We start from the raw sequence: 57671 nt of genomic DNA on the forward strand, positions 1-57671 counted from the left end.
GCAGACCGGGGAGGAACTAACCACTTACCATCCATCGTCTGCAAAGCGTTTTCTTGATATGAATCAGCCTGTAAAACCGCCTTTGATTGAGCAAGAATCAACAGCCTTGATCATTGATCTTTCAATAAAACAAAGCATTGTGGTTGAAAAGGGAGCAGAAAAATCAACCGAATCACTTGATGGAGACATTCTTCAAATCGCCGGTGTTCTTTGGGAAATGGGGGTCGGCTTATCCTTTCCTTTAACAGAGGAGAAGAACAGGCAGCGCATTCCGCTACCTGGGTATCCATTTCATAAAACCGATTTTTCTGCACAAACAAATACGATGGCAGCCATTGAGCCACAAAAGCCGCAGGATGTAAAGCGTGTTTTTACTTCGCTCGCTTCTTTACAAAAAGATATTCACGACATTGTTCAAACTCATTTTGGGTTTGATCAAATGGATGATGAATCGCCATTTTTTGAATTTGGTGCGACATCACTTGATATATCTCAGCTTGCAGCGAAAATATCTGAGCGAATGGATCAACAAATTGACACTGTTCAATTGTATCGGTTTGCTACAGTGGCAAGCCTTGCTGAATATTTGTTTGAAGAACAGATGGAACGAGATCAAACACCTGCTTCTCTCCCAGTAAAGAACACGTCCCAGGAGCATACGGATATTGCGATTGTCGGAATGGCAGGAAGATTCCCAGGGGCTTCGTCGCTAGAAGACTTTTGGCAGCGTCTTGTGAATGGCGAGGAAATGATTCACTTTTTCACAGAAGAAGAACTCAAGAAAGCAGGGCTGGATGCGTCTGTTTATCAGCATCCGAATTTCATTGGAGCAAAAGGCCGTTTACAAGAGATCGAAGGCTTTGATGCAGACTTCTTCAACTATTCTGCTAGAGAGGCAGAGCTCATGGATCCGCAGTTCAGGCTCTTGCATGAATGTGCTTGGGAAGCGCTGGAGGATGCTGGCTGTGACCCTGATCGAATGGCAGGGAAAATTGGCGTTTATACAGGAACGAGTCCAAATCATGAGTGGCTGACGCGCTTTGCACATCAAATGGAAGCAACCGAGCAATTCAGCGCAATGCTGTTAAATGATCGTGAATTCTTTAGTACGCAGCTTTCTTATAAATTGAATTTACACGGGCCTAGCGTGACCATGCAGACAGCTTGTTCGACCTCACTTGTCAACATTGGCATGGCTTGTCAAGCATTATTGAATCAAGAATGTGATGCAGCACTGGCTGGCGGTGTGACGGTCAGTTCTCCAGAAAATATCGGCTACATCTATCAAGATGGGATGATTCAATCAAAAGATGGACATTGCCGTCCGTTTGACCAAGAGGCGAGCGGAACCATTTTCGGAGATGGAGCGGGGATTGTTCTGCTAAAACGTTATGAAGATGCGATGAGAGACGGCAACCCGATTCATGCGGTCATCAAAGGGGTTGGTGTGAACAATGATGGCAGCCGAAAAGCTGGTTTTACCGCTCCGAGTGTGGAAGGACAGGCAGAGGTTTTAAAAGAAACGTATGAAAAATCAGGTATCGATCCCGCATCCATTGGTTATGTAGAAGCACATGGTACGGGGACAAAAATGGGAGATCCAATTGAGGTATCTGCCCTTAGTCAAGTGTTCAAAGGGACAGATCCGCTGACGATTCCGATCGGTTCTGTGAAAAGTAATGTCGGCCACTTAAATAGTGCGGCAGGGATTGCAGGTCTGTTTAAAGCCATTTTGGCCCTCCAGCATAAAACGATCCCGCCAACCATTCATTATGAATCACCCAATCAGGAGATCCCTTTCAAAGATACACCGTTTTATGTGAATCAAAAGGCGTTGTATTGGAAGGAAGCAGATGGCCCGAGAAGAGCGGGGGTTAGCTCTTTCGGTATCGGTGGAACGAACGCCCATATGATCATAGAAGAGGGCATACAGGCGAAGCAAAAACCAGCTTCTAACCAAAAGCAGCTGCTCGTCTTATCAGCAAAAACGGATACTGCTTTAGCGAAAATGACAGAGCAATTAAAGCAGTATGTGATCCAGCACCCTCAAGTTCCGCTTGAAGATATTGCTTATACATTGCGGTATGGCAGAAAGCAATTTCCATACCGAAAAGCCATCGTGCTCGCGTCTGCTGATGAATGGATGCAGCAGAACCAGCTTGAAACGAGTGTGTTCCGAAGCAAAAAATGGCGTAAAGCGACCTTTATGTTTTCAGGTCAAGGCGCTCAGTATGCTGGTATGATGCGCGGATTATACGATGCAGAGCCAGTGTTCAAATGGGAAGTAGATAGATGCTTTAAATATGTAATGGAAACGGAGCAAGTTGATTTAAAGGGCTTTGTTTTTTCCAAGAATGAAACGAACGAAGACATCACAAAAACGTCAAATGCTCAGCCGCTTCTCTTTATATTTGAGTATGCATTAGCCAAATTGCTTCAGCATAGCGGTGTTGAGCCAGAATCAATGATTGGACACAGTATCGGCGAATACGTTGCTGCTTGCTTGTCAGGGGTCTTTTCTCTGGAGTCTGCATTAACACTCGTGATGGCAAGAGGAAGATTGATGCAAGACATGGAAAAAGGCGCCATGCTTAGTGTGCAATTACCCGAGGCAGAGCTGACTTCGATGATTGATGAATCGCTTTCTGTTGCTGCTGTCAATGCAAAAGACCTTTGTGTCGTTTCTGGAAGAGAAGAGCATATCACTGCATTTGAAAAGAAACTGCAAGACAAAGGAATTGTCACAAGACAGCTCCATACTTCTCATGCCTTTCATTCCTATATGATGGAGCCGATGCTTGAGGCGTTTCAACAATTCGTAGAGAAAGTAGAATTGCATGAGCCGACGATTCCGTTTATATCGAATGTGACAGGCACCTGGGCAACAAGTGAAGAGGTGATGACAGCATCTTATTGGACGAGCCACCTGCGTGGAACCGTTCGTTTTCATGAAGGTCTATCTCAGCTGTTAACCGATGAAGTACGAGCGCTCATTGAAGTTGGACCTGGAAACAGCTTGACGGCATTAGCGAAACGTCATGATAACAAAGAGTCTCATCATGATGTTCTGAATATGGTGAGGCATGCAAGAGAACAAGCGGATGACCATGCATATTTCTTAAAAAGAATAGGAGAGCTATGGGCAGGCGGCTACGAGGTCAAAGCGCAGCAACAACCAAATCAAGAGGAACGTCAGCTCGTATCGCTGCCGACCTATCCATTCGAACGGAAACGATATTGGATTGAAGCAGGAAAGCCGGCTTCTCCGCAGCTATCCGTTCCTAAGGAAACGAAGAAGAAAGAGATGGAAGAATGGTTCTACCTGCCTTCATGGGAGCAGCAGCCGCTAAAACCTGTTTTCGAAAAAGAAACAGAAGAACAAACGTGGCTCATTTTCAGGGAACAGGATGCTTTTCATGAACTGTTTACCCATTCATTTAAGCAACAAGGTATCAAGGTCATTTCTGTCACAAAGGGTGAAGCTTATCAAGAGCAAGATCAGTCGTTTACGATCAATCCGGCAGAAGGCCAGCACTACCGTAACATGCTAGATTCATTGTCTAATAGAGGTGTCAATATCCATCGGATTCTGCATTTATGGGAAGCTGCGAAAGAAGATGACAACTCGAATCGTCAATCCGCTTTTCAGGCGCACATTGAAAAAGGCTATTACAGCTTAATTTTCTTATCTCAAGCGATTGCTGCCCAAAAAAATATTCGAGAATGCCGTCTGTTTACGATCACTAGCGGAATTCAGCCAGTCACAGGCAATGAGACGATATGTGCAGAGAAAAGTGCAATGCTTGGACCGTGTAAAGTGATTTCACAGGAATACCATCATATCAAATGCTGGAATATCGATGTGGAAGATGTGCCAGAAGTCATGTCTTGGAAGGAACAAGTACTTGTCGATCTTATTGTGCAGGAAATCATGCAGCCTGGAAAGGACCAGCTTGTGGCGTATCGCAATCGTCAACGCTGGGTGCAGAGCTACAAACGTTTGCCGCTGCAAAAAGAAGATGGACTTCCGAAGATGATCAGGCCAAATGGTGTGTATCTGATCACAGGAGGTTTAGGCGGCATCGGATTTGTTCTATCAAAGATGCTGGCGAAGGAAGGAAATGTACATCTTTATTTAACTGGAAGAACGGCATTGCCGCCGAGAGATGAATGGGCGTCATACGTTCACCAAGTAAATGCCGATGAAGCGCAGCGTACGAGAATTGAGAAGGTGCTTGAGCTCGAACGATTAGGTGCAACAGTAGAAGCGGTGCAGGCGAATGCAGGAGATCTGGATCAGATGAAACGTGTATTTGATGCCATTCGCAAAAAGCATGGCGGCGTTCATGGTGTATTCCATGCGGCAGGATTACCAGGAAGTACATCCTTCCGTGCAATCAAAGATATTCCTTCTACACTGGCGCAGGGAGAGGATCAATTCCAATCAAAGGTGAAAGGGCTCGATGTGCTAGAGCAGCTGCTGGAACAAGAACAAGCAGATTTTTGTCTTCTCTTTTCTTCCATTAGTGCATTGCTTGGGGGCTTAGGATTCTCCGCTTACTCAGCGGCTAACTTATATATGGATGCATTTGCAGCTAGACTTAATCAACATAGTCAAACCCCGTGGATGTGTGTGAACTGGGATGCGTGGAATTTCTGGGGTGAGCTAGAATCCACAATTGGTGAATCGATAAATGAGCTTGCGATATTACCAGAAGAGGGTGCTGAGCTGTTCCAGTATGTTCTGTCTAACCGGCAGAATCGACACATGCTCGTGTCCACGGGAAATCTTGAAGAACGAATGGATCAATGGCTGTCACTAGAGCCGAAGGCAGCAGAGAATGAGGATTCATATGAGGTGTCTAAGCACGAAAGACCAGAGCTCGGCAATCCATATGTGGCTCCTCGAAATGAAACTGAAAAAGCGATCTGTCAAGTTTGGCAGGATTTTATGGGCATGGAACAAGTGGGCATTCACGACAATTTCTTTGATCTCGGCGCAAGCTCGCTGGATATTGTTCAAGTCACCAATCGGTTAAATCAAGCACTTCAAACAAATGAAGCGGTTGTGACCTTGTTTACGTACCCATCTGTTGCTGAGCTTGCGAAATATATCCAGCCTTCTGAGGACTCGCAGGAAGAAGCGATGGAAGAAGAACTAGCCGTCGTCACTTCAGGTGATCGAAGAGCTCGTTTTAAACAGCAACGGAATAAAAGATTGAGAGGCGGAATCGAGAATGAATGATACAACGAATCACTATCATGGCGCAGAAATTGCTGTTATCGGTCTTGCAGGTCGTTTTCCAGGGGCCAAAAATGTAGAAGAGTACTGGGAGAATCTGAAAAAGGGAAAAGAAACCATCTCTTTTTTTACAGAGGAAGAATTACGGCGTGAAGGTACAGATGAAGCCTTATTGAAAAACCCCCGTTTTGTTAAAGCAAAAGGGATGCTAGATGATGTTGATTTATTTGATGCGGATTTCTTTGACTATACACCAAAGGAAGCGGCTATGATGGATCCGCAGTTCAGACTGTTTCATGAATGTGTGTGGACGGCGCTTGAAGACGCTGGGTACGATCCGTTTGAATATAAAGGGCAAATTGGTCTTTATACAGGTGCAGGAATCAATACAGAATGGGTCATGAGAGCACTTCAAGGGGCGGCTCAAGGTGAGGATTCGAAAACACTGGAAGCTGCCGTTCTGAATATGCGTGATTATTTGGCGACGATGATTTCATATAAATTAAATTTGAAGGGGCCGAGTATGGTGGTGCAAACCGCCTGCTCGACCTCAATGGTGTCGATTCATTTAGCCGTTCAGGCTTTATTAAGCGGCGACTGTCATATGGCTGTTGCAGGCGGCGTGTCCATTCGCCTGCCGCAAAAATCGGGCTATCTTTATCAAGAAGGCATGATCCATTCATCTGACGGACATTGCCGCGTCTTTGATAACAAGGCCGATGGAACCGTTTTTGGTGATGGTGCAGGAGCCGTTATTTTAAAAAATTTAGAGGATGCCATTGAAGACGGCGATCACATTTATGCTGTCATTAAAGGATCATCTATTAATAATGACGGAAATAGAAAAGTAGGATATACAGCGCCGAGTACGAAAGGTCAAGTATCAGCGATTAAAACAGCACTTCGAATGGCTGAGGTGGAACCTGAAACCATTTCGTACATTGAAGCACATGGAACCGGAACAACCCTCGGAGATCCGATCGAAATTGAAGCGCTCAAGCAAGCGTTTGATACAGATAAAAAAGGCTTTTGCCGCATTGGTTCTGTCAAATCAAATGTTGGTCATTTGAATGATGCGTCAGGTGTCGCCGGCTTTATTAAAACCGTTTTAAGCTTAAAGCATCAAGTGATTCCGCCGACGATTCATTTTGAAACGCCGAATGAAAAAATTGAATTTGCCAATTCGCCTTTCGTTGTAAACACAGACTTGACGCCATGGAGCAAGCATGAATCTCCTCGCCGTGCAGGTGTAAGCTCATTTGGGATTGGTGGAACAAATGCTCATGTCATTTTAGAAGAAGCACCTGCTACACGTGTCGCCGCAGATAGCCCTGAGGATAGTGAACTCCTTTTATTATCTGCCAAAACACCAGCAGCTCTTGAGAAAATGACCGATCGCCTTGCGGACTATTTACTTCAGCATCAGCAGCATGTTCGTCTAAGTGACGTTGCCTATACGCTGCAAACAGGGCGCCATCATTTCCCGCATAAACGTGTCATTCTTGGAAGTAACACGGCTGACATGTTACAGGCGCTGAATCAAAGGTCAAAAGAGGTGGTCAAGACGGCAAGCTCCCAAACATCGAGCCGGCCAGTCGTCTTTCTTTTCCCAGGTCAAGGATCTCAGTATGTAGACATGGGGCGTCAGCTTTATGACAAATATCCAGTCTTTAAGGAAGCGCTGGATCAATGCTTGAATCAATTCAAACAGCATATCTCAGTTGACCCATTCAGCATTTTATTCTCAACAGAAGCAAGTGATGATCCTCAGCTGATCAACCAAACAGAATATACGCAGCCGCTTCTGTTTAGTGTGGAATACGCTTTGGCTAAATTGCTGATTCATTTTGGCGTCAAACCGCAGGCACTGATCGGCCACAGTATTGGAGAATACACAGCTGCTGCCGTATCTGGTTTACTATCTGTTGAAGATGCCGTAGATCTTGTGTCTTATCGCGGACAGCTCATTAGCAAGCTTTCAAAAGGCTCTATGCTGAGCGTTCCTTTGAGTGAACAGAACGTGCTGCCATATTTAACAGATGATCTTTCACTTGCAGCAGTAAATGGTCCTGAGTTATGTGTAGTGTCAGGGGAGACCGCAGCCATTGATGCACTTGCTGAGAAGCTGGAGGCTGCTGGACATGGGTGTAGAAAGCTTCACACCTCACATGCCTTCCATTCTAAAATGATGGATGACATCCTGCCTTCATTCAAAGAAAAGGTAGTTGAGTATCAATTGAATGCACCGTCTATCCCGTATATTTCTAACGTCACAGGTACGTGGATTGGCCATGAAGCAGTGCAAGACCCGGCATATTGGGTTGATCACTTGCGGCAAGCGGTCCGTTTCCGTGATGGAGCGGAGACATTATTAACGGAGCTTGATCCTATTTTCGTTGAAGTCGGGCCGGGGAATACGTTAAGTGCCTTTATTCGCCAAGCCTCAAAGGAACACCATCAGCAGCCGATTCCATTGATGCGTCACCCGAAAGAAGAGGCAGCAGACGACCGCTACCTGCTGGGCAGGCTTGGTGACATCTGGCTTCAAGGGGTGCCGGTTGACTGGACAAAATGGCGAAATCAGACATCAAATCAAAAAGTATCCTTGCCGACCTATCCATTTGAACGACAAAGATATTGGATTGAAAAGGTAGATACATCCGCATTATCTTCATCCTCAGGTGTGCAAATGGTGGTGCCGAAGGAAAACAAGGCACAGGGAATAGAAAAAAACAATCAAGTCCATTCCGCCGCAGCGAATGATATTGAGGCAACGTTACAGCGGATGTGGAAAGACATTTTAGGAATTGAAAAGGTGGAAAGAGACGACCACTTCTTTGAGCTTGGCGGACATTCGTTAAATGCGACCGGTCTGATTTCTCAAATTCACAAAGAGTTTGGTGTAGAACTTACGCTCACAGACATGTTCAACAATCCGACGATTGAAAAGCTCCAAGCATTCATCGAAAAGGCAGAGAAGCATCAATATTTCAAGATTGAACCAGTGGAAAAGAAAGACACGTATCCATTATCTGCTGCTCAAAGACGGACATTCCTCATTCATCAGCGTATTGGTCAAGTGACCTCATACAACATGCCGATGGCACTAAGATGTAAAGGTGAAATTGACGTCGAGCGCTTTGAGCAGACCTTCAAGCAATTAATTGATCGTCATGAAACATTGCGAACGACCTTTGAATTAAAAGATGGAGAACCGGTTCAGCGGGTCCATGATGATTTCCACTTTGCTGTTGAAATGACAGAGGCTGATGAAGAAGGATTAGAAGCACAAATCGATGAATTCATTCGTCCATTTGACTTAAAGGCTGCACCATTGATCCGTGTGCGTTTTGTGAAAATCGCAGCACATGATCATCTCTTATTAGTCGATATGCATAATATTGTGGCGGATGGAGCGAGCATGAACATCTTTATTAAAGAATTTACTGAGCTCTATCGAGGGGAAACCTTGCCGGAACTGACCGTTCAATATAAAGATTATGCAGAATGGCAAGACAAATATTTCCGCAGCGAGATGTTTCAAAAGCAGCAGGATTATTGGAAGCAGCAAATTGGCTCAAATGTGCCAACTTTGACAATGCCATATGATTTTGAACGGAAGGAACAATCCTTCTTAGGAAGAGCGATTAAATTTAATATTGAACCGCACATCGTTGAGAAAATTGAACAGCTCGCTGAACGGTATCAACTGACAAATAACGTCATCTTGTTCCAGCTATATGGGCTGCTGCTCTCACGTTATGCGGATCAGGAGGAATTGATTGTCGGTTCACTTGTGGCTGGACGACGTCATGCAGATATCGAGCATACAATTGGCATGTTTACGAACTTCCTGCCAATTAAACTAGACATGGTACAAGAAGCAACCTTTACAGAGCAATTGGCGCAGACAAAGCAAGTACTGCTTGATGCGTATGACCATCAAGAGTACCCATTTGACCAAATGGTTGAGCATCTGAATCCAAAAACAAGACCGCATCGCAATCCATTCTTTGATACGATGCTCATTTATCATAATGAGTACGATCCGAATATTAAAATTGAAGCCGATGGACTGACATTTGAAACTCATGAGTTTGCAAAGGGAATTTCCAAACTCGATATGAAAATGGATGTTGTCAGAGAGGTAACGGGCGAGTTAAAGTGCGTGCTTCAATACAATCTAGCTCTGTTTAAACATGAGACGATGCAAGCTTTCGTCAACCACTTCCAGCACTTGGTCGAACAGGCTGTTCAAACACCTGATCAACTGCTCAAGGATTTCGCTGTTCTTTCACAGGAGGAAGAACAAGCAGCAAAAGAGAAAAGGGAGCGCGCAGAGGAAAAAGCACCGCTCGTACTGACAGTCAGCTCGACATTTACAGCAGATCCAGTCGCACCTTATATTCAGTACTGGACCAAGCAGTTTGATGTGCAGCTTGATGTTCAATTTGCACCATATGGGCAGGTTTATCAGGAATTACTAAATGAGCGCAGCCTTATCTCACAGAAGAAAAACGGTGCGAATCTTCTGCTCATTCGTTTAGAGGATATCACTGGTCCCGCTCATCTCTCACTGGAAGAAAAGAAAAAACTGGCTTCAGAGCATGCTGAAGAACTTGCAAACGTTCTGAAATCAAAAACGAAACATAACCTATATTTTGTTGGGATTTTGCCGATAAGTGCTGCTCTTAAAGACATCCTGCAAGACGTGGAACAAGAGTGGATTGCTCAGTTATCTGAGATAGGCGGTGTTCAGTTGATCGACTGTCGTCAGCTTGCACAGCAATATCAGATGGATGACATCTTTGATGAAAAAGGAGAGCAAGCCGCACACCTCCCATTCACTGAAGTCTTTTGTGGAGCTATCGGTACAAAAGTCGCACGCGAGATCATTGCATGGCAAGGTGCACCATTTAAGGTAGCGGCCATTGACTGTGATCATACGCTTTGGAGAGGTGTCGTTTCAGAAGACGGTGTGGAAGGCATCGACATTACGCCAGAACATCAAATGCTTCAGCGCTTTTTAAAACAAAAGCAGCAAGAAGGGCTCCTGCTTGTCTTAAGCAGCAGGAACAATGAAGAAGATGTGTGGCGCGTGTTTGAAAACCACCCAGATATGATCTTGCAAAAAGACGATATCGTCGACTGGCGCATCAATTGGGAAAGTAAACCGGCACATCTAAAAGAGATGGCAGATTCTCTGAACCTTTCATTATCTCAGTTTATTTTCTTAGACGATGATCCAGCTCAGTGCTTGCGTATGAATGAAGAGCTGCCTGAAGTAATGACGCTGCTGTTGCCTGCCAATGAAAAAGCGATTCCATTATTCGCCCAGCATGCTTGGGCATTCGACCGCTATGATGTCACAGATGAAGATAGAGGACGAACAACGAGCTACAAGGCTGAAAAGGCTCGTCAAAAAGAGAAAGCAGAGTCGCCGTCAATGGAGCAATTTTTACAAGATTTGAATTTGAACATGAGTGTAACAGAGTGGGGAGAAGAGCACCTTGCCCGCGTGGCGCAAATGAGCAGCCGTATTAACCAATTCCGCTTAAATGAGCAGCGCTTTGATGAACAGCAGCTGAGAGAGCGGATGGAAAATGAGCATGTCCAGGGCTGGGTCATTGAGGCAGCGGATCGCTTCAGTCATGAAGGGATTGTAGGGGCTATCTTGGCTCATCATGCAGGCGGCACCTTGAAAATTGATGCATGGATGCTAAGCTGCCGTGCTCTAGGGAAAGGGATTGAGCAAAAATGTCTGACATGGCTTGCTGAATACAGCCGTCTGCACCAGCTTTCTTCCATTGAATTTACGTTTGCATCGACTGGACGTAATGAGCTGTTCAAGTCATTTATGAAAGAGCACCAGATGCAGGAGGTTGAGGAGCAGCAAACATATCGTATACAAGTGGAAGAAATTGATTCACTGAGCAATCACATTCAGATCGTCGACCACCTGTCACCTCGTCAGCTCTCGACTGAAGAAATAGAGGATCAAAGGGTGGAGGCAGCAAGTCATTCAGCTTCTAAAGGTTATACATGGGAAACGGTTCAACCAGATCAAACGCTGCACAGCGGTTATGTAAAAGCCCTTAAGGTACATGATCAAGAAGGTCTTCGTGCATTATTAAAGACGGAACTGACACAAGATCATGGACTTTACGCACAGCCAACCAATGAACGCGAGGCCTTGCTTTTTGATATTTGGTGTGACATTCTTCATGTGGAAAAAGTAGGAATTGACAACGACTTTTTCGATTTAGGAGGAAATTCTTTACTTGCTGTCAAAATGGAAGTAGAGATTGAAAAGAAGGGTTGGTATGTTGATGATTTGAATTTTGCTGAAAAACACACCATTCGAGAATTAGCAAAATATATGAAGAGGGAGAATCAGCATGCATAAAGATGTAAAAGCCATATATGAAGAATCAAAAATTTTAGATGAGGCCACTCATTTATACGGAGTCCAGCGAAGTGACATCCACTTTATCGCAGATGCAGAAAACTATGTGTATGAACTTAAAAAAGACGGAGAGTCTTTCATTTTAAAAATTACCCATACCATCCGCAGATCACCTGATTATATTTTAGGTGAAATGGAATGGCTCCATCACTTAGCGAAGGGCGGACTTTCGGTTGCGAAACCAATTGCTTCATTAAATGGCCGTGATATCGAGCAAGTAGACGATGGGCAAGGCGGTTCATTTTTGCTTCGAGTCTATGAAAAAGCATCAGGCCATAAAGTGGAAGAGGCAGACTGGAACGATGAATTATTTTATGCCCTTGGACAGTACACAGGGCGCATGCATAAACTGACAAAAAGCTATCAGCTGTCAGACCCACGTTATAAAAGACAAGAGTGGGATGAAGAGGAGCAGCTTAAACTGCGTAAGTATGTCCCAGCCGATCAGACTCTTGTGTTTGAACAAGCGGATCGGTTGATGGAAAAGCTGGCAAAGCTTCCGAAAAATCAGGATACGTACGGATTGGTTCATGCGGATCTTCATCACGGAAACTTCCACTGGGATCAAGGGAAAATTACGACCTTTGATTTCGATGATATCGGGTACAACTGGTTTATAAATGACATCAGCATTTTGCTATACAATGTCTTGTGGTACCCTGTCATTCCATACGAAGACAAAGCTGCTTTTGCAGGAAACTTTATGAAGCAATTCCTTAAAGGCTATCGTGAAGAGAATGAACTTGGGGATGAATGGCTTGCCTACATTCCTGACTTCCTTCGCTTACGACACATGCTGATCTATGGCTTGCTGCATCAAGCATTTGATTTGGCCACCATTGGAGAAGAAGAGAAGGCCATGCTCGCTGGCTTCCGCTCCGACATTGAGCAAGCAGCACCGATTACGACGTTTGACTTTACAAAACTAAGTCAATCTTAAAATGAAAATCCCCGCCTATATGATGAGGCGGGGGTTATTTTTTATGGGCGATAGGTGGACGGTGATTCAATAATGTGAAACAGGTTCTTTCCTTGCTTTGTATTATCGATCCAGCCTTGAAATGCTGCTTTACCAGGTCCATATGCATAGACAGGGACATCCTCACCTGTATGGGCAAAGGTTGTCCAGCCTGAGAAAGAACGCTGATCAAAGATATGTTGAATGCTGAGTTGGATCGTACTGGCCTTCCCTGATTGTGCCGCTTTCTCTACCTGTGAGATTTCCTCTTTAGTGAGCGCGAAATCAATATTGGTGTGAAGGACATCACGTACAGATTGACCCCCTGCGATTTTCTTTGCCATATACACAGGCGTTTTCTTAGCAGCTAGAATGGGTGCTGGGTCCCATTTATAGCCGGTCTCACTTGTCATACCATCTGCGCCAAAGGAAAATCCTCCAGTCGCATGATCTGCTGTGATGACGACGAGGGTTTCTTGATCCTTTTTAGCGAATTGAAGAGCCGCATGAACTGCTTTCTCAAAATCCTCCATCTCACTCATTGCGCCGACCACATCATTTTCATGTCCAGCAGAATCAATGGTACTGCCTTCAAGCAGCATGAAAAATCCATGCAGGTTGTCTTGATTTAATTGGGTTAATGCTGCCTGCGTCATGTCTTTTAAAGTAGGCACATGCTTTGGGCGATCAATGGCTCGATCCAGCTCGTCCTCCTGGAATAACCCAAGCATTTTCGAAGATGATTGAGAGGTTAAATCATCTTTTGATCGCAGAATGGAATACCCGCTCTTCTTAAATTCTTGCACAAGATTACGGTCTTTTCGGTCAAAATATTGCATTCCGCCACCTAGAAGGATATCAACTTTGTGCTCTCCGCCTATTTTCTCATCAAAAAAGTGGTCTGCAATTTGTTCTTTGTTTTTTCGGGAGACGTTATGTGTGCCAAAAGCGGCAGGTGTTGCATCGGTGATGTCAGATGAGACAACAAAGGCTGTTTTCATTTGTGCTTCCTTTGCTGCTTCAACGACACTTCTAAGAGGTTCTTTTTCTTGGTTGACGGCGATGGCATCATTGTATGTCTTTTTCCCAGTCGCCATGGCCGTGGCTGCGGCTGCTGAGTCGGTAATATTATCTCGAGGATCATCTGGATGTGTGGTCTGCATCCCGACTAAATACGGGTCCCAGACGGTTTGTGCTTTTGTAGAACCAAGCTTTTCCTGCTTGAATGTGCGGTAGGCTTTGATCACGGGCATCCCCATTCCATCGCCAACGATAAAAATAATATTTTTTGGTGTTTTCGTTTGTTTCTTGTCTGCCGCATTTGTTGATACGGGAGTGACATCATGTGAGGTTAATAGAACAGCTAATACGAGTACCGCTAGAATCCCACTCATAAGAAAAATACGATTTTTACGATCCATAGAACCCATGAAAAATCTCCTTTTATCATTTATTTCATAATTTGTATTTTATTTGAATGAAGGCGATGGTTCAACCCTTTTCCCATAAAAAAAGGCGATGAGACTTTTATCTCACCACCTTTTATACCGTATCACACTTCACGCCAACGACGCCTTCTAGATCTTTAATATCAAAGTACACATCGGTTGTATAGCGATCTTTATGCACGCGTACGCGTACTTCCATAATCGGGTAGTTCTTTTCTGTTAAATCATCAATTCGAACAGAATGAATGCGAATATTGAGGGCTTTCATTTCTTTTAAAATATCCGTCATGCGGTTTCGATCAGAAAGAGACATTCTGATGCGGATTTCTTTTTCCTGTAAGCGAATCGGCCCGATCCGCTGGAAGAGCCATGGTAGAAATTCGACACTGATCAGAATAAAGAAAAGACTGAGGAAGGCTTCTTTATAAAATCCTGCACCTGTTGCAACCCCAAGTCCTGCTGCTCCCCAGATCATCGCAGAAGTCGTGAGACCTGAGATGACATCATTGCTTTTTCGCAGAATCACACCTGCTCCAATAAAACCAACACCAGATATAATTTGCGCCGGTAACCTGAGTGGGTCCATTTGAAGCTTAGAGACTCGAGGGAAATTGTAGGCTGCATCAATGCTGATGATGGTTAATACGCAGGAGCTGACAGCAATGACAATACACGTTTTTAAGCCGAGGGGCTTTTTCTTCAGCTCTCGTTCAAGCCCGATAATCAAACCGATTAAGGTGGCCACGGCTAATTTTAAGACCGTATCCCATTCAATTGTCCAAAACATGCGTATCGCTCCTTCACTTCATGTACGTTTCACTCATGTATATGATCTTCTCACAGCCCATATGGCTGCACAACTCTTATTTTATTCAGAATCAGAAGAAAGAAAAGCTTTTTATTTTATTTAAAAAAGAGAGTCATCCGCATAAGGCAGATGACCCTTCATGTTCTTTATTTTGTTTCTTCTTCAAGATGATTTTCCATTTTGGTAAAAAGCTTCTTAGAAGCTTTAGATGGTTTATTGGTCAAGAGGCTGACAATGATGGCAGTCAAACCACTCAAAATAAATCCGGGAACCATTTCGTACAAGCCAGTTGTATTATTCAAGCCAGTTGAAATCCATGTTAAGACAACAACTGCTCCTACAACCATTCCTGCTAGTGCACCGTGATGGTTCATACGCTTCCAATATAGGCATAGAAGGATAACTGGACCAAATGAAGATCCAAAGCCTGCCCAAGCATAACCAACAAGGTCAAGAATGGTATCACTTGGATTAAGTGAAAGACAAAGCGCGATAATGGCAACGACTAGTACAGACATACGTCCAATCATCACCAGTTCTTTGTCTGACGCTTTCCTTCTAAAGAAGGTCCGGTATAAATCCTCTGTCATTGCACTTGCAGTCACGAGCAGCTGTGAAGAAATCGAACTCATAATCGCAGCTAAAATGGCAGAGAGTAAAAATCCAGTAATATACGGATGGAATAACACCTTAGAAAACACAATAAAGATGGTTTCTGGGTCTGCTAAAGTGGTACTAGTCTCATGTACATAAGCTACACCGACTAATCCAACAGACAGTGAACCAATGACAGACACAATCATCCAGCTCATACCGATACGACGTGCTGGCTTTAAATCTTTTACGGTCGTAATGGCCATAAATCGAACAATGATGTGCGGCTGTCCAAAGTAACCAAGCCCCCATGCTAAGAAGGAAATAATGCCAATGACGCTCGTTCCTCTGAATATATCAAGCAATTTTGGATCAATTTGTTGTATATCTTGATACGTGGCAATTGGACCACCTAATTGAGTAAAGGCAACGATCGGCACGAGCACTAATGCTAAAAACATAATGGCCCCTTGAACAAAATCAGTTAAACTAACTGCCAAAAAGCCGCCGAATAAAGTGTATAGGATCACGATACTAGAGGTTAAAATTAAACCAAACATATAATTCGCACCAAACGCAGATTCGAATAAACGTCCGCCAGATACCATACCTGATGAGGTGTACAGTGTAAAGAAAATCATAATAATGACAGCTGAGACAGCTTTTAATAAAGTAGAAGAATCTTTAAATCGTTTGTCAAAAAAGTCTGGAATGGTGATCGCGTCATCAGCAACCTCTGTATACGATCGTAAGCGAGGAGCTAAGAATAGATAATTCAAGTAAGCTCCACTAATCAAACCAACAGCAAGCCATCCTGACGAAAGTCCTGTTGTATACATCGCGCCTGGAAGTCCCATAAGCATCCAGCCGCTCATATCTGAAGCACCAGCAGATAGAGCTGTCACGTAAGGACCTAGCCCGCGTCCGCCTAACATATAATCATTCAAGTCATTTGTTTTTCTAAATGCATACCAGCCAATGGCCAGCATTCCAATAAAATAAATAGATAGAGAAATTCCAATCTCAATACTCATGTTTCCATATCACCTTTTTCGTATTAATTTGACATCACCTCATTCAAAATATAAAACACAGAACATCTGATATAGCTGTCTGCTCACTGCTATGGTTACTTAACCTATCAGAGTATTCCCGACTGATCAACCTTCTTAAACCTCCTTCTTACATAAAAAAATGCGTGAATTATTGATGAGAATCCATATGTAAGCGTTACCAATAATATTTAAAAGAAAAAATTTTCTGAGAAATAATCAATTCCTGATACAAATCATTTTCATACTTTCTGGTTTTAAAGGGGGATTGGGTGAATGGCTACCTTCTCAAGCCTCCGCAAAGTTGCTTTAGAACAGTAAAATTTGATATGATAAAGTGTATATGACTTATGATCATGACCATGAACACGTATCATTTTTGGAGGTGAACCTGCATGTCTAGAATTTCAATAGAAGAAGTAAAGCACGTGGCGCATTTGGCACGGCTTGCAATCACAGAAGAAGAAGCTGAAATGTTTACTGAACAGCTTGATAGCATCATTTCATTTGCAGAGCAGTTAAACGAGGTAGATACGGAAAACGTTGAACCAACAACACACGTATTAAAAATGAAAAACGTCATGAGAGAAGATGTTCCGAATAAAGGTCTTTCCATTGAGGCAGTCATCAAAAACGCGCCTGATCATAAAGACGGCTATATTCGTGTGCCATCAATTTTGGACTAAAGGAGGCCTGAGACATGTCACTGTTTGATCACAAAATTTCTGAATTAAAAGAGCTTTTACATAAAAAGGAACTGTCTGTTTCTGATTTAGTGGATGAGTCTTATAAACGAATCAATGAAGTAGACGGGAAAGTACAAGCATTCCTTGCACTGGACGAAGAGAAAGCTCGTGCGTATGCAAAGGAATTGGACGAGGCAGTTGGTGAAAAGGACGAGCTTGGTCTATTGTTCGGTATGCCAATCGGTGTGAAAGATAACATCGTCACAAAGGATTTACGTACAACAGCATCTAGTAAAATCCTGCAAAACTTTGATCCTATTTATGATGCAACGGTTGTCAATCGTCTGAGAGATGCGGAAGCAGTCACAATCGGTAAATTAAATATGGACGAATTTGCGATGGGATCTTCTACAGAGAACTCAGGCTACAAAGCAACGAAAAACCCGTGGAATTTAAACACTGTTCCAGGTGGATCAAGTGGTGGCTCAGCAGCTTCTGTTGCAGCAGGTGAAGTACCATTCTCACTTGGATCAGATACAGGCGGTTCGATTCGCCAGCCGGCATCATTCTGCGGAGTTGTGGGACTGAAGCCGACATATGGCCGTGTATCTAGATACGGTTTAATCGCATTTGCTTCATCATTAGATCAAATTGGGCCGATTACGCGTAACGTAGAGGACAACGCATACGTACTTCAAGCGATTGCTGGTGTCGATCAAATGGACGCAACGAGTGCAAATGTCGACGTGCCAGATTTTCTTTCTTCATTAACTGGAGACATCAAAGGCATGAAAATTGCAGTGCCAAAAGAATACCTTGGAGAAGGTGTTGGCGAGGAAGCAAAAGAGTCTGTTCTCAAAGCGTTAAAAGTATTAGAAGGACTTGGTGCAACATGGGAAGAAGTGTCTCTGCCGCATTCTAAATATGCGCTTGCGACTTACTACTTACTGTCTTCTTCAGAAGCATCTGCGAACCTTGCGCGCTTTGACGGCATCCGCTATGGCTACCGTACAGATCATGCCGACAACCTGATTGATTTATATAAAAATACACGTTCAGAAGGCTTTGGAAACGAAGTGAAACGCCGCATCATGCTTGGGACATTCGCTCTTAGCTCAGGATATTATGATGCATACTATAAGAAAGCACAAAAAGTCCGTACATTGATCAAAAAAGACTTCGAAGATGTTTTTGAAAAGTATGATGTCATTGTAGGGCCAACAACGCCAACTCCTGCATTTAACATTGGAGAAAAGACAAGCGATCCACTGACTATGTACGCGAACGATATTTTAACGATCCCTGTGAATCTTGCAGGCGTTCCAGGAATCAGTGTGCCTTGTGGATTTGCAAATGGTCTTCCGTTAGGACTGCAAATCATCGGCAAGCACTTTGATGAAGGAACGGTTTACCGCGTGGCTCACGCTTTCGAGCAAGCAACAGATCATCATAAAGCAAAACCTGAACTGTAAGGGGTGAATCAGAATGAACTTTGAAACGGTAATTGGACTTGAAGTCCACGTTGAGCTAAAAACACAATCGAAAATTTTCTCCAGCTCGCCGACACCTTTTGGTGCAGCTGCCAACACGCAAACAAGTGTCATTGACCTTGGATATCCTGGCGTACTGCCTGTATTGAACAAAGAAGCGGTAAACTTTGCGATGAAAGCGGCCATGGCGCTGAACTGTGAGATCGCAACAGATACAAAATTTGACCGTAAAAACTACTTCTATCCTGATAACCCAAAGGCGTATCAAATCTCTCAATTTGATAAACCGATCGGTGAAAACGGCTGGATTGAAATTGAAGTAGAAGGCAAAACAAAACGAATCGGTATTACGCGTCTCCATTTGGAAGAGGATGCAGGTAAACTGACGCACACAGGCGACGGATATTCACTAGTCGATTTCAACCGTCAAGGCACACCGCTTGTTGAAATCGTATCTGAGCCAGACATTCGCACTCCAGAAGAAGCGTATGCGTACTTAGAAAAACTAAAATCCATTATTCAATATACAGGCGTTTCTGACTGTAAGATGGAAGAAGGCTCACTTCGCTGTGATGCCAATATTTCACTTCGTCCGATCGGCCGTGAAGAGTTTGGAACGAAAACAGAGCTCAAGAACTTGAACTCGTTTGCTTTCGTACAAAAAGGTCTTGAATTCGAAGAGAAACGCCAAGAGCAAGTATTGCTATCTGGTGGCTTGATCGAACAGGAAACGCGCCGCTATGACGAAGCGTCTAAAAAGACGATCCTTATGCGTGTCAAAGAGGGCTCAGATGATTACCGCTACTTCCCAGAACCAGATTTGGTGGAGCTGTACATTGATGACGAGTGGAAAGAACGCGTAAGAGCATCCATTCCAGAGCTTCCAGACGAGCGCCGCAAACGCTACATCGATGAGCTTGGACTTCCTGCATATGATGCCATGGTGCTGACGCTGACAAAAGAAATGTCTGATTTCTTTGAAGCAACCATTTCAGAAGGTGCAGAAGCGAAGCAAGCTTCAAACTGGCTGATGGGTGAAGTATCTGCCTACTTAAACTCAGCTCAAAAAGAGCTGGAAGATACTAAGCTAACGCCGCAAGGCCTGGCTGGTATGATCAATCTCATCGAAAAAGGAACGATTTCTTCTAAGATTGCCAAAAAGGTATTCAAAGAGCTCATTGAAAATGGAGGAGACGCAGAAACAATCGTCAAAGAAAAAGGACTTGTCCAAATTTCTGACGAAGGTGCACTGCTCAAACTTGTCACAGAAGCACTTGATAACAACCCGCAATCCATCGAAGACTTTAAAAATGGAAAAGACCGCGCGATTGGTTTCTTAGTCGGACAAATCATGAAAGCATCGAAGGGACAAGCAAACCCGCCGATGGTCAACAAGATTCTCCTAGAAGAAATCAAAAAACGCTAAATAGCAAAAACCGCCTCATGAGAAGAGGCGGTTTTTTTGCTTGAAAGGACAGGGTCTTATCATAGATTCAGACCACCGCCGTATATCAATTCGGAGATTCTTTTCTTATAATGAAGTATAAGCGAAAGTGCACATTCGAAGGGGGATAAAGGTGAACTAACCGGAAAAACAGCACGTAATATTATTGAAGAAACAGCTTCAATTGTTCCACTACTTTTAAGACAGCAGGGTCCTCACACTTTTCTAAATTCGTCAGCATCCCTTGAATGACTGGCTTACGAGGCTCAGTTTTCACCAGTTCTTCTTCAATGACTTCAATGGATACAAGGGTATCATCAGAAAGCAGATGCTCAAGCTTTAACAAACGAAGCTCCTCTTGAAGGGAAGCAGCACTCGGCGCTTCATCGTCCCAAATGGTCTGCTTCAGGATCGGTTTCGTCTGAGAACGAAGCAAGCCTTGGACCAAATCATCGAATCGTTCGAGTATAAAGGAAGAGAGCTCATCAAATGATAATTGCATCTGATCTTGTAAAAGCAGGACCTGCACATACGATTGGATGATTCCTTGAATCATGACTGACAGGTCAGTTATATATGGCTCGATCTCCTGTCCATAAGTGGTCAAGATGGAAATTTGAATTTCATCATTCATTTGCTTTTTCACTGTTTTTGAATACTTTTTAATTTGCTGGTTTTCTGGAATAATGTTCTCGCTGAGGATCAAAATGATAAAATCCTTGTTCTCAGCAAAATGCTGAAACTGTTCAGCGATTTGTTTCTGGAAGATCTTTCTCGGCGCGAGATGCTGATTCTCTTTTCGAATCGTTTCAATACTTTGCATAGAAGTGTCGATATAATATTCAAAGGCTCGATTGAAAAGCTGTTCTTTTGATTTGAAATGTAAATAAAATGCGCCTTTTGATATTCCGCACTCATCTGCAATTTCCTGAATGGTCGTAGAAGAAAAACCCTTTTTCGCAAACAACTGGATGCTTGCTTTAATGATTTTTTCTTTTTTTTCGTTCATGAAATAAGGCCCCTTCAGCTTTAGAATGTTACGTCAAACGCAAGTGAAATGGTTGACGGCATTGTATATCACCGTTTATTATGATATAGAATGACCAGTCAGTCAATACATAAAGGAAAATGGAGGACATAATGAATTCGATCATCAATTTTGTATTAAAGAATAAGTTCGCTGTATGGCTCATGACGATTATCGTAACAGTTGCTGGTCTATATGCCGGATTGAATATGAAACAAGAATCAATCCCGAATATCAACACTCCAGTCATTACGGTTTCTACAACGTATCCTGGCGCAACGCCGGACGAAGTATCAGATAAGGTGACCGACCCAATTGAGAAGTCTATTCAAAACCTCAACGGAGTCAATGTGGTCACATCCAATTCATTTGAAAATGCCTCATCTATTCAAGTCGAGTACGACTATAACAAAGACATGGATGAAGCAAAGAAGGAAATTGAAGATGCGATTAGCAATATCAATTTTCCGGAAAATGCAGAAAAACCAAAAATTGCACGCTTTAGCATCAACGCGATTCCAATCTTAGCACTCAGCGTCTCTGGTGATAAAGAATCACTAGAAGACCTTACACAGAAAGTAGAAAACGACCTTGTTCCTTCTCTTGAAGGATTAAACGGTGTCTCTTCTGTCGAAGCTTCAGGACAGCAAATCAAAGAAGTAGAATTTTCTTTTAAACAAAAGAAATTGAAAGAATACGGTTTAGATGAAGAAACCGTCCAAAACATGATCAAAGGCTCTGATGTCAACGTACCATTAGGTCTATACACATTTGGCAACAAACAAAAATCAGTTGTCGTGGACGGCAATATTTTAAGCGTCAAAGATTTGAAAAACATGCGAATCCCTGTCACACCAAGTGCAAGCGGCGGTGCTGGAAGCGCTGGAGCTGGGGCACCATCCAGCGGCGCTGAAAACCCAGGTGCGCAAGGTGCAGAGCAGCAGGCTGGAAATGCTAGTCAACAGCAAGCAGCAGCTCAGCAGGAAACTGGTGGAGGAGCAGCAAGCGGTCAAACTGTAGAGCTGCCGACGATCAAGCTTTCTGAAATTGCGGATATTAAAGTAGTAAAAGATGCAGAATCGATCTCTAGAACGAATGGAAAAGACAGCATCGGTCTGCAAATTGTCAAAGGCTCTGATGCCAATACCGTGAGTGTGGCAGAAGAAGTGACAAAAGAGCTTGAGAAATTCAAAAAAGACAACAAAGGAATCAAAGTAAGCACGACATATGATCAAGCAGAGCCGATTAAAGAGTCTGTCAGCACAATGCTAAACAAGGCAATCATCGGAGCAATCTTTGCGATCATTATCATCCTATTGTTCCTTCGAGATATCAAATCAACATTAATCTCGGTCATCTCCATTCCGTTATCTCTGTTGATTGCTGTTTTATTATTAAATCAGCTTGATATTACATTAAATATCATGACACTTGGTGCCATGACCGTCGCCATTGGACGTGTGGTCGATGACTCGATTGTGGTCATAGAAAATATCTATCGACGAATGGCGTTAAAGGATGAACCGTTAAAAGGCAAAGCACTCGTCAGAGAAGCCACAAAAGAAATGTTTATCCCGATCATGTCTTCGACAATTGTGACCATTGCGGTATTCTTACCGTTAGCATTAGTAGGTGGAATGATTGGTGAACTATTCATCCCATTTGCCCTAACGATTGTGTTTGCTTTACTTGCTTCACTGCTTGTCGCCATTACGATTGTTCCAATGATGGCACACAGTCTATTTAAAAAGAACCTGTACGGCACAGCGAAAAAGGTAAAAGAGCATAAACCAAGCAAGCTTGCTGGCGGTTATAGACGTGTACTCAATTGGACACTGAACCATAAATGGATCACATCAGGAATTGCCATTCTTATGCTTGTTGGAAGCTTATTCTTAGCACCACTTGTCGGTGTCAGCTTCTTACCACAGCAAGCAGATAAGACGGCGATGGTGACATATACACCTGAACCTGGACAAACGAGAGAACAAGCAATCGATGAAACGAAAAAAGCAGAAGAATACTTGTTCAAACGTGACCATGTCAATACTGTTCAATATTCACTAGGTTCTTCAAATGCGCTTACAGCAAGTGTAGGCGGCAACTCGAACGGTGCGTTATTCTTCGTACAATATGATGAAGACACGCCAAACTTTGATAAAGAAAAAGATAAAGTGGTCAAAGCCCTGCAAGACAAAACGTCTAAAGGGGAATGGAAATCACAAGACTTCTCATCTGCTGGCGCAAGCAATACAGTAACGTACTATGTCTACGGTGACAAAGTAAGCGATATTGAAGGCACAGTAAAAGATGTCGAGAACATCTTAAAAGATGAGAAAAACTTAAAAAATGTCAGCACAAGCTTATCTGAGAAATACGATGAATATACGTTTAATGCAGATCAAGAAAAACTGGCGAAGCTGGGTCTAACTGCTTCACAAATCGCTCAAGCGATTGCTCCTCAAAATAGTGAAACAACACTGACGAAAGTCACAGAGGACGGCAAAGAACTTGATGTGAAGCTTCAAACCGAAAAAGACGAATATAAGAGCAAAAAAGATTTAGAAAATAAAAAGATCACAACACCAACAGGACAAGAAGTCCGGATTGGTGATGTCGTAAAAGTAAAAGATGGTACGACAGCAAATACGGTGACAAAACGTGATGGAAAAATCTACGCAGAAGTGTCTGGTGACATGACAACAGACAACGTCTCAAGTGTGACACAGGATGTTCAGAAGAAAGTCGACAAGCTTGATGTGAAGTCTGGCGTAACGATTGACACAGGCGGCGTAAGTGCGGATATTGAGGAATCCTTTACACAGCTTGGACTTGCAATGCTTGCAGCGATTGCCATTGTGTACCTCGTTCTCGTCATCACATTTGGCGGAGGTCTTGCACCATTTGCAATTCTCTTCTCACTTCCATTTACGATTATTGGCGCACTCGTTGGATTGTTTTTAGCAAAAGAAACCATCAGCTTAAACGCTATGATTGGATTGCTCATGCTGATCGGGATCGTTGTGACAAATGCCATTGTGCTGATTGACCGCGTCATTCATAAAGAAAAAGAAGGTCTTTCAACAAGAGAAGCTTTACTTGAAGCAGGTACAATAAGATTACGTCCAATCTTAATGACTGCACTTGCGACGATCGGTGCACTGCTGCCACTCGCATTAGGATTTGAAGGCGGAAGCCAGATCGTATCAAAAGGACTTGGCGTGACCGTGATCGGCGGTTTAACAAGTTCTACACTTCTCACATTGGTCATCGTCCCAATCGTGTATGAAATTTTAAGCAAGTTCAGACGTAAGAAAAAGTACGCTGAAGAAGAATAAGAGGGAGCCCCGCTCATTGGCGGGGCTTTCAGCGTCTAGACAAACCCTCATTCCTTGTCAGTCCTGTGCTCCGGTGCTCACGAATGTTCAATTCGCTCCGCTCCGGTGCTCGTCCTTCCTAGACTTCAAAGGTTTTCTATCACGCTGAAAAAAGACAAAGGACTAAAATAAAGATCATTTTAGCCCTTTGTCAATAATCTGGAATCCCCGCTCATTAGCGGGGATTTTTTATGTTGAAATCTGACAAACAGCTTTTCTCATGAGCTCTTCAAATGCTTGGAAAAAGGCATCACGATCGACATGGTCAATCACTTGTATTGACTTTCCATCTGGATGTTCTTCTGTACGTCCTTGCTTTGGCGTCTCGGTATAAACGATCGCGCCCACTTCCTTTGAACGGGTAAATGATGAAGAAGCAAGTGTCATCGTTGTCAGCACGTCCCATAGGTAATAGGTCGAATTCGTTTCAAGATGAATGAGCGGTGGACAAAAGGCGTAGCACTGACCAATAAAATCAATTCCAATGTGAGAACGAAGGGAAGCCCAGCGCTGACGCACATCAAGTGTAAGCGGAACTTGATTCGTGCTTTCAAGTGCGACCATTTCAATAGGAAAGCGTTCCTTGAAGACAGTGCTGACAGCATAAGGATCCCAAAATGCATTCCATTCTGCTGTCCCATCATGCTCGGGTTCCTCAACATTGCCTTTTTCAAGAAACGTACCGCCCATCCACACCAATTTTTCAATTTTATTAGAGATTGAAGGATCTTCTTCTAAGGCGCGAGCAAGGTCTGTGAGCGGACCTGTAAAGAGCAGCGTGACAGGTTCTGCTGCCTTTTTAACGGTTTCGATTAAATGAAGGTGTGCTGGAAGCTTGGACACTTTTGTATCTACAATGCCTTTCTCGTTTAGAATAGGTAAGGCATCTACATAAAAAGCATGCATGCGCCACTCTTTCGGAAAAGGATTGACGCCTCTAGAATTTGAAGCAGCGATTTCAATTTCATAGGGGCTAAATCGATCAATGATTTTTTGAGACGCACTGAGAGCAGGCTCTAAATAACAATCAGCAGGAATCACAGACGTCCCGATCACTTTCAGATGTTCCATTTGAAGGAGAAGAAATAACGAGACGAGGTCATCAACACCGCCATCATGATTAAAATAGACAGGCTTTTTCATCGCATACCATCCTTTAGAGCGTTTTCTTTTATCTTATCAGAATGCTTTCTTGTTGAGTGAAATGTGACAGGAGATTTCTCATATTAGCTGGTTGTTCTGTTGCCATTTTCAAATCTCATAGTATAATTAAAGGTTGTTAGTGGTGAAAATAGATTGCATAATGAATATAGGATGATGATGAATGAAACGTGCTCGAATTATATACAATCCGACATCTGGGCGTGAACTCTTCAAGAAGAATTTGCCGCAGGTTTTGCAAAAATTTGAACAAGCTGGCTATGAAACATCTTGTCATGCAACCACATGTGCAGGAGATGCGACACAAGCAGCTGAAAAAGCTGCACAGAGAGACTTTGATTTAATTGTAGCAGCAGGTGGAGACGGCACGATCAATGAAGTCGTCAACGGACTAGCACCGCTTGAAAAAAGACCAAAACTAGGAATCATTCCTGTTGGAACAACAAATGACTTCGCAAGAGCACTTGGCATTCCACGAGAAGGTGTTTTAAAAGCGACAGATGCCATTATTGATGGTGTAGCGAAGCCGCTTGATATCGGTAAAGTCAACGGCCATTATTTTATTAATATTGCAGGCGGCGGCCGGTTAACAGAGCTCACTTATGAAGTGCCTAGTAAGCTGAAGACAATGCTTGGACAGCTTGCTTATTATTTAAAAGGCATGGAGATGCTTCCTTCTATCCGCCCGACAGAAGTCGAAATTGAATATGACGGCAAATTGTTTCATGGAGAAATCATGCTGTTTCTTGTTTCACTCACAAATTCAGTAGGCGGCTTTGAAAAGCTAGCGCCAGATTCCATTTTAGATGATGGAATGTTTGACCTGATTATTTTAAAGAAGGTCAATTTAGCAGAAGCCATTCGAGTAGTCAGCCTTGCACTACGAGGCGAGCATATTCATGATAACAATGTCATCTACGCAAAAGCGAATCGCGTGAAGGTAGATGTAAAAGATAAAATGCAATTAAATTTAGATGGCGAATTCGGCGGCATGCTGCCAGGTGAATTTGAAAACCTGTATCGTCATATAGAATTTATAGTGCCAAAAGCAACAGCTGAAAAAATAGGGTAGAGATTGAACTTGGTTCCTTATGGCGCCAAGTTTTTCTTTGCAAATGAGGTGATAAAATTGGTGAAAATGAAACCGCCTGTTGAAAAGAATGAATACTACAATGTAACCTTCGAAGACTTAACGCACGAAGGTGCAGGTGTAGCGAAAATTGAAGGGTTCCCTGTCTTTGTACCGAATGCCCTTCCTGACGAACAAGGGAAAATCAAAGTCACACGTGTCAAAAAAGGATTTGCTTTTGGACGACTCATGGAGCTGACAAAGGAAAGTCAGCACAGGCAAGATGCGCCATGTCCTATCTACAAGCAGTGCGGAGGCTGTCAAATTCAGCATATGAGCTATGAAGGCCAGCTGCTATTTAAACAGAAACAAGTAAAGGACGTTTTAGAGCGGATCGGCAAGCTTGATATGAGCCGTGTAAAAGTTCATTCTGTACTAGGCATGGAAGACCCTTGGAATTACCGAAACAAAGCACAAGTTCCAGTTGGCGAACGGGAAGGCGGACTTGTTGCAGGATTTTATCAGCAGCGTACCCATGAAATCATCGATATGAAAAAATGTTTGATCCAGCAATCAGAAAATGACGAAGTGGTACAGGCGGTAAAAGACATATGCAATGCGTTTGGCATTAAAGCATATAACGAAGAGCGGCACAAAGGCTGGCTGCGTCATGTCATGGTTCGCTACGGTATTGCAACAGGTGAAATGATGGTTGTGTTTGTCACTAGAACGGCTGACTTTCCGCAAAAGCAGGAGGTGATTGAGCAGATTATAGCACGCTTCCCACATGTTCGGTCAATTGTGCAAAACGTGAATTCAAAGAAAACAAATGTCATTTTCGGAGATGAAACGACCGTTTTATGGGGAGAAGAATACATTTATGACACGATTGGCGACATCAAATTTGCCATTTCAGCCCGCTCGTTTTATCAAGTGAACCCAGCTCAAACAAAAGTGCTTTACGACAAAGCGCTTGAATATGCAGAGCTGCAAGGTGAAGAAACCGTGATTGATGCGTATTGCGGAATCGGTACGATTTCCTTATTTCTCGCCCAAAAAGCAGGCAGAGTATATGGCGTAGAAATTGTGCCAGAAGCAATTGAAGACGCAAAACGCAACGCTGCCTTAAACGGAATCAACAACGTCGAATTCGCAGTCGGTGAAGCAGAAACCGTCATCCCAAATTGGTATAAAGAAGGCATCAAAGCAGATACCCTCGTCGTCGACCCGCCAAGAAAAGGCTGTGACGAAGCACTGCTTGACACCATTTTAAAGATGAAACCAAACCGAGTTGTGTATGTTTCCTGTAACCCCGGGACGCTTGCTCGTGATTTGCGTATTCTTGAAGAAGGCGGGTATGTGACAGAGGAAGTGCAGCCTGTGGATATGTTTCCGCATACGAGTCATGTGGAGTGTGTGGCAAGTCTTGTGATTAATCATTAATGTATTGAAAGACATCCCGATTTCGAGAAAAACATCGATATCAGGATGATGCATAGGCTTTCTGCTGATAGCATCTATGGTCCAAAGATTAAAGCAGCAGTGTTAGAAAAGCGGTATAAAATAATATCTAAGAGTAAATAGCCCCCTGTCCTTTATTGGATGGGGGGCTATTCTTCTATGTTTTTCTGATTTTTTTGATCAAGCGCAGAGGATATAATATCAAGTCCGATGTATAAAAAGCTAACAAAGAAAGATAAAATCAATACACCATTTCCCCATATAGAAACTTCAATTTTCTCCAAATTTAGTACATATTTAATCGTGAAGTAAATAAGAGCCCACGAAGCAAAAAATTCTAAAATATAAGTTATCCATATTGGGACCTTCAACAAAAAAATGATTCCTTTCCCTATAAATAAAACTATAAATGACCAAAAAATCACGATGATGCTGACTAACAATGAAAAGGTAATCAAAGAGAAAAATGAATCATAAGTGATGTATTCACCGAAAAGAAAATTCACTCCCAATGAGACTAGATAAAGCATAACAGTTGGAAGGGCAATAATGAAACTTAGGGAAAAAAATATTAGTAAAATAAGAAGAACGGCAGCAATAGCGCCAGGGGCTTCATCTACAACGTTTTTCTTTCTTAAAAAAGTATAGAGTATGATAGACACTAAAAGGAGTATTAAAAAAGTCAATGAAATCACGTAAGAAAAAGACATGAATACCTCCATAAAAAAGCGCTATTAGAAACTAATAGCACTTATTGTTTATTTAAACAAGATTAATAATGAATTTTGCCAAAGTTTTAGTAACATCTCTAGGAGAGCCTATTTAAGCATTAGTGAACTGTTTTTCTGTCCACTTTTCCCCTTTATCCATTACTTTTGCGATTTGGCAGAATTCTTTCTGATCTAAGCAGCAACTTTTAAGAAAAACCAGTGAAATATTTCTAAAATTCGTATAGGTCTTTTAAGAAAATCACTCTTATTATGCAATACACAAAAATTGTAACAAAAACCATATTAAGAATGAATTGTATCTTAGTACTGTATTTTATATAACGTGATATATTTTGAATAGAGAATATCTAAAGTTGAAAAAGTTAAGTATCAGTTTAACAATTTTTTCTGTGTTATTCGCTGCCGGTTGGTCGCTTGATAAAATCATTACTTCTAATACTTATCATGTAACAGAAAAGGCAATTACAATTTAAAAAGCCCCTGCATAGGGCTTTTTTATTTGAATATCTTTTTTATTAGTTTGCCAGATGCATTACCTGCTGCCCGTCGCATGACACGTTTTCCAGTAGTACCTTTTTGAACGGCGTTTACGTCTTCTCAAATTTTTGATATTTTATAAAGTGCTGATAGCATTTTGTTAATGTTCATTTTATGCTCCTTTTGCATTGAATCCTTACTAAAGTATATAATGATAAAAATTGCTGAAAGATTTTATAGAAGAAACATGCCCTTTAAGGCGCTATGTCATGAGAGGAATTGGATGAAAGATGAGTAAAAATTTCTGGCGTGATTTACCACGGCCATTTTTTATATTAGCACCAATGGAAGAAGTGACAGATGTTGTGTTTCGTCATGTTGTGAGTGAGGCGGCGAGACCTGATGTGTTTTTTACAGAGTTCACGAACAGCGAGAGCTATTGCCATCCGGATGGGATTCAAAGTGTGAAGGGGCGTTTAACCTTTACAGAGGATGAACAGCCGATTGTTGCTCATATTTGGGGAGACAAGCCTGAGAACTTTAGACAAATGAGCATTGGAATGGCGGAGTTAGGATTTCAGGGGCTTGATATTAATATGGGCTGTCCTGTCCCGAATGTCACACAAAATGGGAAGGGCAGTGGATTGATTCTACGCCCAGATGTTGCGGCAGAGCTGATTCAAGCGGCAAAAGCTGGGGGACTGCCTGTCAGTGTGAAAACAAGACTTGGTTTTACAGAAATCGATGAATGGCGCGATTGGCTTAGACACATTTTGGAGCAAGACATTGTGAACTTATCGATCCATCTTCGTACTAGAAAGGAAATGAGCCAGGTGGATGCGCATTGGGAGCTTATTCCTGAGATTATAAAACTGCGTGATGAAGTAGCACCTGATACTCTTTTGACCATCAATGGTGATATTCCTGATCGTCAAACGGGCTTAAAGCTCGCTGAGCAGTATGGAGTGGACGGAGTGATGATTGGGCGCGGGATTTTCCATAATCCATTTGCCTTTGAAAAAGAACAGAAGGAGCATACGAGTGATGAGCTGCTAGGTCTTTTAAGGTTGCATCTTGATCTACATGATCAATATTCATCACTAGGCTTGCGTCCATTCAAGGCACTGCACCGTTTCTTTAAGATTTATGTGAAAGGATTCAGAGGAGCGAGTTTCTTAAGAAATCAATTAATGAACACATCATCAACAGATGAAGTGCGTGCAATGCTGGATGAATTTGAAGCGAGAAATAAAGAACAATAACGATTGAAAAGAGGAGGGGAAGCCCTTCTCTTTTTTCTATGAATAGGACTATTAAACTAGTCGTCTCAAATGGTAAGATAAGATAGAAATAACAATTGGAGGTATTTTATTTGAAATCATTTTGGGATAAAGACAGAGAAAGTGAAGAGACATTTAAGAAAATCAATGAGAAAGGAATTGCAAAAGCGGAAAAGAAGCTAGGCGTCATCCTGCCTGATACATATAAGAAACTTATTCTTGAACAAAATGGCGGTTATACCTTGCATAATGCTTTTCCAACGGACCAGCCGAATGGATGGGCAGAGGATCATGTGTCATTTGATCATTTAAGAGGAATTGCTAAAAATGAAGGCATTATGGATAGTGATTATTTAATAGAAGAATGGGAATTGCCTGAGGGACTTGTGCTGCTTTGTGGGGATGGTCATACGTGGATTGCATTGGATTACAGAGTAACAAAGGAGCATCCGCCAATTCATTACTTTGATCTAGAATATGAGACGGATTTCAAATTAGCGGATTCGTTTGATGAATTGCTTGCTGGGCATTATACTGCTGAATAACATTGAGCAGTCATCACTTATTTCAGAAAAATATTTTGGTGTTTTTTGAGAGAGACAAAAGTGTCTCTCTTTTTTATGAAGCAAAATGAATTATTTCACCACTTCACTCCAAAACTGTACCTGTTATTTTTAAGTCCTATTATTCAATTGGTTCCATTTCCACTCACTAAATTTTCTGACGATCATATCTACCACAATGTAAAATGGCAGAAAGCTTGAGTTGTCCACTTTGTTATACAAAGGAAACGGGGTGCTGCTTACATAGATGTTAAACATGGCATTTTGCGCGAGGAGGTTATTCCTCAATGTGGTCATGCTGATAAATTTGATATGTCTCGTTTTCACCAATTGAATGATTTCATCTAAATTCTTCGATTCGCCTGATAAAGAAATGATAAATAAAAGGTCATCCTCACCAAATTCAACGATTCCATCTGTTAAGTCTCGCTTACTTCGCAAAACTTGAGATTTCTTATGCAGTGACCATAACTGTCGTTGTACATCATTGGCCAAATCGAGCTGAGCTGTTCCTGTACCATAAATATAAATATACGATGCGCGATCAATCAGTTGATTTAATTGATGAAAGTCCAGCTGCTCCATATATTTCCTTGTCTGCTGGATATCTTGATCGAGCAGCTTCATTAAATCTTGTGTTGTTTCTTCAGTATGATTATTCAATTTCACATAAGACTTTAAGTCACTGTAGCCGTCGAAGCCTATTTTCTTGGCAAGCCGATGGATGGATGAGATGGAAGTATGAGCATAATGAGCAAGATCCTGAATTTTCATTGTCTTCATTTCTTCAAGGTGATCGTGAATCGTTTTAATAATGTGCAGATCATTCTTATTTAAATCTTCGAAGTATTCATTTACCAACTTGTCCAATATCATGCGATGTGCCCTCCAACATGAAAATATTTTCTTCCTGTGAAAATATAATCTAATGTTACAACTTGATTTCTAAATACGTCAAATCTATTGGTTTTTGAAAGCGCTACCTTTACAGTGGTCTTATGGATCAAACAAAGGGGTTATGCTTATGAATGCAATCAAGCGATTTGGTAGTGCTATGGTAGTTCCTGTACTTTTATTCGCATTTTTTGGTATTGTTGTAGGCCTTGCGACTTTATGTAAGAATCCAGCGATTATGGGGGAAATGGCTGCAGAAGATACGATGTGGTATAAGGTTTGGGCACTGATTGAAAGCGGGGGATGGACGATTTTCAATCATATGGAGCTGGCATTTGTGATTGGCTTGCCCATCTCTCTTGCAAAAAAAGCGCAAGCACGTGCTACGCTCGCAGCTTTGATGATTTATCTTGTGTTTAACAATTATATTCATGCTATTTTGACACTTTGGCCGTCCACTTTTGGTGTAGATTTATCGCAAGGTGTCGAGAACGTAGCGGGTGTAAAAGAAATTGCGGGTATACCTACGCTAGATACAAGTATCATTGGTGCGGTTATGATATCTGGAATCGTGATTTGGATCCATAATCGTTTTTATGATCAAAAGCTGCCTGAAATGCTTGGCATTTTCCAAGGGCTTGTATTTGTTGTCATCATCGGATTCTTTGTAATGATTCCTATTGCTTTTATCGTTGCTTTTGTATGGCCCTATGTTCAGCAAGGGATTCAATCTCTCCAAGGGTTCATGTCACAGTCTGGATATATCGGTGTCTGGCTGTTTCATTTCTTGGAAAGGGTGTTAATTCCAACAGGACTTCACCATTTTATTTATACACCTTTTGAGTTTGGTCCAGCGGCTGTAAATGGGGGGTTAAAACCATATTGGATTGCTCACTTAAATGAATTTGCGACCTCAACTTCCGATTTGAAAAATCTTTATCCATACGGATTTTTACTGCATGGAAATATTAAGATGTTCGGCTGTTTAGGGATAGCTCTAGCGATGTATTTTTCTACCCCGAATGAAAATAGAAAAAAGGTTTTGGCATTGGTGTTACCCGCCACATTAACAGCAATATTTGCCGGAATTACAGAACCACTTGAATTTACATTTCTATTTCTCGCACCTTATTTATTTGTCATACATGCACTTCTTGGAGCGACCATGGTGACAATCATGAATATGTTTGGTGTTGTCGGAATGATGGGTTCCGGGCTGATTGAAATAGCTGCATTGAACTGGATTCCGCTCTCTTCAAATCATGGAGGGGTTTATCTGATCCAAGCAATGATTGGATGTCTATTTACAGCATTGTATTTTGTCATATTTAGATGGATGATTGTGAAATTTGATATTCCATTACCAGGTCGAAAACATGAGGAGGAGACTAGGCTATATACAAAACAAGATTATGAGAATGCTAATAAAAAGGGTCATGACAAAAAGGAAGCGCCCGTTTATGCGTCTGAGTATGAAGAGAAAGCCGTTTATTTCTTAGAAGGCCTTGGCGGTAAAGAAAACATTAAAGATGTGACAAACTGTGCCACGCGTCTGCGTATTACAGTGTTTGACCCTAGCTTGGTGAAAGATAGGGAATACTTTACAAAAAATAAACGGGCACACGTAATGGCTAAGAGTGGTCAAAGCATTCAAATCATTGTTGGCTTAAGTGTACCGCAAGTGAGAGAGTCGTTTGAGACAAAACTTTCATTAGATTGAAAAAGGAGCTGGATATCATGAAAAAAACATTTAATATTACCATTGCTGGAGGCGGAAGTACATTTACACCAGGGATCATTTTGATGCTGTTAGACTATCTAGAGGAGTTCCCAATTCATACAATTAAACTCTATGATAATGATGAAGCTAGACAAAAAACGATTGCAGATGCATGTGAGATTATGTTAAAAGAACGAGCACCAGAAGTGCGATTACTGGCAAGCACGGACCCAGAAGAAGCTTTTACTCAAGTCGATTTTGTGATGGCACATATCCGTGTCGGCAAATATGCAATGCGTGAATTAGATGAGAAAATTCCATTGAAGCATGGAGTCGTCGGACAGGAAACATGCGGTCCAGGCGGAATAGCTTATGGAATGCGGTCCATTCCAGGTGTATTAGAACTTGTCGATTATATGGAAAAATACTCACCTGAAGCTTGGATGTTAAACTATTCTAACCCTGCAGCGATAGTAGCAGAGGCAACACGTAAGCTAAGACCGAATGCCAAGATTTTAAATATATGCGATATGCCAATTGGAATCGAAGAATTGATTGCAAAGAATTTAGGCTTAACTTCACGTAAAGAACTAGAAGTAGATTACTATGGTTTGAATCATTTTGGCTGGTGGACAGATATTAGAGATAAAGCAGGAAATAGCTTAATGCCTGAGGTGATTCAGCATGTAAGCCAGCATGGTTATGCAACAGATGGAACATCTGAACTAGAACAGCAGAAGAGCTGGAACAGCACATTAAAAAAGGCTAAAGATATTCAAGCACTTGATCCAAAAACGGTACCGAATACGTATTTGAAATACTATCTATTTCCAGATGAAGAAGTGGCACATTCAAATATAGCGTTCACGCGTGCCAATGAAGTGATGGAGGGGCGGGAAGCTTTTGTTTTTAGTGAATGTCAGGCCATCATTGATAAAGGGAGTGCGAAGGAAACAAAGCTAACCATCGATGAACACGCTTCCTATATCGTTGATTTAGCAAGAGCCATTGCTTTTAATAAAAAAGAACGGATGCTGATGATTGTAGAGAACAATGGCGCCATCATGAACTTTGACCCAACAGCCATGGTCGAAATTCCTTGTATCGTTGGCAGCAGCGGTCCAGAAAAATTAGTGGTTGGAGAAATTCCTAGATTTCAAAAAAGTCTCATGGAGCAGCAAGTTGGCGTAGAAAAATTAGTAGTAGAAGCATTTGAAGAAGGTTCCTATCAAAAACTATGGCAGGCCATCACATTATCGAAAACGGTGCCGAGTGCTAAAGTAGCAAAAGATATATTAGACGACTTAATTGTGGCAAATAAAGCATTTTGGCCAGAGTTAACATAACATGAGAATAAGCAATATGGGCGTTACATCGCTCATATGCTTAATTGTTTTTTCAACCATGTATTCCGCTTTTTTGGTGATGGCGACAAAGCGGTTTTCACTGGGTACTAAAAGACCCCCTCGTCAAAAAGGGGGTCATCATTTCCTTACTCTGCACTCTCCTCAACCTCACGGCTATCCTCTGTTTCACCAATATAAATTGGACCGTTTGCGTGGTCGAGTCGGATTGGCCATTCGTATGGAATTTGAAGTCGTTTAGCAATACCTCTCCAGAATTTTGTAGAATCATATTCGAATTCTTGGAAGTCTTTTAATAAGTCTTTGTAAGACGAGCCATCAAATTGAATGAACATATCTTGAAGGCGCATGAACGCGACATGTCTCACTTCTAATGCTGCCGCAGCTTCCATTTCTTCTTCTGTTGCTTCACCAATGATTGTTCCTGCGGGCGGAAGCATGTCGTATACATTGAATTCCTCTTCTTCTTCTTCGTGTGCTGCATTGTGCTGTTGATCTGACATTTTCTTCACTCCTTCTAGTTTTCATCAAAATTTTATTCGTGCTTACCTTTATTATCGGAAGAAAATGCGAAATGTGGAATGAAAAAAGAAGCAGATCCACAACACTTGCTTTTTCTTCTTGAATCTTTTATGATCAATTACAGATATAAAAGGTCTATAATAGATAGAAAGGAATGTTCCTATGAAATATTCTAAAGCGACCAACTATGCACTTCATACGATGGTGTTTTTAACTCTTGCGCCGAAGGGGAAAGCAATTGGCGTTGAGCCTCTTGCTAAAATGCAAGATCTTTCACCCACCTATTTATCTAAAATTTTAACAAAGCTTGTAAAGGCAGGATTGATTGAATCAACACCTGGTGCAAAAGGTGGTTACGCCATTATGAAACAGAAGGAAGACATTTCGTTTTTAGACGTCATTCAGGCTGTAGAAGGGCAAACGAATTTGTTTCGCTGTTCTTTAGAGCATGATTCTTTCATGCCTCATGATGACTGTTTGATTGAACAGGTCATGCAGGATGTTGAAACAAAAATGCAGGAGACGTTAAGTCAAAAGCGGTTAGTTGATATTGCAAGCCAAATTGAGCAGACAGAAAAGAATCCATTTTTCAACATGTGATTTTTTTGAACTAATTATAGATATTAAGAGTCTTTAAAATCTTTAATAAAAAGGAGAGATTTACATGTTATTAGATTGTGCCATTATCGGAGGCGGGCCAGCCGGATTAAGTGCAGCACTTGTTGTGGGGCGGGGCAGAAAACAGGTCATTGTATTCGATGACGAGATGCCAAGAAATCGAGTGACACAGGAATCACATGGATTTATTACAAACGATGGAATGACACCGTTTGAGATCAGACAAGCGGGAGAGGCAGATATTCAAAACTACCCTCATATTCAAATAAAGCGAAGCAGAATTGTTGAGATACAAAACAATGAGGACAACTTTACGTTACTGACACAAGAGGGAGAAAGATTCGAAGCGAAGAAAATCATATTGGCAACAGGACTTCAGGATATACTGCCAGAGATTAAGGGAATTCATGACGTGTATGGAAAGACGTTGTTTAGCTGTCCTTTCTGCGATGGCTGGGAGCTAAAGGACAAGCCGCTTGCCCTAATTGCTGAGAATCCACGCGCCTTGCATATGGCTAAACTTCTTTCCAATTGGACAAAGGATTTGATCGTGTTTACGAATGGGCAGCAAGTGTTAGCTGAAGAGGAGAAGGTACTGCTATCAGCACATTCTATTCAAGTCATTGATGTACCGATTATGTCAATCGATCATGACAATGGGCAGCTGCACTCTCTCCAACTTGCGAATGGGGAGACAGTGACAAGAGAAGGGGGTTTTGTCGCAAGTGATTTCAAGCAGTCAGCTCCATTTGCTGAAAAACTTGGCTGCCAAATGACGAAAAATGCGGGCATTGAAACAGATATTCTTGGACGTACAACCGTCAGCGGTGTCTTTGCATGCGGTGACAATTTAGGCGGCCCTGCTCAGCTTGTACTTGCAGCAGCTGCTGGAAGCCAGGCAGGAATGGGCGTCATCCATGAACTTGTGCAAGAGGAATTTCAACAAAAAACATCTCTATGAAAAGAGATGTTCAGCGATGAGCGGTTTTCCGTTTTGCTAAGACGTGAGCTGCCCATTCAAAAAGTGCGTAGATGACAAAGAAGATAAGGATCCAGCTGCTGGCATCGACCCATACATTGGTGATATGAATGATGTTCGCCTGATCAAGTCCAGTCTGTACCCACATAGTGATCAGTGCTGTAAGGAACACTTGTAAAAACCTTGTTGATGTTTTTTTCAATTGGTCACACCTCCATCTCTTTCCATCATATAAGAAATGACAGTTTATTTCCAATTGTATTTCCATCAGTTTCAACGGTAAAATAATAAATAAAACCAATGGAAGGACATGAGATGAACGATCAAACCAATAGTTTTTTAAAAAGTCATTTTCCTGATCTTGTCCTCACACCGTCCCTTTTTTATCAATGGCCTTTTGGGCTTCGCTTTGAAGTGGCAGATTGGTCATTAGGAGAAGAATCAGTTGTATTAGAAAAAGCAGGGGATCGTGCTTTGAAAATTGTCAGATATGCTTTTGATCCAGAAGACGATATTCTGTTTGTCACGGATGTCTATACGCAGCATGAACATGAATTAATGAAGCAAAAGCTCCTAGTTTATCAGAAATATGTCCGCCGGCAAGTACGCAATCGCTTGCGTCACGAGCTTTTGACCTATGTTAGACCAGAACTAGATGAGCCACTGACATTGGAGAGATTTACCTTGACTTGTCGGCTGCAAGATATTCGATTGCGTCCACTTCTACAAGCCATGTGCCGAGAGGATTTCTATGCACCGAATCAAATCATGAAGGGGAAGCTTGATTATGAAATTTATCTCATCAATCTCTCGAAACAGATGATTTTCCACTTATATGATGATCGAGGCTGTGATCTCATAGCGTCAGATTCTGAGCGTCTTCGGCCAGTCTATGAGGGCTTACAGCACTGGCTATTAGACTATGATCGTGCTCAGATGGACAGGCTGTTTGCAAAGAAATAAGAAAACCGCACTTTTGACAAGTGCGATTCTGTTTTATGCTTCTACTTTATTGAAGAATTGTGGTAAATATTCTTTGTGTGCTTCTAGCATCTCATCTAGGATGCTTTTTGCAATCGCATCAGATGGGACTAGCGGGTTGATCGTCATTGCGACAAGTGCTGTGTTGTAATCGCCTGTCACGGCTGCTTCAGCGGCAACACGTTCAAAAGATTTAATTTGAGAAATAAGTCCTTTGACTGCGACAGGCATCTCACCAACAGCGATTGGTTTAGGACCGTCTTTTGTGATGACGCAGTTGAGTTCAACGGCAGAATCATTTGGAATGTCACTGATGGCACCATTGTTGATGGTGTTCACCGGCTGAATGTCGTGCTTGTCGTTATAAATGGATGCAATCAAGTTACAAGCCGCATCACTGTAGTAAGCACCGCCTCGTTTTTCAAGCTGTGGCGGTTTGATATCAAGATCAGGATCTTTGTAAAGCTCGAACAGGTCATTTTCTAGTGCACGAACGACTTCTGCACGAGTTCCTTCATTCTCTGCTGCTTTCTTTTCTTCAGCCAGCATATCACTTGTTTTGTAGTAGTAGCGGTGATATGGACATGGAATGACGCCAAGCCCTTTTAAGAAATCTGCATTCCACGGAATGGCTTGAATGTTGTTCATCGACATGCTGGAGTTTGGATCTGCCATGTCTTCGATGACTTGATCCATGATGCTTTTGCCATCTAAGAATACATTGAGTCCAAAGACCATATGGTTTAATCCAGCAAAGCTGACTTCGACTCTGCTTGCGTCGACATCAAGTCCTTTGGCGATTCCCATGCGAATACCGATTGGCACGTTGCATAAGCCAACGACTTTGCGATGGTTTGAATAGCGAAGAACGGCTTCTGTGACCATACCAGCTGGGTTGGTGAAATTCACAAGCCATGCGTCTGGGCACAGTTCTTCAATATCTTTGACAATATCAAGAATGACTGGAATGGTGCGAAGTCCTTTGAATAGACCTCCTGGACCATTCGTTTCTTGACCAATGACATCATATTTTAAAGGAATGCGTTCATCCTTCATACGTGCTTCAAGAAGTCCGACACGGAATTGTGTTGTGACGAAATCAGCGCCCGCAAGCGCTTTCCGGCGATCTAATGTTAAATGAACCTCGATTGGAAGTCCTGCCTTTTTTACCATGCGTTTTGCAAGATTTCCGACGATTTCAAGCTTCTCTTTTCCCGCTTCAATATCGACAAGCCAAAGCTCGCTAATCGGAAATTCATCGTATCGTTTAATAAATCCTTCTACAAGCTCTGGTGTATAGCTTGATCCTCCGCCAATTGTGACAACCTTTAATCCTTTTGCCATGTGCTGCACCTCCGAATAATGTAACGCGCAATGTTATAATAGAGAAAAGCCAATTCTTTTGTCTGTACATCTATAGCTTATCGTGAGAGCATCTAGTGCGTAAATGACTTCAGCGTCTTTAGGCAAGGGTGTCTCATTTAGAGATTTGTTACATAAAAGAAACACATTGTGACATGCTGTTGGAGAAAGGGGAAGTCAGATGTTTTCAAGTGAGGTCATTTCCAGCTTTAATGAACTAGAAAGCGCTTTATACCGATACATCATGGAAAACAGTGAAAAGGTCGTGTATATGAGAATTCGGGATTTAGCAGATGCTGCCCATATTTCCACCTCGTCTGTCCTTCGCTTTTGCCGAAAAGTGAATTGTGAAGGCTTTTCAGAGTTTAAAGTGAAACTCAAAATGTATTTAGAATCAGAGCAAACTCCTACTTTAAAAAGCACACAGCACTTTCTATATGAATTTATTGAACGCACACTGAAAGGGGACTTTGAAGGGAAAATTAAGGAGGCAGCAAGGCTCATTGCCGATGCAAAAAATGTGCTGTTTATCGGAACTGGCAGCTCTGGTATTTTGGCACAGTATGGGGCGAGGTATTTTTCGAGTCTTGAGAAATTTTCATTTTACATCAATGATCCGTTTTTCCCGATGAATATGCAGTATTTAGACAATAGTGTCACCATTGTGCTGTCTGTATCAGGGGAGAACCGTATTACGATTGATCATATTTCGAAGTTAAAAAGAGAAGGAAGCAAAATCATTAGTATTACAAACAATCAGCACTGTACGATTTCGCGCATTTCCGATTTAAATATTGCTTATTACGTGACAGACGAACGGGTTCACAGAGCCAATATTACGACACAGACGCCAGTTGTGTATATTTTAGAAGCGATGGCTCGTGACATGTTCGCGATGTTAAAGAAAAAGTAAAAGAGCCGCTGCATGAATCAGCCGCTCTTTTTTTTCTGTCTCATAAAAGCGAGGATGGCAATCCCCGAACAGATGAGCACAAAAAAACCGCCTAGCAAATACACAGTCCTCGCTCCGAATGCATCTGCAATCAATCCAACAAAGAAAATAGATAAACCGACAGATACAGAAGAAAGGACGTAATGAGCCGAGTACACCTTTGATAAATCTCGGACGGGCGTTTCCGTTTGAAGAATGGTTTGCTGCGAAACATCTCGAATTTGATAAGCAGGCCCCATCAAAATGCAAAGCAGCAAAGCAAGCCACGGCAGGCTATTCAGTGAAAAGACAATAGTCAGCACTGCATAAATGAATGAACCAGCTGCCATAAAGAGAAGAAGCTGCTTTTGAATCAACCGGCTTATCCACGCAGCCAAGAGCCCGCCTAGAATGGCGCCTGTATAATAAGCGGCGTTGATAAAACCCCACCATTCCTCACTTTCGTTTAAATCATGGGTGACAAAGGCAAGAGTAATCGCCCCGATCCACATAGCGCCCGCCATATTTTCACAAACATCCATAAAGGTCAGAGTGCGAATCGTTTTATTTGTCCAAATAATCGCCCAGCCATCCTTGAAACTGTTCATCTTATTTGCTTTTCGAACCGTGTCTTCTTGCTTGAGAAGAGGAAAAACAGGGATGAAAAACAAATAAGACAACACAATCATGAAACAAGTAATCCACATTAAATAAAAAGGACCAATCAACAGGACGAGCATTCCAGTAAACGAATAACCGGCGATTTGCACCGTTTGATGAAAAATGGAGGCTGTACTGTTCGCTTTCACAAGCTGATTTGCTGGCACAAGCATCGGCATGATGGCCTGTAATAAAGGACTAATGACTCCACCTGTGATGGAAATGAGAATAAGCGCACCAAACAGCCAGACCATATGCTGCTGAAAGAAATGAAATTGGGATGTAAACACGATGAGCATCACAAGACGTAAAAGCGGGACCCATTTCAACAGCCGGCCCGCTTGAAAGTGATCTGCCAAAACAGGAGAGATGAGCCCAGCTAATAGCTGGCATAATGTTCTTATTAGCGGAAATAAAGCCGCATACGCAACAGATTGTGTATCTTGATAGATCACAAACGTGATCGTCATCACAAATAGAATATCACTTAGCATGAGAAGGCTTTTACTGCCTGTATAATACCAAAACTTGTTTCCCATATCCAACCGGCTCCTTTTCAAAAACAAGTTCAGTATAGCATGGTGATGAAGGACCTAGAGGCTTTTCATTGAAAAATACATCTTAAGGATGAGAGGATTGTGATAAGCTAAATGAAAGACATCGCAAGGAAAGGGGTTCAAATCAATGAAAGTACTACCGGCACATGAATTCTTGAATCAGCACAGCATCCCATATGAGATCAAAGCATTTTCTTCCGAAACAGAGAAGGGAGCAGCAAATGTAGCAGCAGCCCTTGGTTTTCGTGAAAGACAAATGATCAAAACATTGATTTTTGAAACAGGGGAAGGGGAGCAGCTGCTTGTGATGGTTGGCGCAGACCAGCATATTAAGTCAGGGAAACTAAAGAAAGCGGCCGGCTCTCGTAATATTAAAATGGCATCACCAGAGAAGGTTCTGGAAGTGACGGGCTACCGAATTGGCTCGATACCGCCATTTTGCTGGCAGCCAGAAGGCTTCCGCACCATCATCGAAGCTTCGTTATTAGAGGAAGAGGTATTAGGCGTTGGAGCAGGCGAATGGGGAAATGAAATCCTCATCACACCAGAACAATTAGTGAAAGCCTCAAAGGCTGTACCGTATGACATTGTTCAACCAGCCGAATAGAAAAAAAGTGCCTGTTTCTTATGCAGGCACTTTTTTAATTTGCAGCAGGCGCCTTAAATGGACCGATATCTTTCATTTGCAGAAAGGCATCCACTGTTCTATTTTCTTCAAGATCATTCGCCCGTTTGCAGATAACAACGGGTCTGACGATTTCTATGCCTTCGATATATACGCGCCCAATCTCTTTCCGCTTGAGACTGCCTTGAACCGCATCACGGGGAACAAGTGTGATCCCATAGCCAGCTTTGATCATTTGAATCGCTTCATGAACACCGCTGAATTGTAAATCAACAGTCGGTTTTTTAATTCCTTTCGAGGTGAAAAGGGAAAAGAGCTTATCTCTTGTGGAGCTGCCTTCTTCACGCATTAAAAAAGGCTCCAGGCTCAGGCGCTCTAGCGGGACGGTTTTTCCGTTTAACGGATGGTCTGCTGGCACAATAAAATCATAGCTTAAATTCGTCAAATGGGAGGTAACGATCTCCTCATGATCCAAATCTTCAATTACAGCGATGGCCACATCTGATTCATATTGAAGCAGGCTGTCTATCACTTGAGCGGAGTTTCCGCTTTTTAATTCAATTTCTGTCTGTGGTGAAGACGATTTAAAAGCAGCGAGCCAATCAGGCAGTAAAAAGTTGAGTGGTACGTAGGTAGAAGCGATGCGGAGGCGTCCCTTTTTCCCGTTTTGTAATAGTGTGATCTGATATTCTACTTCCTTTTCAGCCTCGAACACTTGCCGGGCATAAGGATACAGCATCTTTCCCATTTCTGTGAGCGCAATTCCTCGGCCGTTTCGTTTAAAAAGGCGAAAACCGATCTCTCGTTCAATGCTTCTAAGCTGAGCCGTCACAGCTGGCTGTGTCAAAGATAGTGCGTCTGCTGTTTGTGTGACGCTTTTAGTCTCTGCGACCTTTGCAAAAATCCGAAGGGCATGTAAATTCAACTTTGCACCACCTATCAATTATTTTAATGGTTTAATCAAAAACATTCATTAGATTTATTATAAAGCATCCCTTATCGTAAAGATAGCGAAGGGGGAAGGGAAAATGGATCATCGTCAAAAGCAAGTTGTGTCAATATCGCTCATCACAGCATTTGCACTTATTGGGGATTCAATGCTCTATATTGTTCTTCCAGTCTATTGGAAAGAGATTGGTTTATCATCTATTTGGGAGGTCGGGTTACTGCTGTCCATCAACCGATTCATTCGCATTCCGCTAGCGCCTGTCGTTTGGTGGCTCTATCGCTATATCCCAATGAAGACCGGTGTATTAATGGCGATTTTGATCGCGTCAGTGACCACGGCATTATATGGGATGAGTGGTTTTTGGCTGCTGCTGATCTGCCGCTGCGCATGGGGGCTTGCTTGGACGTTACTCCGTATGAGCGGGATGAGGGTTTTGGCTGAAATGGACGAAGGCTCACAAGGACATTTGACGGGTCTTTATAATGGGCTTTACCGGCTTGGCAGTTTATTTGGTATGTTATTTGGCGGGATTTTCGCCAGCTTGTTCGGCTTCCAGTCCATGACGCTTGTCTTTGGTTTACTCACATTGATAGGGTGCGTTTTTTATGTATCTTTGGATGAAATTGAAAAGAGAGAAGGCACGCAGATGTATCATGGCATCAAACAGAAGTGGTTTGCACGAGATGTTGTAAAAGTACTGATAACAGGCATGCTGGTCGCACTTATTATACAAGGTTTATTCGCATCCACGCTGAGTCATGTCATTGAAGCAAAGATCGATCAGGATGAATTTGCTCTATTTGGCTTTGTCATCGGAGCTTCGGCTTTAAGCGGTGTCATTCAAGCAATCAGGTGGGGGTGGGAACCATTTGTCGCACCGAGAACAGGCAAATGGTTTGATCGGCTTGTGATGAAGGAACGAATGCTAAGCTGGATGTTTCTTTCATTTGGAGGGCTCAGTTTTCTTGGGGTCATGCTGAAGGTAAGCGGCTGGTTCCTATTGATGCTGCTTTTGATTCAGCTGCTGGCAACGATTGTAACAACGTTCACCGATACACTTGCCTTTCAAAAAGCCTCTGCTCAAACAGATAAGAACCGCTTTCTCGCAAGCTATTCTTTTGTTCAAGATATGGGTGCTGCTTTAGGGCCTTTGTGCGGATATACGTTGATTCAGTTTTTCGGAACAAACAGTGTCTTTTGGCTGATGCTCATCATAAGCTTAATGCTTGTCAGCATGTGGGCAAGAGGCGGGCAGCTGCATGTTTCTTCTGGTGCAGTGTAAAAAATGAAGCGTTATATAAAAAAACTGCCTCATGCAGCTGATCGCAGAGGCAGTCATATTCTCTTATTCTATGTCTGAATCGTAGGCTTTTTGCGTCAGGTGGCTGACAACCTCTTTTAATCCATTTGGTTTATGGAATTCAACAGGTGTGCTTCCTTTTTCGAAGACGATTTGGTCTGCTTCAACGAGCACGACATATCGATTGTTGACCTTCGCAATATGGATCGAGTGGCCAAAGTCCGCGAGAAGTCCTTTGATTTCTGTTTCACCTAGACGCATTTTCATTGTGATATCAGGGGTTTGTTCCACAATGTGAGAAGCTGCTAGTGTGACCTGTTCTGTATCGAGTGTTTCTCTAATTTCTCGTTTTTCACTCGCTTCCCATATTTCAAGATCCTCTTCGAACTGCTTTAATTCTTCACTTTCATCCTGTAATGTTTCAAATACTTGTTCCTGCACCATATTCATGACCTGTGATTTCATGATTTCGGGCATAGATTCCCCGTATTCGACGAATTTCAGAAAGTCCTCAAAATAACGCGCATGTGAGGATTGGTGAATTTTCACTTCAGCTTCCTCTGTCATGCCCTCTTCTGGCATAAACGGATATTGAATCGATTTCATATTTTTTGTTGTAATGGCCATTTCGACTTTTTTGATCAAGGTAGATGTATCAGCGATAGAAGCCACTTTCTGTTCAAAATCGCATTTCATAATAAAGACAAAGGAGTCATCGAAGTACTTTTTAGGAACGGCAGACGCAACTAAAAAAACGCCGCCTCTGACAGCACTTGTATCTAAATACGTGCGAACAAACTGTTCGCTGCATTCATTAAATACTTCTTTTGTATCGGCAAATCTCGTCTGATGAAATAAATTGTAGTTTGGATTTGAATCGAGTTCATGACCGGGTTCGACAATGAATCGGCCAATTTTGGTCGGTACTTGTTCTGATTTAGGGTGTCTGTCCACTTTTCGTTTGACGATTTTTTTTAGCTCACCATCTAAAAAGTCCTTCAGCTCACTTTGTTCAAATTCCTCTTGATCTAATGTTTGATAATGCTTGAACCGTTTATTTGCTTGTTCATCTTTGCCTTCGATTTCTACGACAAAGAATGATAGAAAACGTATCGTAAAATCCATTGATTGGTCACCACTTTTTCTTCTTCGGATATGTTGAGTATAGAAAAAGGAGTGAAAATCGTCAACGAATGGAGAAATATCGTGTCATTATTTCCCGAGAAATGTTTAGTGAAAAACACTTGATAATAATTATCATTCTTGATAGAATGATAAAAGAAAAGAAGGAACCTGCCAGTTCCTTCATCTCAGAAAAACAACTTATTTTGTTTCAAATGTTTCGCAATCAGTTTCAGCATTGCGAGTCACATCAGTCATTGTGTTTTTACCAATTTTAATGGTAGAAGCTGTACAGCTGTTATCAGCCCAAAAACGGCAAGAGTTCACTTCACAAAGTACGTTTTGTGCCATGGGAATTCACCTCCGTGATTCATATTGAGAATGAAGCAAGCTGCCACTTGAATTCATTCCATCTAGTAGTCTCTTTATAAAAAGAGGCTGTTTGTGCTGATGATGCACATGTTTATCATACCATCTACCCTGATAATATACAATTTAAACTTTGAAAGAGCGAGAATACAAATCTCGCTCTTTTTTTATTTGTAAAAATAGTTAAATGCTAGGTGGCACCATCTCTCATTTCGACATATGAATAGAGTAGATTCAAAACCTGATGTCGGACAAAGTCTGAGGGTACATGTACTGATTTTCCGCATAAAGATAAGGTTTTCAATCAAAAATTTTCATAGAGAGATGAGGGGAGAAGATGAAAGCAGTCATTCTCTGCGGAGGAAAGGGAACGAGAATGAGTGAGGTCACACAAGCGCTTCCTAAACCACTTGCTATGATCGGAGATCGGCCTATTCTATGGCATATTATGAAAATCTATCAGTATTACGGAGTAGATGAGTTTATCTTATTGCTTGGATATAAAGGAGAGAAGATCAAAGAATATTTTCTGAACTACGACTGGCGGCATCACAGCATGCAGCTGGATATGGCAACAGGAGAAATGAAGCTTTTAGGAAAGTTAGAGAACTGGAAAATTACCTTTTTAGATACGGGTGAGGAGACGATGACAGGCGGACGGTTAAAGCAGGCACAGGACTACATTGGGGATGAGACATTCATGATGACGTATGGTGATGGACTTGCCAATATCAATATGTTTCATCTGCTGAAGCGTCATCAGGATCTTGGGGCTGCTGCGACTGTCACAGGAATTGAAAAGAAGTCACAGTACGGGACGTTGAAGGTATATAACGGGATGGCACAATCCTTCTCTGAGAAGACAGACAGTATCGGGATGATCAATGGAGGATTTTTTGTGTTGTCTCCAAAGGTATTTGACTATTTGACAGACGATGATCAATGCGTGTTTGAAGCGGAGCCTCTTCAAAATCTGGCGAATGATGGAGAGCTTGCGGTTTATGAGCACCACGGATTTTGGACAGCGATCGATACGTATAAGAACCTGAAGGAAATCAATGGCATGTGGACAAATGGAAAACAACCATGGAAGGTTTGGTGACGGCATGAGCGGATTTTGGAATGGGAAAAACGTATTTGTGACTGGATGTACAGGACTATTGGGAAGCTATCTCGTCAAGGAATTGATTGATCAAGGTGCAAACGTAACTGGACTTGTGCGTGATCAGGTGCCTCGATCGAATTTATATCAAGGCAGTCAATTCGAAAAGATGAATGTGGTGCAAGGTGCATTGGAGGATATGCAAACGATTGAACGTGCGTTAGGAGAATACGAAATTGATACTGTCTTCCATTTGGCGGCGCAGGCCATTGTTGGGGTCGCAAATAGACACCCTGTTTCTACATTTGAAGCCAATATTTTAGGGACATGGAATGTACTGGAGGCTTGCAGAAGACAGCCGCTGATCAAACGAGTCATCGTTGCATCAAGTGACAAAGCATACGGCGATCAGGAGCAGCTTCCATACGATGAAGATATGCCGTTAAATGGGAAACATCCGTATGATGTATCGAAGAGCTGTGCAGATTTAATTTCTCACACGTATTACAACACATATGGTCTTCCGGTTTGTATTACACGCTGCGGCAATTTATACGGGGGCGGGGATTTAAATTTCAACAGAATCATTCCGCAAACCATCCAGCTTGTGCTAGAAGGAAAGGCACCTGAAATTAGAAGTGATGGGACATTTATTCGTGATTATTTCTACATTGAAGATGCGGTCAAGGCTTATTTGCTGCTAGCTGAGAAGATGGAGGAAAAAGGGCTCGCTGGAGAAGCATTTAACTTTAGTAATGAAATTCAGCTGACGGTGCTTGAGCTCGTGGATAAGATTTTAAAGGCAATGGGCAGTGAACTGAAGCCGCGTATTTTAAACCAAGGAACGCATGAGATTAAGCATCAATATTTGTCGGCAGAAAAGGCGAGAAAGCTGCTTGATTGGAAGCCTGACTATTCCATTGATGAAGGTTTAGAGAAGACGATTGAATGGTACCGCGAATTCTTTCAAAAATAGAGGTGTAAGTAGATGAACAGCATATATTGTACGGTTCTATCAAGTGGAAGACTTTATCAAGCCATTGCGTTTTTCTTATCATTGAAGCAAGTAGAAGATGATGCTGTCATCAAGACGTTATGTATGGATGATGCTGCATTTGATCTGCTTCATCAAATGAATTTTCCTCATGTCGATCTTGTTCATGTACGGGAGCTCGAAACGCCGGAGCTGCTGGAGAAAAAAGAGGAACGGGATGCCTCGGAATATTGCTGGACATTAAAGCCGATTTGGATTGAGTGGTTATTTGAACAGGAGCAGGCAGAGGGCGTAACCTATCTTGATGCGGATTTATTTTTTTATGAGAGCCCGAAAGCGATTTTTCAACATCAGCCGGATGCCTCTGTTTTACTCTCGAGAGGGGATATTGTGATTCCGAGCTTCGATCCTGAGGAAGTGAAGATGCTTCAGAAGCTTTTAGGACGATATAACTCAGGCTTCCTGTATTTTAAAGGAGATGAAGCCGGCCGGAAATGCCTCAGCTGGTGGAAAGAAGAATGCTTGAAGGAATGCAAAAATGCGCCGGGAGAAGGCAAGTTTGGCGATCAAGGATATCTGGATCATATGCCGAAGCTGTTTGAAAAAGTGGAAGATATTCAAACAAAAGGCGTGAATATTGGTCATTGGAACTATGGGCAGCATTCTTATCGGGAAGAGAATGGACGTATTTTGCTGGACGATGGGCATCCGCTCATTTGCTATCATTTCAGCGGCTTTCGCATCGTGAGCAAGGATGAGATGCAGCAAATTCATGAAAAAGGGAGAAATGATCTGCCGTTTTTCCAAGAAGCCTATCGAAACGTGCTGCGCCATGTGATTGAATCTGTTGAGAAGGTCGATCCGCTGTTTAACGGCTATGCCAAATTGGAGGGGGATGACGCATGAATGAGAAGCCAAAGGTAAGCGTCATTATTCCAAGCTATAATGCCAAAGAGCGTTTAGAAGGGAGTCTTTTTTCCTTAACGCTTCAGGATACGGATATTCCATTTGAGGTGATTGTCGCTGATAATGGGTCAACGGACGGCACGATGGAAATGCTTGAGAACATTGAGGTGAATTTCCCGTTTAAAAAGGTACGTATTCCTGTCAATCAAGGGATTGCCAAGGGTCGCAATCATGCCATTCGCGAGGCGGAGGGAGACCTGCTGATATTCCATGACAGCGATATGCTGGCAGAGCCGCAATTTATTCAAAAGCATGCGGAGGCACATGCTGTTCATGAGGACCTTGTGATTTGTGGTGTATGCTGGAAGCGGATTTATCGTTATTTTTACGAAGCATTTGATCAGGATCATATCAATCGGTTGAAAAAGCAAGGCTTGTATAAGCGGAAAATGAAAGATAAAACGCCTCTTTTATCAATGAAGGAAGTTGAAAATGGTGGATTTCTAGAGAAAAGCTTCGATTTGCAGTCTGAGTTTATTGATATTCTCAAAGACATTTTGCGCACGTATAACTATGATTTAGGCTCTTATGAGCTGCCGTGGCGATTTTTTATTACGAATAACTCCTCTGTCAAACGTAAGCATGTCATGGCACTCGGGATGTTTGATGAAAATATCGTTCGGTACGGGTTTGAGGATTATGATTTAGGAATTCGTCTGCATCAGCTTGGTCTCTCGTTTGAATTGCGAGAGGATATCATGAGTGTGCATCAGGAGCATCCAAGTAATTTAACGTCATTTGATGACATCAAATATAACATTTTGTATATGTGCGAGAAGTACAACAATATTGATGCCATTGATGTCCATTTGGCTTTCTCTGGTCCATTTTCTCACACCGTCACAAATGACATTGTGAAAGAGGTCCGGCAGCTGCGTGAAAATCCGGCATTCGATGGTCTGCTTTCTTATTTTTTAGAGCTGCTTCATTTGATCACAGAGCGGAATGTAGGCATCAAACGCGATAAAAAAGATCAGCTGACAGCAAAGCATGTCCCTTTGAAAAAGCTGTCAGAAGCAGCGCAGCTTGCACGGCAGGAATATGGCTGCACAGTGCTTGTAGAAGCCATTCAAGGGCTGACGAAAGAGCTATTACGCGTTGATTTGTTTCAAGTGGATGTGTTGTAGATGGCGTCTTATCATTTTACAACCATTGTGTCGAATACCCATATTTTTAAGCTTTTGGCGCTGATTCATTCGCTTGAACAAACCGCCCATTCATTCAAGTTGTCGGTTTTATGTGCGGACCCTTTGGCTTACAAGGTGTTACGTGAATTCCCTCATCCGCACGTTCAATATGAACAGCTTGAAGACATTGAAGATGACACGCTGCGAAAGGCAAAAGATGATCGGACGTTCCATGAGTATTGCTGGACGTTAAAGCCTGCTTTTCTGCTCAAAATCCTTGAGTCCTCAGAAGCGGATTATCTCGCCCATTTGGATACGGATTTGTATTTTTATCATGATCCAGAGGCGGTATTTGCAGAGAATCCGCTCGCTCATTTATTTTTGACGGATCATATGAATTCCAAGCGGTTCTATCACTTTTATGAGTTGTCTGGCCGCTTTAATACTGGATTTGTCGGCTGCCGCAACACAGACGTTGCCAAACAGGCGGTCACACAATGGAAGGAAAACTGTCTTGCACACTGTACAGTAGAAATGGATACAGAAAATAAGACGTATGGAGATCAGCGGTATGTTGAAAGATGGATCGATGATTTTGAAGGGGTCCATGTGGTGACATCTAAAGGAGCCAATGCCGCCATTTGGAATATTGAAAACTACAAGTTTTCAGTTGTGAAAGGGGATATGTATCTCGACGAATGTCCACTCTTGTTCTATCATTTTTCTGCCTTTACGATCATTGATGAGAATACCTTTAATCTTAATTGGTATTACTATATGACAGAACAAAATCTAGTGGATCATCTATATATTCCGTATGCCGATTTGGTTCATCAAAAAATTAAACAGGTGCAAAAGGTCTTTCCAGAATTTCAGCAAGGGTTTATTGCAAAGAAGCACGTTCCTGACACGCATTTTTATGAGATATGAAAAAACCGCTCAATAACTGAGCGGTTTTCTCCTTTTTATGATTCATTCCATTTGGAGATGGTTTGATCGCTAGGTAGTAAGAAGGCCAGGATGCCTAATATCGGTAAAAAGGCGACTCCGATCATGGTAGGCGTTAAACCGAAGGCATCAATGAATGAGCCTAGAGCGACTGATCCAATTGCACCCATACCAAACGCAAGCCCAACAGTTAAACCAGACATTGTGCCAATTTTCCCGGGAAATAGTTCTTGAGCATAAACGACTGTGACAGAGAAGCTTGATGTCAGAATGACCCCAATTAGTCCAAGTAAAACATAAGCAAAAACAGGTCCGGCAAATGGCAGCAGCAGGGCAAGTGGAAAGGATGCCAATAAGGAAATTAAAATCACGGTTTTCTTGCCGAAGCGGTCTGCAAGCGGCCCGCCTAAAAATGTCCCTATTGCACCTAGAATGAGAAATAAGAAAATATAAGTCTGTGATTCTTTAATCGTCAATCCATATTGTTCAATCGCATAAAACGCATAGAAATTCGATATCGCATTCCCATACCAAGAGCGGGCAAAGATGAGAAAGACGATAATGCCAAGTGCTGTGAGTGCTGACTTACGATGAATATCAGATCTTGCAGCTTTTGCTGGAGCCTTTTTCGCTTGAGCTCGAATGGTTTGAAGTCTTCCTGCGTACCATCTTGAAATATAAAGAAGGAAACCGACAGCAATCATTCCAACAATCGTAAACCAAGCCACGCCTGGCTGACCGAGAGGGACGAGCATTAATGCAGCGATCAGCGGAGCAAAGGCTTGACCTGTATTTCCGCCTACTTGATAGATGGACTGTGCAAGTCCTCGTCTTGGACCAGCTGCCATGTTGGCAACACGAGAGCCCTCTGGATGGAAAATTGCAGAGCCGAGTCCGATAAAGACAACGCAAAGCAAAATGGTGGCAAAGGAAGGCGCAAACGCAAGCCCGAATATACCGACAGCACTAGAAAATAAAGCAATCGGGAGTGCATAAGGCATCGGCCGTTTATCTGTATACCACCCAATAGCGGGCTGCATGACGGAGGAGACCATATTTAATGTAAAGGCAATCAGCCCTAATTGTGTAAAGGTCAGCCCCATTGAGCGTTCTAAAATAGGGAACATCGCAGGAATAACGGCTTGCAATGTGTCGTTCAGCATATGGCAAATGCCAATAATCAATAAAATGGGGTAAACCGTTGATCCGGTGACAGAATTTTGAGGTTTATCCTTTGTACGAGCAGCAATAGCCAATGAGACTTCCTCCTTTCATTCAACTGTTTTCTATTTTGCATTCTTCTCATTTTATTCATAAGGTGAACTATAAAACAATAGCAAATTGTCATGATTTAGAAAAAAGAGACACAAGTGCTTGTGTCTCTAAAGGGTTATTGATAAAAAGATGCGATCACAGGCTTCATTTTTTGAATGACGAGTCCGCTTCCGCCGCGGTTTTTCACACCTTCAATCATGCCGACGAGGACGTAATCTTCTTTTTTAGGATTAAATGCAAGTAAAAATCCATTTTCAGAACCGTCTGTTGCCCCTTGTTTGCTCTTCAGCTCTGCCGTTCCTGTTTTAGCGGCAATATCAGCTCCTTCAATTTGTAAGGAGTGAGCTGTACCGTTTGGACTGGTCACGACCTGAGTCAGCGCGTCTTTCACTGTGTTTGCCGAGTCTTCTTTGATGATTTGTTTTGGTGATGCTGTTTTTTCATCTTGAACGACTCGAGGATAGACAAGCTTGCCTCCTGTTGCAAATGGAGAATAGGCATGTACTTGTTCAATCGGTGACATGAGTAATTCGCCTTGGCCATAGGCAGAGTCAGCAAGTAAGATGTCCGATTGAATGCCGTCGTTTGATACTTGTGCTGGTTTCATTGTAAATGGCATGTGCAAATCTTCGCCAAATCCAAATGCTTTCACTTTTTTCTCGTAGGTGTCTTTGCCAATTTCCAGTGCTTCCTGTCCGAAGTAAATATTGTCTGAGTACACGAGGGCATCGACCATATTTACGTTTTCTTTATCGTGAACCCGTGTAATTCGATAATTGCCCCATGATTGATCCTTTTGCCATTTCAGTCCATGAATGGTGCGTACTTTATTAGGTTTTGTGACACCTGTTTCCAGCCCGATGGCCGCTGTAATGGTTTTGAATGTAGACCCTGGTGCATACCGGCTCGCATACCGGGCTTGGAATGGGAGGTCTGGGTTTTCACTGTATACCTGATATTGCTTAGGTGTGATCCCGTTTGTCATGAGATTGACATCGTAGGAAGGGGCGCTGACAAGCGCTAATAGATCCCCCGATGATGGATTCATGATCGTGACGGCCCCTTTTTCACCTTTCAGCTGTTCATAGGTTTTTTTCTGTAAAGAAGCATCAATGGTCAGCTTCACTGTTTTTCCATCTTTTCGATCTGATTTTTGCAATGTTTCTTCAATGCCTGTTTCATCATGGACGATCAGAATGCTTCCGCCATCTTGTCCGCGCAAGTTTTTGTCAAACGTAAATTCAAGGCCGGTTTTGCCGATGATTTGATCTGCTTTTAATGCCGGATTTCTTTTGATATCATCTGCATTTGCTTTTCCGACATAGCCGGTGAGATGGGCGGCGGCTTTGTTATAAGGATAGTAACGCATTTCCTTCGATTGATAGGTGACGCCTTTTATATCCTTTGGAATCGGCTTTTGCTCTAACATTGATTTGAGCGGGACAAACGTGTCGTCTGTGACCCATGCTTGTTTCAGCTGATTGTCAATCAGTTCTTCGTCTATATCAAACGCCTTGCTGATTTTTTTGATATTGCGTTCTTTTTCTTTCCCTGTTCCGAGTTTACCTGGGATGATGCCAAGTGCGTTTCCACCAGTTGTTTCTGCCAGCGTACGCCCTTTTCGGTCTACAATGTTTCCACGGACAGCAGGGTCTGATTTGACTTTGATAGTATCTCCCTTCTCCATTTGCGGGAAGATGAGATTTGGCTTCCAGTCCACTTTCCACTTGTCATCTTCTTCTGAGAGAACGCCCTTGTAAGAAAGCTTGTGCAGCTTGCCAAAAGACGTTTTCATTGTCACATCATAGGAAAATTGATACTCATTTCCTTTGTCCTGTTTTTCGACGTTGAGCTTTGATATGTTCAGATCATAAGCACCAATTCCGTTAAAGATATTGTCATATTTTTCGGCTAGTTGTTTTTTTGAGAAGTCATTGGCTTTCAAAGACGTACTCGTTACCTCATCAGCCAGCTTCGTAAAGTCTTTCTTCTCCAATTGTTTCGTAAAGGATTGAGCCGCTTTTAAAGCCTCTTTTTCTTTTGAGAAAAGAGTATCTTTTAAGAAAAAGAGAGCAGCTGCTATCACGATGATGCTAAGAAGAGGAATAATGAATTTTTTCTGTTTCCAAAATGATTTTCTTTGATCCTTATACAATGAAAACACCTCAATTTTTGATTAGATCTTCTATATTTTACAGTGATTGCACATGATTTGTATAGTTTCTCCTATGAAAATAGACCAAGGCATCATGTCATGGTATTGGAAATGGGAGTAAAATGACAGCTGTTTTTATGAAAGATATCTTCATTTTTTCATATGATTTAAAGGATTTCTTAAGAGATCATCGAATGTGGAAAATTAGAAAAAATATGACAAGCGCTTTCAATAGGGGGAATTGTTATCGTTTATAAAAAAGTGAATGTAATTGGACTTATTCTTGGACCGACACTCTTCTTGCTCGTTCTGTTTCTCATACCTGAAGATGAATTGACCTATGCTGCGAGGGTAGTCTTGGGCATTACGGCTTGGACGGCAACATGGTGGGTGACAGAAGCACTGCCCATACCTGCAACATCTTTATTGCCCATCATCCTACTGCCGACACTTGGCGGGCTTTCTATGGAACAGACATCAAGGGCTTATGGAGATCCGATCGTTTTTATGTACATGGGAGGATTTATGATTGCTATTGCCATTGAAAAATGGAACTTACATAGAAGAATGGCCTTACACATTTTGAGGGTGATTGGCACAAGAAGTGATCGCATTGTATTAGGTGTCATGATCGCGACTGCTTTTTTATCTATGTGGATTTCGAATGCAGCGACAGCCCTGATGATGCTCCCAGTGGCACTTGCAGTGATTAAAGAGGTCAAGGCTAATGAAATCTTATCTGGTCCATCTCTTGATCGATTCAGTAAAAGCATCTTATTGTCGGTTGCGTATTCAGCGTCAATTGGTGGTCTAGCAACACTTGTCGGATCTGTGCCAAATGCGGTGTTTGCTGCGATGTCAAAAAAACTGCTAGATCGGGAAATTATGTTTTTTGAATGGTTTTTGTTTGGTTTTCCTGTTGCGATGATTCTGCTCATTCTCTTATTTCTGTATTTGACCAAGGTACAGTTCAAGGTAGAGCACACAGGTGAAATGAGTGTAGCGTTCATTCGAAAGGGATTAGAGAATTTAGGAAAAATGAAACAAGAGGAAAAATGGGTGTTTGTTGTTTTTCTCATGACGGCGTTTTTGTGGATTTTTAAGCTCTTTTTGTTTGGAGGGATCACCGTATCTGATACGTCTATCGCCATTTTCGGTGCCATGCTGTTATTTCTCATTCCAGCAACAAATGGAGAGAGAATATTAGAATGGCAGGATATGAAACAGCTGCCGTGGGGGCTTTTGCTTTTGTTTGGAGGTGGGCTTTCGCTCGCTACGGGCTTTGCAGAAACCAATCTAACGGGATGGATTGGGGAAAATCTACAGCATTTAAATGGGCTTTCGTATATCGTGCTGTTGATCATTTTAACGGGAGCGATTTTGTTTATGACTGAAATTATGTCGAATACAGCTGTTGCCAATATGATTATTCCGATTACGGTAGGGCTTGGGCTTGCGATTGGTATGGAGCCATATGGGTTAATGGCTGCGGCTGCTTTGGCTTCTTCATGTGCGTTTATGCTGCCGATCTCCACACCGCCAAACGCCGCTGTCTTTAGTGCGGACGTGCTGAAAATATCTGATATGGTCAGGGCAGGCTTTTGGTTAAATATCATCAGTATTGTGGCGATTGTCCTTGCGGTGTATTTCTGGCTCCCGATTGTGTTTAAAAGCTGAGCGGGTTAAGAAGATGGCTTTGATCGAATCGAGACCGTCGGTGTTTTTGTTTCTTTTGGCTTCGGTGGTGGTGTGGATTTTTTGATGTGAGTGTCCTTTGGCGTGTAATAAGCGTGTTAGATCCAGACATGGTGGACTCAAATTCAGCCAAAAACAGCGTGATTTAAGCAAAAAAAAAGAGACCGGGAAACCCCGTGTCTCTTTTCTAATGTGTTTCATTAAGATGACTTTTTCGTCTTGCATAGGTGAAGTAAACAACGACACCAATGGCTACCCAGATAAGGAAGGCTCTCCAAGTCACCCATGAAAGGGTCGTCGCAAGTGTGATACAAATGACCGCACTGATAATCGGAAGAACAGGCACGAATGGTACTTTAAACGCTGCTTTGACATTCGGGTGCTTTTTCCGTAAAACAATGACGGCAATTGAAATCACTGTAAAGGCTGCAAGTGTACCGATACTCACTAAATTCGCAAGCGTCGATAAATTCACAAAACCTACGATACATGCTGCGACAGCACCTGTCAGCCAAGTGTTGGCAACGGGTGTTTGCGATTTTGGATGAACATTTGAGAAAATTTTTGGCATGAGTCCATCGCGGCTCATCGCAAAGGTTAAGCGAACCTGCGCATAGACCAAGGCAATTAAAACCGTTGTGATCCCAATAATGGCACCGGCTGATATGATACCTGCCACACTATGAAGGCCAACGACTTGAAGAGCAAATGCGACAGGGTCACTGACATTCAGTTTCGTATAGTGAACCATGCCGGTTAAGACAAAGGACACACCAATGTATAAAATGGTACAAACACCGAGCGCCCCGATAATGCCGATCGGCATCGCCTTTTGCGGATTTTTGACTTCTTCAGATGCATTGGCGATCGCATCAAATCCGAGATAAGCAAAAAAGACTGTTGCCGCGCCTGCGATTACTCCTTCAAAGCCCATCGGCATAAAGGGTGTCCAGTTTTCAGGTTTGACGTAAGCTAAGCCTGAAATGATAAAGAGAAGGACGATGGCAATTTTGATTAACACAATGATGTTATTCAGCTTCGTGCTTTCTTTGACGCCTCTTGAGACGATAAAGGTGATGAGTAAAATAATAAGTGCGCCTGGAAGGTTAAAGACGGCACCAT

General features: G+C 42.3%; 41 protein-coding genes and 1 pseudogene (2 of these 42 cut by a window edge). 25 read left to right on the forward strand and 17 right to left on the reverse strand.

Features of this window, described 5'->3' with window-relative positions; genetic code table 11:
* The 3 genes in view from C6344_RS16940 to C6344_RS16950 are tightly spaced (each overlapping or abutting the next) and all read left to right on the forward strand, a layout consistent with a single transcriptional unit that may run on beyond the window.
* Window positions 1–5245: the 3' portion of a type I polyketide synthase gene (locus tag C6344_RS16940; protein ID WP_189313044.1), read on the forward strand. It extends 1982 nt beyond the left edge of the window; the window shows 5245 of its 7227 coding nt (coding positions 1983–7227); its start codon lies beyond the left edge, outside the window; it ends in the stop codon at window positions 5243–5245.
* Complete coding sequence (locus C6344_RS16945) at window positions 5238–11648, forward strand: type I polyketide synthase (protein WP_106073129.1); 6411 nt, start codon at window positions 5238–5240, stop codon at window positions 11646–11648. The genes C6344_RS16940 and C6344_RS16945 overlap by 8 nt, the downstream gene beginning before the upstream one ends.
* Window positions 11641–12648 carry a phosphotransferase enzyme family protein gene (locus C6344_RS16950; RefSeq protein ID WP_060595710.1) on the forward strand — a complete coding sequence of 336 codons (1008 nt, stop codon included), beginning with the start codon at window positions 11641–11643 and terminating at the stop codon, window positions 12646–12648. Before C6344_RS16945 ends, C6344_RS16950 begins: the two co-directional genes overlap by 8 nt.
* Before the next feature lie 41 nt (window positions 12649–12689).
* Here the strand turns inward: C6344_RS16950 and C6344_RS16955 are convergent, their stop codons facing one another.
* From C6344_RS16955 to putP, 3 genes are all read right to left on the reverse strand, one after another.
* Window positions 12690–14096: an alkaline phosphatase gene (locus C6344_RS16955; protein ID WP_106031380.1), complete on the reverse strand. Its 1407-nt coding sequence runs from the start codon at window positions 14094–14096 to the stop codon at window positions 12690–12692.
* Between the two features lie 112 nt (window positions 14097–14208).
* Window positions 14209–14901: an MgtC/SapB family protein gene (locus tag C6344_RS16960; protein WP_034664661.1), complete on the reverse strand. Its 693-nt coding sequence runs from the start codon at window positions 14899–14901 to the stop codon at window positions 14209–14211.
* A 167-nt stretch (window positions 14902–15068) separates the two neighbouring features.
* Entirely contained in the window at window positions 15069–16550 is a 1482-nt protein-coding gene (gene putP / locus C6344_RS16965) for a sodium/proline symporter PutP (RefSeq protein ID WP_012009183.1), read from the reverse strand.
* A 413-nt stretch (window positions 16551–16963) separates the two neighbouring features.
* Between putP and gatC the strand changes: the two genes are divergently transcribed.
* Genes gatC through gatB form a run of 3 tightly spaced genes read left to right on the forward strand, consistent with a single transcriptional unit; the run spans window position 16964 to window position 20170 of the window.
* Window positions 16964–17254 (forward strand): Asp-tRNA(Asn)/Glu-tRNA(Gln) amidotransferase subunit GatC, encoded by a 291-nt coding sequence (gene gatC, locus C6344_RS16970; protein WP_003213898.1) that lies wholly within the window; start codon window positions 16964–16966, stop codon window positions 17252–17254.
* Between the two features lie 14 nt (window positions 17255–17268).
* The gene (gatA, locus tag C6344_RS16975; protein ID WP_060595712.1) at window positions 17269–18726 is read left to right on the forward strand and encodes an Asp-tRNA(Asn)/Glu-tRNA(Gln) amidotransferase subunit GatA; all 1458 of its coding nucleotides are present in this window, start codon (window positions 17269–17271) and stop codon (window positions 18724–18726) included.
* Between the two features lie 13 nt (window positions 18727–18739).
* A complete protein-coding gene (gene gatB / locus C6344_RS16980; protein ID WP_003214292.1) occupies window positions 18740–20170 on the forward strand; it encodes an Asp-tRNA(Asn)/Glu-tRNA(Gln) amidotransferase subunit GatB in 1431 nt (476 codons plus the stop codon).
* Between the two features lie 181 nt (window positions 20171–20351).
* Here the strand turns inward: gatB and C6344_RS16985 are convergent, their stop codons facing one another.
* Window positions 20352–21197 carry a TetR/AcrR family transcriptional regulator gene (locus tag C6344_RS16985; RefSeq protein ID WP_060595713.1) on the reverse strand — a complete coding sequence of 282 codons (846 nt, stop codon included), beginning with the start codon at window positions 21195–21197 and terminating at the stop codon, window positions 20352–20354.
* Window positions 21198–21328: 131 nt separating this feature from the next.
* On the opposite strand from C6344_RS16985, the gene C6344_RS16990 reads away from it, so the two are divergent.
* On the forward strand, window positions 21329–24553 hold the full coding sequence (locus C6344_RS16990) for an efflux RND transporter permease subunit (protein WP_106073130.1): 3225 nt from the start codon (window positions 21329–21331) through the stop codon (window positions 24551–24553).
* A 228-nt stretch (window positions 24554–24781) separates the two neighbouring features.
* Here the strand turns inward: C6344_RS16990 and C6344_RS16995 are convergent, their stop codons facing one another.
* Window positions 24782–25735 carry a nucleoside hydrolase gene (locus tag C6344_RS16995; protein WP_106073131.1) on the reverse strand — a complete coding sequence of 318 codons (954 nt, stop codon included), beginning with the start codon at window positions 25733–25735 and terminating at the stop codon, window positions 24782–24784.
* Window positions 25736–25916: 181 nt separating this feature from the next.
* Between C6344_RS16995 and C6344_RS17000 the strand changes: the two genes are divergently transcribed.
* Together C6344_RS17000 and rlmD are read left to right on the forward strand one after the other, a co-directional pair.
* Window positions 25917–26825: a diacylglycerol kinase gene (locus C6344_RS17000; protein WP_034664632.1), complete on the forward strand. Its 909-nt coding sequence runs from the start codon at window positions 25917–25919 to the stop codon at window positions 26823–26825.
* Between the two features lie 60 nt (window positions 26826–26885).
* On the forward strand, window positions 26886–28265 hold the full coding sequence (gene rlmD / locus C6344_RS17005; RefSeq protein WP_106071931.1) for a 23S rRNA (uracil(1939)-C(5))-methyltransferase RlmD: 1380 nt from the start codon (window positions 26886–26888) through the stop codon (window positions 28263–28265).
* Window positions 28266–28432: 167 nt separating this feature from the next.
* Here the strand turns inward: rlmD and C6344_RS17010 are convergent, their stop codons facing one another.
* On the reverse strand, window positions 28433–28993 hold the full coding sequence (locus C6344_RS17010) for a hypothetical protein (RefSeq protein ID WP_106039470.1): 561 nt from the start codon (window positions 28991–28993) through the stop codon (window positions 28433–28435).
* A gap of 788 nt (window positions 28994–29781) precedes the next feature.
* On the opposite strand from C6344_RS17010, the gene C6344_RS17015 reads away from it, so the two are divergent.
* Together C6344_RS17015 and C6344_RS17020 are read left to right on the forward strand one after the other, a co-directional pair.
* On the forward strand, window positions 29782–30753 hold the full coding sequence (locus C6344_RS17015; RefSeq protein ID WP_060595718.1) for a tRNA dihydrouridine synthase: 972 nt from the start codon (window positions 29782–29784) through the stop codon (window positions 30751–30753).
* A 110-nt stretch (window positions 30754–30863) separates the two neighbouring features.
* Window positions 30864–31313 (forward strand): annotated as a pseudogene (locus C6344_RS17020) (SMI1/KNR4 family protein); the annotation flags it as partial.
* Window positions 31314–31445: 132 nt separating this feature from the next.
* Here the strand turns inward: C6344_RS17020 and C6344_RS17025 are convergent.
* Window positions 31446–32210 (reverse strand): MurR/RpiR family transcriptional regulator, encoded by a 765-nt coding sequence (locus C6344_RS17025; protein ID WP_106073132.1) that lies wholly within the window; start codon window positions 32208–32210, stop codon window positions 31446–31448.
* A 148-nt stretch (window positions 32211–32358) separates the two neighbouring features.
* Here C6344_RS17025 and C6344_RS17030 point away from each other — a divergent pair, with 148 nt between their 5' ends.
* Entirely contained in the window at window positions 32359–33948 is a 1590-nt protein-coding gene (locus tag C6344_RS17030; protein ID WP_106073133.1) for an alpha-glucoside-specific PTS transporter subunit IIBC, read from the forward strand.
* A 17-nt stretch (window positions 33949–33965) separates the two neighbouring features.
* A complete protein-coding gene (locus C6344_RS17035) occupies window positions 33966–35294 on the forward strand; it encodes a 6-phospho-alpha-glucosidase (protein ID WP_106073134.1) in 1329 nt (442 codons plus the stop codon).
* Window positions 35295–35440: 146 nt separating this feature from the next.
* On the opposite strand, the gene C6344_RS17040 is transcribed toward C6344_RS17035, so the two are convergent.
* Window positions 35441–35815: a hypothetical protein gene (locus C6344_RS17040; RefSeq protein ID WP_106039467.1), complete on the reverse strand. Its 375-nt coding sequence runs from the start codon at window positions 35813–35815 to the stop codon at window positions 35441–35443.
* Window positions 35816–35996: 181 nt separating this feature from the next.
* On the opposite strand from C6344_RS17040, the gene C6344_RS17045 reads away from it, so the two are divergent.
* Window positions 35997–36434 (forward strand): Rrf2 family transcriptional regulator, encoded by a 438-nt coding sequence (locus C6344_RS17045; RefSeq protein WP_034664606.1) that lies wholly within the window; start codon window positions 35997–35999, stop codon window positions 36432–36434.
* A gap of 64 nt (window positions 36435–36498) precedes the next feature.
* Entirely contained in the window at window positions 36499–37413 is a 915-nt protein-coding gene (locus C6344_RS17050) for an NAD(P)/FAD-dependent oxidoreductase (protein ID WP_106073135.1), read from the forward strand.
* Window positions 37414–37423: 10 nt separating this feature from the next.
* Here C6344_RS17050 and C6344_RS17055 read toward each other — a convergent pair whose 3' ends face one another.
* Window positions 37424–37633 carry a hypothetical protein gene (locus tag C6344_RS17055; protein WP_106039464.1) on the reverse strand — a complete coding sequence of 70 codons (210 nt, stop codon included), beginning with the start codon at window positions 37631–37633 and terminating at the stop codon, window positions 37424–37426.
* Window positions 37634–37746: 113 nt separating this feature from the next.
* On the opposite strand from C6344_RS17055, the gene C6344_RS17060 reads away from it, so the two are divergent.
* Entirely contained in the window at window positions 37747–38394 is a 648-nt protein-coding gene (locus C6344_RS17060; protein ID WP_106073136.1) for a DUF3885 domain-containing protein, read from the forward strand.
* Window positions 38395–38427: 33 nt separating this feature from the next.
* Here the strand turns inward: C6344_RS17060 and C6344_RS17065 are convergent, their stop codons facing one another.
* Complete coding sequence (locus C6344_RS17065) at window positions 38428–39756, reverse strand: 6-phospho-beta-glucosidase (protein WP_034664592.1); 1329 nt, start codon at window positions 39754–39756, stop codon at window positions 38428–38430.
* Window positions 39757–39955: 199 nt separating this feature from the next.
* Here C6344_RS17065 and C6344_RS17070 point away from each other — a divergent pair, with 199 nt between their 5' ends.
* Window positions 39956–40687: a MurR/RpiR family transcriptional regulator gene (locus C6344_RS17070; protein WP_060595724.1), complete on the forward strand. Its 732-nt coding sequence runs from the start codon at window positions 39956–39958 to the stop codon at window positions 40685–40687.
* A 17-nt stretch (window positions 40688–40704) separates the two neighbouring features.
* Here the strand turns inward: C6344_RS17070 and C6344_RS17075 are convergent, their stop codons facing one another.
* Window positions 40705–41904 carry an MFS transporter gene (locus C6344_RS17075; protein WP_066031190.1) on the reverse strand — a complete coding sequence of 400 codons (1200 nt, stop codon included), beginning with the start codon at window positions 41902–41904 and terminating at the stop codon, window positions 40705–40707.
* A 145-nt stretch (window positions 41905–42049) separates the two neighbouring features.
* Between C6344_RS17075 and C6344_RS17080 the strand changes: the two genes are divergently transcribed.
* Window positions 42050–42529, forward strand: coding sequence for an aminoacyl-tRNA deacylase (locus C6344_RS17080; protein WP_060595726.1), 480 nt, complete (start codon window positions 42050–42052; stop codon window positions 42527–42529).
* A gap of 34 nt (window positions 42530–42563) precedes the next feature.
* Here C6344_RS17080 and C6344_RS17085 read toward each other — a convergent pair whose 3' ends face one another.
* A complete protein-coding gene (locus C6344_RS17085; RefSeq protein WP_034664581.1) occupies window positions 42564–43472 on the reverse strand; it encodes a LysR family transcriptional regulator in 909 nt (302 codons plus the stop codon).
* Between the two features lie 103 nt (window positions 43473–43575).
* Here C6344_RS17085 and C6344_RS17090 point away from each other — a divergent pair, with 103 nt between their 5' ends.
* Window positions 43576–44778, forward strand: a complete 1203-nt coding sequence (locus C6344_RS17090; protein WP_060595728.1) for an MFS transporter — start codon at window positions 43576–43578, stop codon at window positions 44776–44778.
* Window positions 44779–44841: 63 nt separating this feature from the next.
* On the opposite strand, the gene C6344_RS17095 is transcribed toward C6344_RS17090, so the two are convergent.
* Together C6344_RS17095 and C6344_RS17100 are read right to left on the reverse strand one after the other, a co-directional pair.
* Window positions 44842–45921: a DUF3900 domain-containing protein gene (locus tag C6344_RS17095; protein WP_060595729.1), complete on the reverse strand. Its 1080-nt coding sequence runs from the start codon at window positions 45919–45921 to the stop codon at window positions 44842–44844.
* Window positions 45922–46119: 198 nt separating this feature from the next.
* Complete coding sequence (locus C6344_RS17100) at window positions 46120–46269, reverse strand: DUF1540 domain-containing protein (protein ID WP_003213883.1); 150 nt, start codon at window positions 46267–46269, stop codon at window positions 46120–46122.
* Window positions 46270–46624: 355 nt separating this feature from the next.
* Here C6344_RS17100 and rfbF point away from each other — a divergent pair, with 355 nt between their 5' ends.
* The 5 genes from rfbF to C6344_RS17125 are packed head-to-tail and all read left to right on the forward strand — an operon-like array spanning window position 46625 to window position 51406.
* The gene (gene rfbF / locus C6344_RS17105) at window positions 46625–47389 is read left to right on the forward strand and encodes a glucose-1-phosphate cytidylyltransferase (protein ID WP_060595730.1); all 765 of its coding nucleotides are present in this window, start codon (window positions 46625–46627) and stop codon (window positions 47387–47389) included.
* A 4-nt stretch (window positions 47390–47393) separates the two neighbouring features.
* Entirely contained in the window at window positions 47394–48365 is a 972-nt protein-coding gene (locus C6344_RS17110) for a GDP-mannose 4,6-dehydratase (protein WP_025092661.1), read from the forward strand.
* Window positions 48366–48377: 12 nt separating this feature from the next.
* Window positions 48378–49289 (forward strand): putative nucleotide-diphospho-sugar transferase, encoded by a 912-nt coding sequence (locus C6344_RS17115; protein ID WP_060595731.1) that lies wholly within the window; start codon window positions 48378–48380, stop codon window positions 49287–49289.
* Window positions 49286–50476 (forward strand): glycosyltransferase family 2 protein, encoded by a 1191-nt coding sequence (locus C6344_RS17120; RefSeq protein WP_060595732.1) that lies wholly within the window; start codon window positions 49286–49288, stop codon window positions 50474–50476. The genes C6344_RS17115 and C6344_RS17120 overlap by 4 nt, the downstream gene beginning before the upstream one ends.
* On the forward strand, window positions 50477–51406 hold the full coding sequence (locus tag C6344_RS17125) for a putative nucleotide-diphospho-sugar transferase (RefSeq protein ID WP_060595733.1): 930 nt from the start codon (window positions 50477–50479) through the stop codon (window positions 51404–51406).
* Between the two features lie 35 nt (window positions 51407–51441).
* Here the strand turns inward: C6344_RS17125 and C6344_RS17130 are convergent, their stop codons facing one another.
* Together C6344_RS17130 and pbp4 are read right to left on the reverse strand one after the other, a co-directional pair.
* A complete protein-coding gene (locus tag C6344_RS17130) occupies window positions 51442–52680 on the reverse strand; it encodes an MFS transporter (protein ID WP_034664564.1) in 1239 nt (412 codons plus the stop codon).
* A gap of 134 nt (window positions 52681–52814) precedes the next feature.
* The gene (pbp4, locus tag C6344_RS17135) at window positions 52815–54854 is read right to left on the reverse strand and encodes a penicillin-binding protein PBP4(5) (protein ID WP_106073137.1); all 2040 of its coding nucleotides are present in this window, start codon (window positions 54852–54854) and stop codon (window positions 52815–52817) included.
* Window positions 54855–55115: 261 nt separating this feature from the next.
* Here pbp4 and C6344_RS17140 point away from each other — a divergent pair, with 261 nt between their 5' ends.
* The gene (locus tag C6344_RS17140; protein WP_060595735.1) at window positions 55116–56531 is read left to right on the forward strand and encodes an SLC13 family permease; all 1416 of its coding nucleotides are present in this window, start codon (window positions 55116–55118) and stop codon (window positions 56529–56531) included.
* A 205-nt stretch (window positions 56532–56736) separates the two neighbouring features.
* Here C6344_RS17140 and bcaP read toward each other — a convergent pair whose 3' ends face one another.
* Window positions 56737–57671, reverse strand: partial view of a branched-chain amino acid transporter BcaP gene (gene bcaP, locus C6344_RS17145; RefSeq protein WP_106048674.1) — the 3' portion only. 457 nt of this gene lie beyond the right edge of the window; the window shows 935 of its 1392 coding nt (coding positions 458–1392); its start codon lies beyond the right edge, outside the window; the stop codon is at window positions 56737–56739.

This window comes from Bacillus sp. GBSW19, assembly GCF_002998655.1.
In the GTDB taxonomy this organism is placed as follows: Bacteria; Bacillota; Bacilli; order Bacillales; family Bacillaceae; genus Bacillus.

Bases quoted from the DNA above. Each gene is read 5' to 3' on its own strand.
- C6344_RS16945 (WP_106073129.1), top strand. From the start codon at position 5,238: ATGAATGATACAACGAATCACTATCATGGCGCAGAAATTGCTGTTATC.
- C6344_RS16950 (WP_060595710.1), top strand. From the start codon at position 11,641: ATGCATAAAGATGTAAAAGCCATATATGAAGAATCAAAAATTTTAGAT.
- C6344_RS16955 (WP_106031380.1), bottom strand. From the start codon at position 14,096: ATGGGTTCTATGGATCGTAAAAATCGTATTTTTCTTATGAGTGGGATT.
- C6344_RS16960 (WP_034664661.1), bottom strand. From the start codon at position 14,901: ATGTTTTGGACAATTGAATGGGATACGGTCTTAAAATTAGCCGTGGCC.
- putP (WP_012009183.1), bottom strand. From the start codon at position 16,550: ATGAGTATTGAGATTGGAATTTCTCTATCTATTTATTTTATTGGAATG.
- gatC (WP_003213898.1), top strand. From the start codon at position 16,964: ATGTCTAGAATTTCAATAGAAGAAGTAAAGCACGTGGCGCATTTGGCA.
- gatA (WP_060595712.1), top strand. From the start codon at position 17,269: ATGTCACTGTTTGATCACAAAATTTCTGAATTAAAAGAGCTTTTACAT.
- gatB (WP_003214292.1), top strand. From the start codon at position 18,740: ATGAACTTTGAAACGGTAATTGGACTTGAAGTCCACGTTGAGCTAAAA.
- C6344_RS16985 (WP_060595713.1), bottom strand. From the start codon at position 21,197: ATGAACGAAAAAAAAGAAAAAATCATTAAAGCAAGCATCCAGTTGTTT.
- C6344_RS16990 (WP_106073130.1), top strand. From the start codon at position 21,329: ATGAATTCGATCATCAATTTTGTATTAAAGAATAAGTTCGCTGTATGG.
- C6344_RS16995 (WP_106073131.1), bottom strand. From the start codon at position 25,735: ATGAAAAAGCCTGTCTATTTTAATCATGATGGCGGTGTTGATGACCTC.
- C6344_RS17000 (WP_034664632.1), top strand. From the start codon at position 25,917: ATGAAACGTGCTCGAATTATATACAATCCGACATCTGGGCGTGAACTC.
- C6344_RS17010 (WP_106039470.1), bottom strand. From the start codon at position 28,993: ATGTCTTTTTCTTACGTGATTTCATTGACTTTTTTAATACTCCTTTTA.
- C6344_RS17015 (WP_060595718.1), top strand. From the start codon at position 29,782: ATGAGTAAAAATTTCTGGCGTGATTTACCACGGCCATTTTTTATATTA.
- C6344_RS17025 (WP_106073132.1), bottom strand. From the start codon at position 32,210: ATGATATTGGACAAGTTGGTAAATGAATACTTCGAAGATTTAAATAAG.
- C6344_RS17030 (WP_106073133.1), top strand. From the start codon at position 32,359: ATGAATGCAATCAAGCGATTTGGTAGTGCTATGGTAGTTCCTGTACTT.
- C6344_RS17035 (WP_106073134.1), top strand. From the start codon at position 33,966: ATGAAAAAAACATTTAATATTACCATTGCTGGAGGCGGAAGTACATTT.
- C6344_RS17040 (WP_106039467.1), bottom strand. From the start codon at position 35,815: ATGTCAGATCAACAGCACAATGCAGCACACGAAGAAGAAGAAGAGGAA.
- C6344_RS17045 (WP_034664606.1), top strand. From the start codon at position 35,997: ATGAAATATTCTAAAGCGACCAACTATGCACTTCATACGATGGTGTTT.
- C6344_RS17050 (WP_106073135.1), top strand. From the start codon at position 36,499: ATGTTATTAGATTGTGCCATTATCGGAGGCGGGCCAGCCGGATTAAGT.
- C6344_RS17060 (WP_106073136.1), top strand. From the start codon at position 37,747: ATGAACGATCAAACCAATAGTTTTTTAAAAAGTCATTTTCCTGATCTT.
- C6344_RS17065 (WP_034664592.1), bottom strand. From the start codon at position 39,756: ATGGCAAAAGGATTAAAGGTTGTCACAATTGGCGGAGGATCAAGCTAT.
- C6344_RS17070 (WP_060595724.1), top strand. From the start codon at position 39,956: ATGTTTTCAAGTGAGGTCATTTCCAGCTTTAATGAACTAGAAAGCGCT.
- C6344_RS17075 (WP_066031190.1), bottom strand. From the start codon at position 41,904: ATGGGAAACAAGTTTTGGTATTATACAGGCAGTAAAAGCCTTCTCATG.
- C6344_RS17080 (WP_060595726.1), top strand. From the start codon at position 42,050: ATGAAAGTACTACCGGCACATGAATTCTTGAATCAGCACAGCATCCCA.
- C6344_RS17090 (WP_060595728.1), top strand. From the start codon at position 43,576: ATGGATCATCGTCAAAAGCAAGTTGTGTCAATATCGCTCATCACAGCA.
- C6344_RS17095 (WP_060595729.1), bottom strand. From the start codon at position 45,921: ATGGATTTTACGATACGTTTTCTATCATTCTTTGTCGTAGAAATCGAA.
- C6344_RS17100 (WP_003213883.1), bottom strand. From the start codon at position 46,269: ATGGCACAAAACGTACTTTGTGAAGTGAACTCTTGCCGTTTTTGGGCT.
- rfbF (WP_060595730.1), top strand. From the start codon at position 46,625: ATGAAAGCAGTCATTCTCTGCGGAGGAAAGGGAACGAGAATGAGTGAG.
- C6344_RS17110 (WP_025092661.1), top strand. From the start codon at position 47,394: ATGAGCGGATTTTGGAATGGGAAAAACGTATTTGTGACTGGATGTACA.
- C6344_RS17115 (WP_060595731.1), top strand. From the start codon at position 48,378: ATGAACAGCATATATTGTACGGTTCTATCAAGTGGAAGACTTTATCAA.
- C6344_RS17120 (WP_060595732.1), top strand. From the start codon at position 49,286: ATGAATGAGAAGCCAAAGGTAAGCGTCATTATTCCAAGCTATAATGCC.
- C6344_RS17125 (WP_060595733.1), top strand. From the start codon at position 50,477: ATGGCGTCTTATCATTTTACAACCATTGTGTCGAATACCCATATTTTT.